We start from the raw sequence: 57,671 nt of genomic DNA, 5'->3' as shown, positions 1-57,671 counted from the left end.
CGATGTTGGGGTGCGGTACGTGGCCCGCGTGGTGGTCGTCGCGGCCCTCGTGGATCAGCGGCGCGCCCTCGGCGGTCGCGGAGGCCTCGTCGGTGACGAGCGGCAGCTCCTTGTACTCGATCTTGATCTTGGCAGCCGCGCGGCGCGCGGTCTCCGGGTGGTCGGCGGCGACGATGGCCACCGGCTCGCCGTGGTGGCGGACCTTGCCGTGCGCGAGAACCGGGGTGTCCTGGATCTCCAGGCCGTAGTTCTTCACGTCTGTGGGCAGGTCGTCGTAGGTCAGCACGGAGTAGACACCGGAGGTCGCGAGCGCCTCGGAGGTGTCGATCGAGACGATCTCGGCGTGCGCGACGGTGGAGCGGAGCGTGAAGCCCCACAGCATGTCCTCGTGCCACATGTCCGAGGAGTACGCGAACTCGCCGGTCACCTTCAGGGTGCCGTCGGGCCGCAGCGTCGACTCGCCGATGCCGGCCTTGGTCTTGCCGCCCTGCGTGAGGTTGGTGGGTGTGCGGGTCACTCCCATGGCGATCAGGCCCCCTGTCCGGTGGTCGCAGAGGCTGCACCCTCACCGCGGGCGGCTGCGAGCCGGACCGCGTCGAGGATCTTTTCGTAACCCGTGCAGCGGCACAGGTTGCCCGACAGTGCCTCACGGATGTCGGAGTCCGACGGGGAGTCGTTGCGCTCCAGCAGTTCGTCGGCGGCTACCAGCAGGCCCGGGGTGCAAAAACCGCACTGGACCGCGCCGGCGTCGATGAACGCCTGCTGGATCGGGGAGAGTTCGACCTGCTCGCCGGTCTGGCTGTCGGCGGAGGCCGGGCGCGCCTGCCACTGCTTGGCGGCGTCGACGGTGGTGCCGCCGCCGCAGGCGCCGGAGGCGCAACCGCCGTGCTCGGCACGCTGCTTGGCGAAGTCCGCCAGACCCTCGACGGTCACGACCTCGCGGCCCTCGACCTGGCCGGCGGCCACCAGACAGGAGCAGACCGGCACGCCGTCGAGACGGACCGTGCAGGAGCCGCACTCGCCCTGCTCACAGGCGTTCTTGGAACCCGGCAGGCCCATCCGCTCACGGAGGACGTACAGCAGGCTCTCGCCTTCCCAGACGTCGTCGGCCTCCTGCTTACGGCCGTTGACGGTGAAGTTCACGCGCACTGTGCGCCTCCCTTGGTGCCATGGTCGTTACCGCGGTAGGACTCCCAGGTCCAGCCGAGGGTGCGGCGCGCCATGATGCCGACCGCGTGGCGGCGGTACTTGGCGCTGCCGCGCACATCGTCGATCGGGTTGCAGGCGCCGCTCGCGAGCTGTGCGAACTGCTTGGCCACGGCCGGCGGGATCGTGTTGCCCGACTCCCAGAAGCCGCCCTCGTCCAGCGCCGCGGCGAGGAAGTCCTCGGCCGCGCGGGCCCGTACGGGGGTGGGGGCGGCCGAGCCGATGCCGGTCCGCACCGTGCGGGTCTCGGGGTGCAGCGCGATACCGAAGGCGCAGACCGCGATGACCATGGCGTTGCGGGTACCGACCTTGGAGAACTGCTGGGGGCCGTCCGCCTTGGGCAGGTGCACCGCGCGGATCAGCTCGTCGGCCTCCATCGCGTTGCGCTTGACGCCCAGGTAGAAGTCGTCGATCGGGATCATGCGGACGCCGCGTACCGACTCGACCTCCACCTCGCCGCCCGAGGAGAGCAGCGCGGGGTGCGCGTCACCGGCCGGGGAGGCGGTACCGAGGTTGCCGCCGACGCCGCCGCGGTTGCGGATCTGCGGCGAGGCCACGGTGTGCGACGCGAGGGCCAGGCCCGGCAGCTCGGTCCGCAGGTTCTCCATGATCTGGGTGTAAGGAACCGAGGCACCCAGTCGTACGGTCTTCTCTCCGACCTCCCACTCGCTCAGATCACCGATGCGGTTCAGGTCGAGCAGGTACTCGGGACGGCGGTGGTCGAAGTTGATCTCGACCATCACGTCCGTGCCGCCCGCGATGGGCACAGCGGTGGGGTGCTCTGCCTTGGCGGCGAGCGCCTCCTCCCAGCTGGCGGGGCGAAGGAAGTCCATGGGTGGCCTCTTCTGCTTCTACGATTTCGAGTCGTTCGCTGCTCATGGTGAGGACTGCGGGCCCTCGTCGCCATGCAGCTGTTCATGTCTTGTTAACGCGGATGAGCCAAGTGAACGACGCCACAACCCACCCGGTGCAGTCACCGAAACCATGAAGCGGTTGGCTGGCCAAGGTGCCCGTCTTGTAGATTCGAACGAAAGACGAGGCACCGAAACCTCGCGGCATTCCACCGGCAACACCAGACAGCAAAGAACGGCGGGCGAGGTCATGCGGCTCCGCGCACTCCTGGAAACGAACACCCTGGGCCTGCGGCTGCTCGGGGGCGAGGAAGAGCTGGACCGCACCGTACGTGGCGTGATGACCACCGATCTGCGCGATCCCAGCCGGTATCTCTCCGGTGGCGAGCTGGTTCTCACCGGTCTGGCCTGGCGGCGCGAGGCGGAGGACTCCGAGCGGTTCGTCCGCATCCTGGCCACCGCGGGCGTCGCCGGTCTCGCGGCGGGCGAGGCGGAACTCGGGTCGGTCCCGGACGACCTGGTGCAGGCGTGCCAACGGCACCGGCTGCCGCTGTTCTCCGTCGTCGAGGACGTGTCGTTCGCGTCCATCACGGAGTACGTCGTCCGGCAGGTCTCCAGCGAGCGGGCAGGCGACCTGGCCGCCGTGGTGGACCGCCACCGCCGCCTGATGACGTCGGGCCCCGCGGGCGGCGGTCCTGAGGTCGTCCTGGACCTGCTCGGCTCCGACCTGGACCTGCGGGCCTGGGTGCTCTCGCCCACCGGCCGGCAGATCGCCGGCTCGACGCTGGCGGACTCCGGGCCCGAGCTGCCCGGTGAGCTGGCCGCGCGGCTCGCGGGCGAGCATCTGGCCGCCTCCCGCACCGGCCGCCGGGGCCCGCACCGCGTCACCCTGAGCGGTGCGACGTACTCGCTCTTCCCGATCCGCTACGACGGCCGGGATCTGCGCGAGACGCTGCTGTCCGACTGGCTGCTGGCCGTCGAGGCGGACGCCGGTGACTGGCCGGAGGAGCGCCTCGACCTGCTGCACGGCGTCACCCAGCTGATCGCCGTGGAGCGCGACCGGCGCGACGCGGCCCGTACGGTCCGCCGGCGGCTCGCACAGGAGGTCCTCGAACTCGTCCAGACGGGTGCCCCGCCCGCCGAGATCGCGGCCCGCCTGCGGGTGGCGGCCCCGGTGCTGCTGCCCGGCCTGGGCACCGCGCCGCACTGGCAGATCGTGGTCGCGCGGGTGGAGTGGGAGAACGGCGACGTCCCCGGCGGGGCGGTGGCGCAGACCCTCCTCGAAGAGGTCCTGGTCGACCCGGGCACCTTCGGCCCCGAGCCGTCGGACCGCATAGCGGTCGCGCACACCGGCGACGAGGCGGTGGCGCTGGTTCCGCTGCCCGCCGTACCGGACGAGTCGGGCGCCCCCGCGGTGGCCGGGCTGCACGCCGACGACCTGCTCCGCGTCGTCCAGGAACCGCTCGGTCGCGGTCTCGCGGAGGACGGGCGGCTGACCATCGGCGTCAGCGCCTCGGTGCACTCCGCGGAGGGGCTGCGCGGCGCGCTGGAGGAGGCGCGGCACGCCCGCCGGGTGGCCGCCGCCCGCCCGGGGCGGGTCTGCGCCGCCGGCCACGAGGAGCTGGCCTCGCACGTCCTGCTGCTGCCGTTCGTGCCCGACGACGTCCGCCGGGCGTTCACCGCGCGGCTGCTGGACCCGCTGCGCGACTACGACCGCAAGCACCGCGCCGAACTGATCCCGACGCTGGAGGCGTTCTTGGACAGCGACGGCTCCTGGACCCGCTGCGCCACCCGTCTGCACCTGCACGTGAACACCCTCCGCTATCGCGTCGGGCGCATCGAGCAGCTCACCGGCCGCGATCTGGCGCGCCTGGAGGACAAGCTCGACTTCTTCCTCGCCCTGCGGATGAGCTGACGACCGCCGGGCCGGGGAGCACGCCTCCTCGGCCCGCGTCCGGCTCGCGCTCGCCTCGCTGCCCCGCCGGCCGGGAAAAATCCCTCCCATGGCCCAATGCGGGCCGGTCGGCTCGCACCACGCCCGACGCCCGGTGTCCGAGACTGGGCCCGAGGCTCGCTCCGTCGACCGGAGAGTGCGCGCACTGCGGATCCCGTGGTGCGCGGAAGGTTGCGTGGCGCGGGTGCTGATCCCGTCGCCGGGGCGCGTGCGCCGTGAGCGCCGGGTGCGCTCCCTTCCGTGGACATCCGCCGGAGCCCGCCGGGCCGTTGTCCGCCATGCGGAGTAACTCGATCGGGCGGCATCCGCTCAACGCCGTTGCCCGCCGCGGCGACCGCGCCCGGCCTTGGCACGGCCGATCAGGGCCCGCGTAGCGGGCTCCACCACCCCGCCGAAGATTGTGAATTCATTCACCTACCCCCTTGGCCCGACCACGGAAATCGTGCTGAGATTCGCCCACTGCATCCAGTTCCAGCTCAATGGCGCGCTCGGGGAGGGCAATGTGGCGGATACCGCCATGTCAGGTTCCGCGGATTCCGCGGACCCCATCAGGTCCGCGGAACCGCTTTCGATGCGGGCAGCGGCATTTCCACCGGCGGTACCGGCAGCGAGAACGGTCGAGGGGGACGATCCCCTCGACCGCGCCGTTTGGCGGCTGCGATCCCGCGGCTGCTGGGGCGACGCGGCCGCGCTCCTGGAACCCCATTCCGTCCATCACGCCCCGTCCGCGCTGCGCCGCGCGGCCCTCCTGGTCGAGCGCTGCATGTTCACGGCGACCGGCTGGGCGGAGGCCGAGGACGCGCTGCGCACCGCCGAGGCGCTGGCCGGTGACGATGACGAGCGGGGCGGCGCGGCCTGTGAGCGCGGCCATCTCGCGTACGCCGCAACGGTCCTGGGCGCCCGCGACCGGGCCGACGAGGCGCGCTCGGCGCTCGGCAGGGCCGCCGCGCTGCTCGATCCGGCCGCACCCGGCCGCCCGTTGCTGGACTTCCGCCGCGGGCTGATGGCCGAGCACATCGCCGACAGCCCGGATTCGGCACGCGCCGCCTACCGCCGTGCGCACGCGGGCGCCACCGCGCACAAGGACTCGCTGCTGCTGTCCTTCACCTGGCGCCATCTCGCCGGACTCGCCCTGCGCGACGGGGAGTTGACGGAGGCGCGGCACGGTTTCGCCGAGTCGCTGCGGATCCGTGAGGAGCTCGGCTTCCTCATCGGTACGGCGCCGGCCCTCGCGGCGCTGGCCGATGCCGTCGCGGAGGACGAGGCAGCCGGACTGCGCGCCGAGGCCGCCCGGCTGTTCCGCCTCATGGGCGGCGTCCCGACCTGGCTCGCCGGGCAGCTCCCGCCGGTTCCGTGACAGACGACCGGGCCGGGGGCGCGCGGCTGACCGGCGCGCGCCCCGCCCGGCCCTGTCAACCCCCCGTCGTCGGCCATGCCGGTTCCGACACCGATTGGCCGGAATCGGACGGCCCCCACGAGGTTTCGGCCGGAACACGGCAACGCGGGCGGCCGGCGGCACGGCCCCGGCCCGCCCGGCGGCGGGGATCACGGCGGGCAGCGACCCCATCAGCCGGTATCCCGTCGCCGAGGCTGCCGCGGCACAGCGGCCGGCGCCCCCCTCGGCGAGGTCACCCGGCCGACGAACAGGGAGGTGGGGCCGCCACTGAATGACGCGGGCCGACGCCGCGGGCCCCGTCCCACGCGCCCCGAGAATGGCCGCAAGTCGCACTGTGAGGCGGCGGCGGGGCCTGGATGCTGGTCCGGGACCAGCCGGTTCCCACCCTTTGGCAGAGCCTTTCAGGAGGCCCATTCGTGGCAGCAGGAGCGATCAACAAGACCGCCGGATCCGACTGGGGCAAGGCGGATTTCGAGGCGATCTACAACTGCCCTGATCCCCGGCGGTACTTCACCACTCTGCAACCCCTGGACTACCAGATTCCGCACCACGGCCAGGCGGTGTTCCGCACCGTCGCCGAGACACTGCAACGGTGCAGGACGGACCGCGCGCCGCTCGATGTCGTCGACCTCTGCTGCTCATACGGGGTCAACGCGGCGCTGCTCAACCACCGGCTCTCGCTCAGCGATCTCTACGACCGGTACGCGGCGCAGGGCCCCGGCGTGCCGCCGACCCGTCAACTCGCGCGCGAGGACGGTACGTTCTTCGCCACCAGGCGACGGCCGGGAGCCGCCCGGGTGATCGGCATCGACGCGGCGGAGCAGGCGGTCGACTACGCGCAGAAGGTCGGTCTGCTCGACCACGGCTTCGCGGAGAACCTCGAACACGCCGAACCGAGCGCGGCGCTGCGGCGGGCGCTGGCCGGTACCGACCTGATCACCGTCACCGGCGGCGTCGGCTACATCACCGCACGCACCTTCGCCCGGCTCTTCGACTGCGTGCAGTCACCGCCATGGGTCGCGGCGTTCGTCCTGCGCACCGTGTCCTACCGGCCGGTCTCGGCACTGCTCGCCCGCGCGGGGCTGGTGACGGAGAAGTGCACCACGCGGACGTTCCGCCAGCGGCAGTTCGCCGACGACGGCGAGCGGCAGGCCGCCTTCACCGCGCTGGCCGGGCACGGACTGTCCACCGCCGGCAAGGAAGGCGACGGTTTCTACCACGCGGAGCTGTATCTCTCCCGGCCCGCGGCCGATGTCGCGGCCGCCCCGCTGACGGAACTGCTGGCCGGCTGAGCACGGGCCCGCACCGGCCGACGGGGGCCGGTCAGTGCGGGTGGCGCGCCACCGAGAGGTGAGCGCGGGCGATGCGCTCGGCGACCGCGTACTCCTGGGCGATCAGGGCGTCCAGGAGCGCCGTGTGCTCGGAGGCGTCGGCGAGCAGGTCGGCCGTCCGCAGCCGGGCGCCGCCGGCCGGCCACTGGGTGCGGCCCAGCAGATCGTCGGTGACCTGCACCAGGTGGTGGTTGCCGGTGAGCGAGACGAGGGCGTGGTGGAAGGTCCGGTCGGCCTCGGCGTAGCCGGCGCGGTCGCCGTGGGCGGCCGCCGCGACACCCGCTGCGGCGAGCGGGCGCAGCTCCTCCCAGCGCTCCGGCGGCAGCGCCCTGGCCAGCCGGAGGATCGCCGGGACCTCCAGCATGGAGCGGACCTCCGCCAGCTCGGCGAGGTCGCGGGGGCTGCGTTCGCAGACCCGGAAGCCGCGGTTGAGCACGACCTCGACGGCGCCCTCGCCCGCGAGCTGCTGCATGGCCTCGCGGACGGGGGTCGCGGAGACGCCGTAGCGCTCGCCGAGCGCGGGGGCGGAGTAGAGCTCGCCGGGGGCCAGCTCGCCGCTGAGCAGGGCTTGGCGCAGCGCGGTCAGCACCTGGCCGCGGACGGAGTGCCGCTGCGGCCGCGGGGCCTGCGCGGGCACCCGCGGTCCGCCGGCGGCGATGGGCGGCGTGCCGGGCACAACGGGGTCCAGTCCATCGCGCTCATGGGCGGCGCGCTCATGCACGACGTGGTCGCCGCACGGGGCGACGGTGTCTGCCCGCGCGGGCAGCCTCGCCGCTGTGTGCGGCCGCTGTTCCGCTGTGCCCTGCTCCATGGCGGTTCCTCCTGACGTCCCCAGCACCATAGGCGCCGGCGCCGGCGGTTCACACCTCGATGAGCACGGGTAAGCTTCGGGTAAGGTAAGGCTTACCTGCTAACGATCGCGATTCGGTGGTCTCCCGCATGACTTCTGCCCTCGCCGCCCCGCCCCTCGTGCAGCCCGTCACCCAGCCCGTCGCCGGGGCGTACGCACGGCTCACCGAGGTGTTCCCCGGCCTGCGCATCACGGAGTGGGACGCGGCCCCGCCCAGCGGCGACGGCTGGGTGTGCGCGGCCGGTCTCGCGGCCGGAGGCGAGGCCCTGGACGCGTTCCTGGCCTGGGACGACGCGCAGGTCCTGCGGGACTACGGGCAGTCGGCCCGGCCGGACGTCGTCGCGAGCTTCGCACTGCACCGCTACGCCTGGCCCGCCTGCCTGTTGATCACCATCCCCTGGTTCCTGCACCGCCGGGTCCCCCGGCTGCCCGTGCAGGACGTGTCCTTCCAGCGCGAGCTGGGCCGGATGGCAGTGCGCGTTCGCTCGTTCGCGTGCCTTCCGGACGACCCCGCGGCGACACTGCCCGGTGCACGGGTGGTCCCGGATGAGGAAGCGCTGCGCGCCGAGGTCCGGGAGGCGGTGGCCGAGCATCTGGCGCCCGTACTGGACGGCTTCCGTCCGCGGCTGCGACGCGGCCCCCGCGCCCTGTGGGGCATGGCGACCGACGAGATCGTCGAGGGCCTGTGGTACCTCGGGCATCTACTGGGCGAGGAGGCGCGCGCGGTGGCCGAGGCGCGGCTCCTGCTGCCGGGCGCGACCGCGCCGTACGTCGGCGGTGCCGCGTTCCGCGAACTGACCGGCCCGCGCGGTGAGGCGCTGCCGACCCGGGACCGCGCCAGCTGCTGCATGTTCTACACCCTGCGCCCCGAGGACACCTGCGTCACCTGCCCCCGCACCTGCGACGCGGACCGCATCAGCCGTCTCACGGCATCCGCCTGACGCACGTCGCGCGCCCGGCGAGGCGGTCGCACGACCAGGCTCCGCCGCCGACGATCGCCCCCCCAACCCCGCCCGTCGGCCGGGGACTTCGCCCTGCCCCACCCGAACACGTCCACCACACCCCCTACCGGTACGATCGGCGCACATTTTGAACCCGTTCAAAAGGGGGACCAGATCATGCCTGAGTCGACTACGACCGTGCCCGACCGGGCCGACACACCCGCCGTCGCCCTCGGCCCCACCGCACTTGCCCTCGGCACGTTCTCCGTCCTAGTCGCGTGGGTGCCCGCGTTCGGCCTCGGCGCCTTCCCTCTGGCGATCATCGCCGGAGGCCTCGCCGTCACCCTCGGCGCAACGGGCATCCACTACGCCCGCCTCGGCACCGGCCGCCTGTGGACCGCCATCGCCGGAACCACCTTCGGCGCCACCGGACTCGCCGGCGTCATCACCCTCCTCTGGACGCTCGGCTCCTAGGGGTCGAACATCGCCAAATCGCCGACCTATGCTCTGAGTTGAGCGCAGGGCAGCCAGGTTCGACTGGAAGGTTGAGGCGATGGAGTCGACGCATCGCCCCGCAGTGCGGGTGATCTGCCTGGACGCCGCTCACCGCGTGCTCCTGCTGCGCTGGCGAGATCCTCTTGCCGGGACATGGTTGTGGGAGCCGCCCGGTGGCGGCATCGAGCCCGGTGAGACGCCGCTGGAGGCGGCGCGGCGCGAACTCGTCGAGGAAACCGGGCTGCCCCCGGACGCGGTCGTCGACCGGTCGGTGCCCGTCGAACGCGACGTGCGGTGGAACGGCAAGCGGTACGTAGGACAGGAGCGGTTCTTCGTGGCGCATTTCGTCGAAGAACAGCCGGCGTTGGTGCGGACGGGCCTGCTTCCCGATGAGCAGGCGAACCTCGACACGCACGCGTGGGTGGTGTGGTCGGACCTGGATTCACTTCCGGACCCGGTCGAACCGCCCCAGCTGCCGGCCGTCCTGGGCGCTCTGGCGCCGGACGGCCCCTGGCGGGTGCGACGTTCGTGACGCCCGAGCTCCGCCCCGCAGACCACCTGCGTATCGGTGCAGCACCTCAGCCCGGGCTGAGACAGTTCGCCGAGAGTGCCTCAGTGGTCATTCGGCGTGGACGGCGATGGCCTCGCCGTCGACGTCGCGGCATTGGGTGGTGCGGTCTGCGATCAGCGCGTACAGCACCGCGCCGGCGATGGCGCCGACGAACCAGGAGAATCCAGCGACGGCACTGAAGGCGGGCACCAGGGCCAGGACGACGGCGATCGCGGCACTGGGGACGAACGCCCAGACCGCCCTGGGGTTGTAGCCGCGGCGGTAGTGGTATTCGCCCTGCGGGTCCTCGGTGTAGAGGTCGGGAACGTTGATCCGGGACTTCCGCAGCAGCCAGTAGTCGGCCATGATCACGCCGAAGAGCGGTCCGAGCAGGGCGCCGAGACCGCCGAGGAAGTAGTTCACGATCAGCGGGCTGTTGTAGAGGTTCCAGGGCAGGATCACCAGGCCGATGACGGCGCTCACCAGGCCCGCTCGGCGGAAGTTCAGCCGGCGCGGGAAGAGGTTGACGAGGGCGTAGATCGGCGCCACGAAGTTGGCCAGCAGATTGACCGCGACGGTCAGCACGATGAGGGCGAGGGAGGCCACCACGAGCAGGAACGTGTTCGGGATGGTCCGGACGATGTCGGTGGGGCTGGTGACGATGTGCCCGTTGAGCTTGAACTGCGCTCCGCTGAGCACCACCACGATGAGGGCGAAGAAGAGCATGTTCACCGGGATCCCGATGACGTTGCCGCGAACGATGGAGCTGCGGCTCTTGGCGGACCGGGTGAAGTCGCAGAAGTTCAGCACGAACGTCCCGTAGATCACCACCCAGAGAGCGGCACCCTGCAGGATCTGCAGCCCCATGTCGCCGCCGGTGAGCGGGTGGGCGTTGGACAGGGAGATGGATCCGTCGGCGCGGATGAACATCCAGACGGCCAGCGCGCACATGGTGATCAGGGTGGTGGGTGCCGCGAAGGCCATGTACTTCCGGATCACCTGCATCCCGTAACTCACGATGAGGACCTGGAGCCCCCACAGCGCGAGGAAGGTGACCCAGCCGAGCGCGGACAGGCCCAGCACAGTGTGTGTGTCCAGTGTCCGGAGCCCGGGGGCTATGGCCACGATGAGGAATTTCAGCACCGTAGAGGCGAGGTATGTCTGGATTCCGAACCAGGCGACAGCGACGGCGCCGCGGATGAGCGCCGGTATCTTCGCGCCCTTGATGCCGAAGGCGATGCGGCTCATGACGGGGAAGGGGACGCCTGTCTTGTGTCCCATGTACCCGGACAGTGTCAGCAGCAGAAACAGCAGGAGGGAGGCGAGCGCGAAGGCCAGCAGGATTCCCCACACGCTCAGTCCGAGGGCGAAGAGGCCGAGGGCGAAGGCGTAGTTGCCCAGGCTGTGCGCGTCATTCGCCCAGAGAGTGAAGACGTTGTAGGCGTTCCAGCGACGCCCTTCCCTTTTCGTGGGAGCAAGGTCGTAGGTATACAAGACGGAACTGGCGGCTCCGGTCTCTTTGGTGGCTGGCCGGTCGCACATGTCAGTCATCAGGCAACTCCCGGGCTTTCCGTTATGCGAAAGCAGATTTCCTTAGGCCGGAACACTAGGGGTGACCTGGGAGTCGGTCAAGAGATTGGGCTGACTCAAGATGCACAAATTACTCTTTCATCCCTTAAGCGGCCAGCATGTGCAATCGGGGCGCCGCTGTCCACCATGAGTGCACCCGGCCCTTCCCGCCACGCCTCCGGCACGTCCGGCACGTCCGGCACGTCTTGCAGGAGCTCACTGACCTGACGCCGCCGACGGGCATCTCCGAGCTGCTGGTGCTGCTCTCAGGCAGCATTGCCACGATGAACTGCACTTGGCGGGGGAGCGTCTGCTCACCGCAAACGTCCACCCCATGGCCCCGTATGGCGACCCGTCAGATGCGCCGACGTCGTTACCGTCGACCCGGCTGAGCCACCGGCCGCCGGCCGGAGCGGACGCGGCGCTCGGCTAGGTGGCTGGGGGATACTCTCGGGCGGCCTTGCGCAGGATTCGGGTCATCGCCTGCGCGGTCGGGGTCATCGCGCGGTTTCTGGAGCGGGCGAGCAGGATTCGGCGCACGGGGGCGGGTGTGTGCGTGTCGAACCGCACCAGGCGTACGTCGTTGCGGTGGGTGGCCAGCGCGAGGCGTGGCGCGATGGCGATCCCCAGGCCGGCCGCGACCATGGCCTGGGCTTCCTGGTAGTCGTGTGATTCGTAGGCGATGCGGGGCTCGAATCCGGCCTGGCGACAGCTGCGACGCAGCACGTCGGCGACGGGATGGTTGTCGGCCCGGATGATCCACTCGTGCTCCGCCAGCGCGTCGAGTTGCACCGTTCCCTGGCCGAAGAGCTCGGAATCGACCGGAACGACCAGGACCGTGGGGTCGTCCAGCAGATGGGTCATCTCGAAGGCGTCCTCGTGAATGCGGTTCCAGCCGTACTCCCACATCAAAGCCAGCTCGACCTCGCCGGTGTGCAGCATGTCGCGCAGTTGGTCCAGCACTCCGGCGCGTACGACAGTCTGGATGTCGGGGTACTCGTGCCGGAATCGGGTCAGCGCCAGTGGCAGCAGAGAAGCGCTGACGGTCGGGAACGACCCGAGTCGCAACGTGCCTCGGCCGAGGTTCGCGAAGGCATCCAAGTCCCCCTGTGCCGCGCGCAGTTCCCGTCGGATCGCCTGACCTCGGGTGACGAGCGCCGCGCCGGCGGAGGTGGTCCGCACCCCTCGGGGCAGCCGCTCCAACAAGGGCTGCCCCGCTTCGCGTTCCAGCAACGTCATCTGCTGTGAGGCTGCCGAAGTGGTCATCCCCATGGCCTGGGCGGCGGCGGTGAGGGACCCGCGCTCGGCGGCTTCGGTCAACAGCAGAAGGCGGCGTGTGTTCATCACGCTCATCACTTTAGCTCAGCTAAAGCCCACTGAAGAATTTAGGCATTGTGCTGAAGTTTCGTCCTTGCGAGAGTCGTCGCACTCACCGGAACGCAATGCTTGCGAAACACAGGAAGAACTCTGCCTAAATGCGCATTCCCGCAACCTTGGTCCGCGGCGGCACCAGTAAGTGCTGGCTCTTCAGCCAGGTGCATGTCCCCTCGCTCCGCTCCGAGCTGGAACGGCTTCTGGTCGGCGTGTACGGCGCGGCCGACCCGGTGCAGTTGGACGGTGTGGGCGGCGCCACGCCCACCACTTCCAAGGCCGCGGTGGTCGGTGTGTCGTCCCACGAGGGTTTGGACATCGACTACCTCTTCGCCCAGGTCGGCATCGGCACCGAAACCGTCGAGTGGGGGAGCAACTGCGGCAACTGCGCCACCGGTGTCGCGCTGTACGCGGTGGCCAAGGGCCTGGTGCCCATCACCGGAGACCTAACGCGTGTGGCGATGCGCAACGTGAACACCGGCGCGATCCTGGAGGCCGTGGTGGACACCGCGGGCGGCGTGGTCCACGAGTTCGGTGCGCAGACCGTGCCCGGAACCCGGTCAGGCGGTGTCGCCGTCGGTCTCACCTTCCTCGAACCCGCCGGCCGCTCGACGGGGGCTCTGCTTCCCACCGGGGCCGCCGCGGAGCCCATGGAGATCGCGGAGCGCTCCGGCACCCTGTGCGTCAGCATGGTCGACGCCGGCGCACCGGTCGTCCTGGTCGACGCGGTGAGCGCGGGGCGGACCGGGGCCGAACCCCTTGAGCGCGTCAACGCCGACATCCCCTGGCTCCGGGGCGTGCGACGAACGGCCGCCTCCCGCATGGGCCTGTCAAAGCCGGGCCAGGACGCCGGCGACGCCGTGCCCAAGGCCGGCCTCGTCGGACCGCCGCTCCCCTACACCAGCACGTTGGGAGAACACATCGCGGCGGAGGATTACGACATCTCGGTTCGCATGCTCTCCATGAACACCCCGCATCCGGCGATCGGACTCACCTCAGCCGTCGCCGTCGCCACAACCAACCTGATCGACGGCTCAGTCGTCTTCGCCGCGTCTGCCGCCCCAGGCCGCTCTTCCCTGCGCGTGGGCACCCCGGCAGGCGTGGTTCAGGTCACCTGCACGGACTCTGCCTCGAACGGCCCTCGCCGTGTCACGGTGCAACGCGCCGCCCGCCTGCTCTGTGACGCCACGATCCTCGTCCCCGACCCGCGCCGGGCCGCGGCCTGATCCGCGTCGCCCGACCACCCAGCCCCTGTTCTACCTCCGCCTCATGAGGACAATGATGTCTGCTGAAGTGATCTCCCTGGGCGCCCTGCTCGTCATGTTCGTCGTGGGCACCGTTTTGCCGATCAATCTCGGCATCCTCGCCTTCGTCGCCACCTTCCTTGTGGGTACCGCGTCGCTCGGCCTCACAGAAGAGGAGATCTTCGAGGGTTTCCCCGTCCAGTTGTTCGTGACCATCGTCGGTGTCACCTATCTCTTCGCCATCGCACGAAGGAACGGCACGATCGAGCTTCTGGTGTCGGCGGGCGTGCGTCTGGTGCGCGGCAAGGTGGGACTGATCCCATGGGTTCTCTTCCTCGTGGCCGCCGTACTCACAGCGTTCGGCACCTTCACACCGGCCGCAGTCGCGATCCTCGCGCCCATCGCCATGAACTTCGCCTTCCGCTACGGGTTGAACCCGCTGATGTGCGGCATGCTCGTGATCAGCGGCGCGCATGCCGGGGCGTTCTCACCGATCGCCGTCTCCGGCGCACTGGTCCTCGGCCTGGTGCACAGCACCGAACTCTCCATCGCTCCGGTGACGCTGTTCCTCGCGAGTTTCGTCGTCAACCTGGTTCTCTCTCTGATCACCGTCGCGGTGCTGCGCAAGCGCACCGAAACCGCCGGCATGACCGAAGAGGAGCAGACCTCCGCCGAGAGCCCGTCAGGGATCACCTGGCGCCAGGCCCTCACCCTCGTCGCACTCGTCGGGCTGGTGGTCGGCGCCCTCGGATTCCATCTGGAAATCGGGTTCCTCGCCCTCGCGGCAGGGGCGGTTCTCGCCCTGCTGGACATGAAGCGCCAGGAGAACGCGGTCGACGGCATCAGCTGGCACACACTGCTCCTGGTCGCCGGCATGATGACCTACGTGGCCATGCTGGAGAAGGCGGGCATCATCGAGAACGTCTCGGAGCGTATGGCGACGATAGGCACACCGCTGCTCGTCGCGCTTCTGCTCTGTTTCACCGTGGCCGTCACCTCGGCCTTCGCCTCCTCGACGGCCATCCTGACCGCGATCGTCCCGATCGCCGTCCCGCTGCTGCTGTCCAGCCACCTCAACCCGGCCGGCCTGATCGCGGCTCTGGCCATCTCGACCACGATCGTCGACGTATCGCCCTTCTCCACCAACGGCGCCCTCGTTCTCAGCAACGCCCGCGGTGTCGACCGCCAACGCTTCTACCGGCAGGTACTTGGCTACACCTGTGCCATCGTCGGCCTCGGCCCCGTCGTTGCATGGGGAACCCTCGTACTGCCCTGGTCGTGACGGATTGCCCTCCTGCGGGCTCCCCACCCGTGCACGCGGCCTCGACGAGCGACGCGCAGCCTCGCGCCCCGATCCCCCACGCCACCCGCCAGGGTGATCTCGTTCGAACTCAACCCTCCACGAGGGAACGGTAGTTCGACGCCAGGGCGGCTTCCTCGCACCCCATGGCGTCGCCTTGTTCCGAATACCTCAGTTGCGGCCGCGCCTTCCGCCAGGATGTCGCGCGAAACCGCGTACGCGAGGCAAGGGATCCCAGAATGATGATGACCGACATATCGCTGGACTGGCTGATTCCGGCAGTCCTGATGCTCGCCGGGGTCCTGGGGGCCGTGACGCTGGTCCTGCGCGGCAAGCGTGCGGCGGCCCGGTCCGGTGGCGAGGACTCCTGGGAGCGCAGCGAGGAGCGTCGCCGCCGCAAGGAAGCCGTCTTCGCCTCGGCTTCGTATCTGCTGCTGTTCTGCTGTGCGGCGGTCGCCGCCGCACTGTCCTTCCACGGCCTGGTCGGCTTCGGCGTACAGAACCTCAACCTCTCCGGGGGCTGGGAGTACCTGGTGCCCTTCGGGCTCGACGGAGCCGCGATGTTCTGCTCCGTGCTCGCGGTGCGCGAGGCCAGCCACGGCGACGCGGCGCTCGGCTCCCGCATGCTGGTGTGGACGTTCGCCGGCGCGGCGGCCTGGTTCAACTGGGTGCACGCGCCCCGGGGCCTAGAACACGCCGGCGCGCCGCAGTTCTTCGCCGGGATGTCGCTGTCGGCCGCGGTCCTCTTCGACCGCGCGCTGAAGCAGACCCGCCGAGCTGCGCTGCGCGAACAGGGCCTGGTGCCCCGTCCGTTGCCGCAGATCCGGATCGTCCGCTGGCTGCGCGCTCCCCGCGAGACCTTCGCGGCGTGGTCGCTGATGCTGCTGGAAGGCGTGCGGACACTGGACGAGGCGGTCGAAGAGGTGCGGGAGGACCGCCGCGAGAAGGAGCAGAACCGTCACCGCAGGCGCGAGCAGGGCAAGCTCGACCGGGCCCGGATCAAGGCCATCAACCGGCAGCACCGCTCCTGGGGCATCGGCAGGGGCGGCGGCAGGCTTGCGGTGACGCAGGGCGCGACTGCCGAGATGGCCGGTCAGGACCCAGCCATAGCCGGGTCCCAGCCGCTTTCCGCAGGAGAACTGCCGGTGCGCTCCCGCCCGGCCCTCAAGGCCGTGTCCGCCGCTGAGGCCGCCGCGACCGCGGCAGCCGAGACCCGGCTGACCGTGGACCTCACCGCCGAGGACGACACCCAGACCCTGCCCCGGCTGGACTCCCTGGAGGAGAAACTCGCCCGGATCGAACGGCAATTCGGCTAAGCGGTGACCACATTCCGTCCCGCCCGCGCCGTCCCTGGTGGCGGACCGTGCCGGCCGGCGCCCCCCGAGGCCCGTCAGGCCGGTCCGCCACCCAGCTCGAACCACACGCTCTTGCCGACGCCGTGGGACCGGATGCCCCACGCGTCGGCCAAGGAGCGCACCAGCATCAGACCCCTGCCGGAGGTACCGTCAGCGGTCGGCGCACGGGGTTCCGGGCGGCGGGACACGAAGTCGCGCACCTCCACCCGCAGCCGGTCGGTGACCGTGGCCGTGACGACGGCGCCGCCCTTGGCGTGCACCAACGCGTTGGTGACCAGCTCGCTGGTGAGCAGCGTCGCCACCTCCGCGAGTTCACCACCGCCCGGCGGCGCCCAGCGACTGAGCAGCTGCCGCAGCTCGTTGCGTACCTCGCCGACCGCGCGCAGGTCCGCGGGCCGTACCTTGCGTTCCAGCGTCCGCGGAGGGGGCGGCGATAACGCCCCTCGCCGGCTCCGGTCGGCCGTTTCCTGTCGTCTTTCCCGTTCCTCGCGCCGCACAGGCTGACGCATTCTCTCCCCCGCCCCGAACGAACCATCGGCGCTCTTCCTCGAACAGCCTCACGGTCATGCATGCCCATCGGGCAAGGCGCCATGCTTCGGTGTTCGGCCGGCCGGGGGCACGGCTTCCGCGCGCCGGGTGGGCCGACCCGGCCGCCAGTGGGTATGCCTGGCGGTGACACGCCTGGGACGTGTTCCGTACGAGCGTGAGGAGCCGCTGTGCACGACGACCGACTGCTGGTGGAGGGGCGCCTGGAGCGGGCGCTGGGGCAGTTCATCAGGCCCGCGCAGTACGCGGCGCGCGTGCCGCTGCGCCTCACCGCATGGCATGTGCCGGGCGAGCCGGTGCCGGTGCGGGAGGCGTTGCGAGCCCGGTACGAGCAGTTCGCGGTGGGTGACGCGTGGGGCCCGCCCTGGTCGACGAGCTGGTTCCGGCTGGCGGGCGAGGTGCCGCAGGAGTGGGCGGGGCTGCGGGTGGAGGCCGTCCTCGACCCCGGGTTCAGCGGCGACGGGCCGGGCTTCCAGGCGGAGGGGCTGGTCCACGACGCCGACGGCGTCCCTCTCAAGGGCATCCATCCGCGCAACCGGCACGTCCCCGTCGGCGCCCCGGCGCGCGGCGGTGAGGACGTGCGCCTGCTGCTGGAGGCAGCCGCGAACCCCGCGGTGCTGCGGGACTTCCGGCCCACCGCGCTCGGCGACATCACCACCGCGCCGGACCGGCCGCTGTACCGCTTCGCCTCGGCGGATCTGGCCGTGCTCGACGAGACCGTCTGGCAGCTGATCCTCGACATCGAGGTGCTCTCCGAGCTGATGCACGAGCTGCCCGCCGACCGGCCGCGCCGGCACGAGATCCTGCGGGCGCTGGAGAACATGCTCGACGCGCTGGACCTGCACGACGTCTCCGGGACGGCGGCCGCGGGGCGGGCCGAGCTCACCGAGGTGCTGGGCCGTCCGGCCTGCGCGAGCGCGCACCGGGTGTCGGCCGCCGGACACGCCCATATCGACTCGGCCTGGCTGTGGCCACTGCGGGAAACCGTGCGCAAGGCGTCCCGCACCTTCGCCAATGTGACACAACTGGCAAAGGAATACCCGGAGTTGGTGTTCGCCTGCTCGCAGGCGCAGCAGTACGCGTGGGTGCGGGACAACCAGCCGCACCTCTGGGAGCGCATCAAGGAAGCGGTGCGTGCGGGGAACTGGGCGCCGGTCGGCTCGATGTGGGTGGAGTCGGACGCCAACATGCCTGGCGGTGAGGCACTGGCGCGGCAGATCGTGCACGGCAAGCGCTTCTTCCTGGAGGAGCTGGGGGTGGAGACCGAGGAGATCTGGCTGCCGGACTCCTTCGGCTACACGGCGGCCTTCCCGCAGCTGGCGCGGCTGGCCGGGGTGAAGTGGTTCCTGACCCAGAAGCTGTCGTGGAACCAGACCGACAAGATGCCGCACCACACCTTCTGGTGGGAGGGCATCGACGGCACCCGTGTCTTCACGCACTTCCCGCCGGTCGACACCTACAACTCCCAGTTCCACGCCCGTGAACTCGCCCACGCCGAACGGAACTTCGCCGACAAGGGGCGCGCGACCCGCTCCCTGGTGCCGTTCGGCTGGGGCGACGGCGGGGGCGGACCGACCCGCGAGATGCTGGAGCGGGCCCGGCGGCTGCGCTCCCTGGAGGGCTCGCCCACGGTCACGATCGAGCCGCCGTCGCGGTTCTTCGCGGCGGCCCACGAGGAGTACGGGGCGGCAGCGCCCGTCTGGTCGGGGGAGCTGTATCTGCAGTTCCACCGCGGCACCTACACCTCACAGGCGAAGACCAAGCAGGGCAACAGGCGCTGTGAACACCTGCTGCGCGAGGCGGAGTTGTGGGCGGCGACGGCCGCCGTACGGGCGGGCGACACGGGGGCGTACGCCTACCCGTACGACGCGCTGGACCGGTTGTGGAAGACCGTCCTGCTCCATCAGTTCCATGACATCCTGCCCGGCTCGTCCATCGCCTGGGTCCACCGTGAGGCCCGCGCCACGTACGCCGCCGTCGAGGCGGAGCTGACCGCGCTGACCGACGCCGCCCTCGCGGCGCTGGGCGCGGCCGGCGAACCGGCGGACGCCGCGGCGGCGGAAGGACTAACGGTCTTCAACGCGTCGCCGTACGCGCGGGACGAGATCGTCGAGATGCCGACACCCGGCGGGCGCACGGCCGTCGCGGTTCACGTACCCGCCCTCGGTGCGGCCGTCGTCGGCGCCACACCGGAAGGCCACGCCCCGCCGCCCGTCCGCGCGGAGAGCGACGGCGGCACCTTCACCCTCGACAACGGCCTGCTGCGACTGCGCGTCGACGCCGACGGGCTGCTGACGTCCGTCCGCGACCTCACCGCAGGACGTGAGGTGCTGGCCCCGGGCACGCGGGGCAATCTGCTCCAGCTCCACCCCGACCACCCCAACCAGTACGACGCCTGGGACCTCGACCGGCACTACCGCAACCGGCACACCGATCTGACCGACGCCGAATCCGTCGAGCTGGTGGCGCCCGGCCCGCTGTCCGCCACCGTGCGGGTGACCAGGGCGTTCGGCGCCTCCCAGATCACCCAGGAGATGACACTGCGGGCGGGCTCGCGGCGCGTCGACATCACCACCGACGTCGACTGGCACGAGTCGGAGAAGGTCCTCAAGGCCGCCTTCCCGCTGGATGTGCACGCCGAACGGTCCACCGCGGAGGTGCAGTTCGGACATGTGCACCGCCCCACGCAAGCCAACACCAGCTGGGACGCGGCCCGGTTCGAGATCTGCGCGCACCGCTGGCTGCGGGTCGCCGAGCCGGGCTATGGCATCGCGCTGCTCAACGACTCGACGTACGGTCACGACGTCACCCGGTCCCCCCACGCCCAGGGCCTGGGCACGACGGTCCGGCTGACACTGCTGCGCGCCCCGCACAGCCCCGACCCGGAGACCGACCAGGGCACGCACCGGTTCACCTACGCGCTGCTGCCGGGCGCCGAGGTCGGCGACGCGGTCGCGGAGGGCCTTGCCCTCAACCTTCCCCTCCGGTCCGCCGCGGCGCCCACTCCCCCGACCGCGCCGGTCCCGGCTCCGGACCCGCTGATCCGCGTCGACCATCCGGCGCTCACCGTCGAGTCGGTCAAGCTGGCCGAGGACCGCAGCGGTGACGTGGTGGTACGGCTCTACGAGTCCCACGGGGGCCGCGCCACCGGCACCCTCTCCCCCGGTTTCGCGGTCGAGGGGGCCACCGTCACCGATCTGCTGGAGCGGCCGCTGCACGAGGAGGAGGAAGGGCCGACCTCCGATGTGACCGTCGAGCTACGACCGTTCCAGATCCTGACACTGCGGCTGCGCCCGCAGCACCGGTAGGCGCCAGGGACCTGGTGAGCGTGACGATCAGTCACATGTGCTTGATGTTACGCAGGTTGGAGCGGGCCATCTGCAGCATCCGGCCGACCCCGCCGTCCAGCACCATCTTGCCCGCCGACAGCGCGAAGCCGGACACCATCTCCGCGCTGATCTTCGGCGGGATGGACAGGGCGTTGGGGTCGGTGACGATGTCGACCAGCGCCGGGCCCTTGTGCTTGAACGCGTCGCGCAGCGCCCCGCGCACCTGCTTGGGCTTTTCCACCCGCACGCCGTGCGCCCCGGCCGCACGGGCGATCGCTGCGAAGTCCGGGTTGTGGTTGGTGGTGCCGTACGAGGGCAGCCCGGACACCAGCATCTCCAGCTCCACCATGCCCAGCGAGGAGTTGTTGAACAGCACCACCTTCACCGGCAGGTCGTACTGCACCAGGGTGAGGAAGTCGCCCATCAGCATGGAGAATCCACCGTCGCCCGACATGGAGACGACCTGCCGCCCCCGGTCGAGGAACTGCGCGCCGATCGCCTGGGGCAGGGCGTTGGCCATCGAGCCGTGGCTGAACGAACCGATCACCCGCCGCCGGCCGTTGGGGGTGAGATAGCGGGCCGCCCAGACGTTGCACATGCCGGTGTCGACCGTGAAGATCGCGTCGTCGGCGGCCTCCTCGTCCAGGAGGGAGGCGACGTACTCGGGGTGGATGGGAACATGCTTGTCGACCTTGCGGGTGTAGGCGCTCACCACCCCCTCCAGCGCGTCGGCGTGCTTCTTCAGCATCCGATCGAGGAACTTGCGGTCGGGCTTGGGCCGCACCTTCGGCATCAGAGAGCGCAGCGTCTCGCGGACATCGCCCCAGACGGCGAGGTCGAGCTTGGTGCGGCGGCCCAGGTGCTCGGGCCGGACGTCGACCTGGACGATCGTCACGTCGTCGGGCAGGAACGCGTTGTACGGGAAGTCCGTGCCGAGCAGGAGCAGCAGATCGCATTCGTGGGTGGCCTCGTAGGCCGCGCCGTATCCGAGGAGCCCGCTCATCCCGACGTCGTACGGGTTGTCGTACTGGATCCACTCCTTGCCGCGCAGCGCGTGCCCGACCGGGGACTTCACCCGCTCCGCGAACTCCATCACCTCGGCGTGTGCGCCCGCCGTGCCGCTGCCGCAGAACAACGTGACCTTGTCCGCCGCGTCGATCATGCGGGCCAGCTGCTCGATCTCGGCGTCTCCCGGGCGCACCGACGGGCGGGAGGTGACCATCGCGTGCTCGATGGGCCGTTCGGGGGCCTGCTCTCCGGCGATGTCTCCGGGCAGCGAGACGACGGCGACTCCGCTCTGCCCTACGGCGTGCTGGATCGCCGTCTGGAGCACCCGCGGCATCTGCTTGGTGCTGGAGATCAGCTCGCTGTAGTGGCTGCACTCGGTGAACAGCCGGTCGGGGTGCGTCTCCTGGAAGAAGTTGGTGCCGATCTCGCTGGAGGGGATGTGCGAGGCGAGGGCGAGGACCGGTGCCATCGAGCGGTGCGCGTCGTAGAGGCCGTTGATGAGGTGGAGGTTGCCGGGGCCGCAGGAACCGGCGCAGGCCGCCAGCTTGCCGGTGAGCTGCGCTTCCGCCCCGGCCGCGAAGGCCGCGACCTCCTCATGCCTGACCTGGATCCAGTCGATCGCACGGTTGCGGCGGATGGCGTCCACCACGGGGTTCAGGCTGTCGCCGACGACACCGTAGAGCCGCTGCACCCCCGCGCGCACCAGGATGTCCACGAACTGCTCGGCAACGGTCTGCTTCGCCATGTCGCTGTCGCTCCTCAAGTGGCGGGCGGGGTGGGAGAGGCACGGGCGCCCGCCGGGGGCGTACCGGCGGGTGGCGCACCGGCCGGGGGCACGGGCTCACCTGCCTCCCATGAACCCACGCGCGGCCGGGCTTCGCCTCCGGTGTCCCCCGTGCGGCGGACACGGCCTAGGGGATCTCCCAGACACCCACCGCGGTCCGGTCCTTCGTGTGCCCCTCGACCGGGAACTGCGTGGCGGCGAGGAAGGCGGCCAGGCCGGGTGGCCGGCCGTCCCGCCATGCCGCGGCCAGTCGGGCGGCACACGAAGGCTCCTCCGCCAGCGGCTCCGCCATGCCGGCGCTGCAGAGCAGCAGGGTGTCCCCCGGCCGGGCCGTACACGCCCGGAAGAGGAAGGGGTCCGGTCGCGGATCGGCCCCGGACGCGTAGGAGCCGCCAGGACCGTTCCCGTACTGCCCGACGCCGTGGGCCGCGTCGCTCCCGTCGGCGTCCACCCCGGCAGGCTCCAGGTCCTGCCATGCGCCGTCTCGCAGCCGGAACAGTCCGCCCTCGCCGACGCCGAAGAACACTCGGGTGCTGCACTCCGGGTCGGCCGGCAGCAGCAGGCAGCGCAGCGCGGCGGTGTACTCCTCCGGCTCCGCGCCCAGCTCGGCCGCCCGGCCTCGCAGCTTGCCGAAGCTGCGGTCGGTGAGCCGTTGGAGACCGGACCTCAGGGCACCGCGGTGGCCGGTGCGGATGTCGTCGGACAGACGGGTGTGGCTGCGGCCGACCGCGCCGCCGATCCAGGCGCAGGCGTCGCGGGCGGCGCGGTGCGAACCGTCGATGTCCGGCCTGCCGGAGGCCATGGCGACGAGGATCAGGGCATGCCGGCCCGCACCGAAGCGGGCGGTGAGCAGGGCGTCCCGCCGGGGTTCGCCTCGATAGCGGCCGTCTTCCCCGCGCTGCGAGACGGCCCGGAGCGTCAGCGAGCCGTAGCGGGCGCCGTCCAGCGCGGTGTCGGGTACCAGCTCGTCCAGCGCGGCGGGGTCAGCGGTGGGCAGGGTGAGCGGTTCGGGGTCGTACGCGGGGGCCCGGTCGCGGGTGGGGTGGGGTACGGGTGGCGGGGACGGCGGCGGCTCGGGTGAGGTGGGGGTCCGGGCGGCGGGCGACGACGGCGGCCCTGTCGACAGCTCCGGTTCAGGCGGGACCGGGTTCCGGGATACGGGTCCCGACGATGGCCCTGTCGACGGGCCCGGTTCAGGCGGGACGGGGGCCTGGGGTGCGGGTCCCGACGTCGGTGTGTCGGGTGGAGTGTCCTCCGGGGCGTCATATGAGCTGGTGGACACGGGGACCGAGGGCGTCCGTGACTGCGGCGGCGTGGACGGTGGCGCGTTCCCGCGCGAGCCCGGACCGGTGGATTGCAACGGAATCGGGGCCGAGGGGCGAGGGGGGCGCGGCGTCGAGGCCCGGCGGGGCGGCTCCCACTGCCTCGGCTCCCACGCGGTCGGCTCCCAGGGCTTACGCTCCGCGGGTCCGGGCCCCGCGGTGGCCCGGGACGCCGGATTCCGCTCCCGCTCTGTGGATTGCCGCCTCGCCGGTCTCGGGCCGGCCCGGTCGGCCGGATCGGCCGGATCGGCCGGATCGGCCTGGCCTGCGGGGGCCACGGCGTCCACGGGACCACCCGGGGCCGCCAGGTCCGCCGGATCCCCCGGGGCCCGTTGGTCCGCCTGCTCTCCCCGACCCACCGGCCCCCTGGGACCCGTCGGCGAGTAACCCACCGCCCGCAGTGCCGAGTTGACCCGGTCTTCGAGCGAGTCGGGGGCATCGGACGGCCCGGTGTCCCGCGCCGGGCCACGGACCCGGCCCCCTCTCCCCCCGCCGTCGTCGTCTTCGTCGCCGTACAACCGCCGCCACCAGTCGTCCTCGTGGCCGCGTGGTGCCCCCTGATGGTTCATGGACCGTATTGTCCATGGATGGGCGCTGCGTCAACAGGGCGCGAAAGAGGAGCACCGGCGGGCGGACCACCCCACGCGACTGCCCGGCCGAGCGCCACGCGCCAACGGCGAGGGCGCAGTGAGGGCCCAAGTCAGCTGCTGGGGAGGGGAGTTGTCGCGTATCCCCGAGCGCGCCCGCCAAGGCCATCCGCGACCGAGGAACGGATCCGCGCGGACGACATCCGCGCGGATCCGGCACCGGGACCTCAGTCGACATCCTCCGCATAGTCGGTCGTGGTGCACCCCTCAACGGCGCCGTCCTCAGCCGTACTGCCCTCCGGCGCCGTGAAGTGCGGGGTGCAGTTGAGGAACAGCAGCCCGGCGTCGAGGAGCGACTGCCGCTGATCGTCGCTGCTCGGGTCGACGGCGAAGTCGTCGCCGACCATCAGGTCGTCCTGTTCGTCCTCGTCACCCTTGACGGAGGTCTGGAACGCCGCCATGTCCTCGACGGTGAGGAAGTCGACGTCGCCGTCGCCACCCGCCGGATCCTCGCACTCGCCGCCGCCGTTGACGCCCGTGAGACCCATCGACCTCACCTGCTGCACCTCCCGGGGCGAGGCGATGTCGATGCTCTCGCAGCCGAGTGCGGACCGGAGGAGGTCCCCGGCTTCCTGGGACGAACCCGCGGAGGGCAGGCCCCCGCAGGCGGAAACCGATGCCAAGGCGATAAGGGTTCCGACGGTGGCAAGTGTTCGGTGGAAACGCATGACGTTCCTTCGCAGATGTGGCTTTCGAGCCGAGCGCGCCGACCGGATGCGGTGACGCCTCGGCTGCGAGGGTGAAGCGGGCCGACTGCTCGGCCTACCGCTCCGTCCCCCGGTTCCCCCGCCAAGTTGAATTGACCGGGACATGGTAAGCGCAGGGTCGGCGACGTCCCAGGTCAGGAAGCCGGGGCGGCTCCGGCGCAGCGCACGACGCGTGCGCCTCCTCGAAGCAGTCGGACGCCGCCGGAGCCGTGGACGCGGCAGTTCCCGAGGGGCGCGACCGCTCCCCGTCCGGCAGGCTTGGGCCATGAGGGAACGCAGCGTACGAGCCGGGAACGGGCGCACGCTGCACCGGGCGCGTTCCACGGCCCACGGCTGCGAGCGCGCGTCCGCCGAACGGAGTGAGGCCGGCGCATGAGCGTGTGGCAGTTGGTCGCGGTCGGCCTGGTCATGCTGCTCGGTCTGTTCGGGGTGCTGGTGCCGGGCATCCCCGGGCCGCTGATCGTATGGGCGGGTGTGCTGTGGTGGGCGCTGACCGAGCAGACCTCGGTCGCCTGGACGGTCCTGATCGCCGCGACCGGCGTCCTGCTCCTCAACCAGGCACTCAAGTGGCTGCTGCCCGCCCGTGACCTGCGCACCGCCGGAGCGCCCTACCGCACCCTCTTCCTGGCCGGGGTCGCCGGCATCGTGGGATTCTTCGTCCTCCCCGTCCTGGGGTGCTTGCTGGGCGGCGTGGGCGGGCTCTACGCCCTGGAGCGCATCCGGCTGGGCAGCCATGGCGACGCCTGGTCCTCCACCCGCACGGTCATGCGCACCATCGGCCTGAGCGTGCTGCTGGAACTGTTCGCCTGTCTGCTGATCTTCGGCGCCTGGATGGGTGTCGTGCTCGCGGGCTGAGCGGGCCGGCGTGCGACAACCCCCGCCTCCGGGCCACGCCGCACACCCGGCTCCCAGGCCGTCCCTGTCACCCGGCAAAGGCCCCCGCGGGCGCGCACGCCGACAGGTCCGCCCCGGGCAGTTCCCCGTCCGGCAAGAGCCCGGCCCGCCACAGGTGGTGCAGGGCGTAGGCGCCCCACGGCCGCCATCCGGCGCCCGGCATCGCCCCTTCCGGCCGCGCCGCCTCTGCGGCAGGCACGTCCGGGTCCCCCAGTGCACGCATCCGGATGATGGCCGCCGACCGGGGCCCGACTCCGGGGAGCGCTGCGAGCGCCCGCTCGGCGGCGTCGCGGTCCGCTCCCGCGTCCAGCACGACCGCCCCGTCCGCGAGCGCGGCGCACAGTGCGCGCACCGGCTCCGCGACCTGTGCGCCGGTGAGGTCGCCGGGAGCAGGGAAGACGTGGGTGAGCCCGCCGTCCGGCGCGTCCAGCGGCTTGCCGTAGGCCCGCACCAGCTCGGCAGCGCGCTCCGGCGGCCCGCCGAGGACGGTCCGCACGGCCAGTTCCTCGGGATCCGCGGCACCGGGCGAACGCAGCCCCGGGCGCCGGGCCACCAGCGGCCCGAGGAGCGGATCCGCCCCCAGCCGCTCGGCGACCGCATACGGGTCGGCGTCCAGGTCGAACAGCCTGCGCAGGCGCTGCACCGCGGTGGACAGGTCCCGCAGGTCGGTCAGCCGCAGCCGGCACTCCAGCCAGCCGCCGTCGGCGCCCCGCTCCGCCGGGCAGACCAGCCCGGCCGGCGGCCTGCGCCGCTGCGGCGCCCCCGCGTGCTCGTCGACCTCGGCGATCCCGCTGCCGTAGGCGAGCCGCAGCGTACGGCGGTAGGTGCGGCTGCCGCGTGCCCCGCTCGTTTCCTCGACACCGGGCACCGCGCGGAGCTGGAGAAAATCGAAGACTTCGGCCGCGGCGTACGGGCCCCGGTAGGCGAGCCGCAGGGCGATCCCGCCGCCCGGAGACTGCCCCGCATCGCCACCCTCGGCCCGCCGGGGCGCCCGCCGGCCGCCGCCGGCCTGTCCGGCCGCCGCACGCAGTTCACTGGGCGTGCCCGCGTAGATGTCCCGCATCGTGTCGTTGAACTGCCGGATGCTGGCGAACCCTGCGGCGAACGCCAGCTCGGTGACCGGCAGCGCCGTGGTCTGCAGCAACAGCCGCGCGGTGTGCGCTCGCCTGGCGCGCGCCAGGGCCACCGGGCCCGCGCCGAGTTCCGCGGTCAGCTGCCGCTGCACCTGGCGGGCGCTGTATCCCAGCCGCCGGGCGAGCCCGCCGACGCCCTCGCGGTCGACCACGCCGTCCCCGATGAACCGGATGGCCCGGCCCACCAGGTCGGCGCGGACATTCCACTCCGCGGAGCCCGGTACGGCGTCCGGGCGGCAGCGCCGGCAGGCGCGGAATCCGGCGCCCTGCGCGGCGGCGGCCGACGGGAAGAAGCGCACATTCACCCGCTTCGGGGTGACCGCGGGGCAGCTGGGCCGGCAGTAGATGCCGGTCGTCACCACCGCGAAGAAGAACTCCCCGTCGAACCGGGCGTCCCGGCTGGACACCGCTTCGTATCTCGCCTCGTCATCCCTCACGCCACCAGTGTGCGCGGCCCGGACGGGGAGAGCTGGCGGGAATCGGACACGGCGTTCCGGCGGGCAGCGGCGGCACGCTCCCGGGCGGGCGACCCGGGCCGGTGCGGGCGGGCGGCCCCGCACCGGAACCCGAGCACACTCCCTCAGGCCCGCGGCCCCCGCTTGCGCTCCATCATGTGGCGGCCCAGCGCCTGCTTCTGCTTCCAGTCGCGCCGGATCTCGGCCCGGAGCCGGACATCCGTCTTGGCGACGATGCGCTGGTTCTCGCGCAGCAGCTTGCGGTAGCTGTGCAGCCGGCGCTCGGGAAGCGTTCCGCTCGCGACGGCCTCCTGTACCGCGCAGCCGGGCTCGGACTCGTGTGCGCAGTCGTGGAAGCGGCACTCCTGGGCCAGCGTCTCGACATCGGAGAACGTCCGGGCCAGGCCGCCTTCCGCGTCCCACATCCCGACGCCCCGCAGACCGGGGGTGTCGATCAGGACGCCGCCCCACGGCAGCGGCAGCAAATCCCGCGTCGTCGTGGTGTGCCGCCCCTTGCCGTCCCGGTCCCGAACGGCCTGCACCTCCTGCATCTCCTTCCCGAGCAGGGCGTTGGCCAGGGTCGACTTGCCCGCGCCGGACCGGCCGAGCAGTGCCGAGGTGCACCCGGCCAGCGCGGCGGACAGCACCTCGACTCCCTCACCCGTCTCCGCACTCACCGCCAGGACCTGCACCCCGGGCGCCGCGGTCCCGGCGTCCGCCACGAGGTGCGCGAGTCCGGCCGGATCCGCGACCAGGTCCGCCTTGGTCAGCACCACCAGCGGCTGCGCCCCGCTCTCCCAGGCGAGCGACACGAACCGCTCGATCCGCCCGAGGTCGAGGTCCTCGGCCAGGGAGACGGCGATCACCGCGTGATCGACGTTGGCCGCGAGGATCTGTCCTTCGGAGCGTTTCGACGACGTGGATCGCGCGAACGCGGTACGCCGCGGCAGCAGGGCCCGCACCACGCCGTCGAGATGGTCGCCGGTACGGCCGTTGGCGAGGTCGATGACCGCCCAGTCACCCGTGCACGGCACCCGCATCGGGTCGCCGGTCGCCACCAGTGCGGTGTCCGCCAGGACGGTCCGTACGCCGTCGTCGTCCGCGGGGCCGGCCGGCACCACCGCGTCCACGCGGCCGCGGTCGACACGCACGATCCGGCCGGGCAGGAACCCCTGGCCGGCGAAGGGGGCGAAGCTGTCCACGAACCCGTCGTCCCAGCCGTAGGAGGCCAGCGTGCGCGTCGAGGACGCGTCGGAGGGGACGGCGGAAGCAGAGGAGTAATTCAAGGGAAACCCTTCACAAGGGTGGCCCCGGCGCCGCGCGGACCGCGCGGGAGGTAAGGAAGTGGGTCTGTTCAGCCGGAGACCACGGAAGCGGAACTGATGATCCGGTGAGTGCGGGCAGCGCCCGTCGCAACAACAGCCATCGGTCACACCTCCTGGTCCGTCAACAGCCGGATACGGCACCCGAACTGGCGCCGTGTGGAACGCCTTCACCATAGCCAGGGCACCGGCCGCCGCGCCAAGCAATTAATTTCCGGCGGCCCGGCTCCCGGACGCCGTGCGGCCTTTTCCCCGGCCGCTTCCGGAGGTCCCGCCCTCGTGGCGTGCGGCAGCCGAACGCCGTATACCTGAGCACAATGCTAGATATGGTGTATGACGGAAAATTTCGGGCGAGAGGGTGACGGCCCCCCGTCGGCACGCCTCTCCCCGAGGCGACGCCTTCGCTCCCTGCTGAGCGAGCACAGCGTCGCAGGTCAGGTTTTCCTGCTCCAGCTCGCCCTCGCCCTGGTCCTCGTCGTCGCCGCGGTGGTGGTCCTCGTCCTGCAGGCCCGGGGCGCGGGCATGGAGGAGGCCCGTCAGCGCTCGGTCGTCGGCGCCCAGACCTTCGCGCACGCACCGGGCACGCTCGAAGCCATGCAGTCCGCCGACCCCACAGCACGGCTCCAGCCGCGGGCGGAGGAAGCCCGCAAAGAGGCCGATCTCGACTACATCGTCGCGTTCGACCCGAGGACCGGCCTGCGGTGGACGCACCCCGACCCGAGCCTGATCGGCAAGCACGTCGTCGGCTCGTACCGGCAGGGGCTCGCCGGGAAGACCACCACAAGCACCTTCGCCACGTCCGTCGGACCCGCCGTCAACACCTCCGTCCCCGTCAAGGACCGCGACGGTTCCGTCGTCGGGCTGGTGTCCGTCGGGATCACCGTGCAGAACACCCAGGAGCGGGTGGGGCACCAGCTGCCGCTGCTGCTGGGATCGGCCGCGGGCGCGCTGGCGCTGGCGACGGGCGGCGCGGCGCTGGTGAGCCGCCGGCTGCGGTGGCAGACGCACGGCCTGCATCCCGCCGAGATCACGCGGATGTTCGACCATCACGACGCGGTGCTGCATGCCGTACGCGAGGGCGTGCTGATCGTCGGCGGCGACGGCCGGCTGGTCCTGGCCAACGACGAGGCCAGACGCCTGCTGCACCTCCCCGAGGACGCCGAACGCCGCCACGTGCAGGAACTGGGGCTGCAACCGCGGTTGCTGGCCCTGCTGACCTCCGGGCGGGAGGCCACCGATGAGGTCCTGCCGTCCGGCGACCGTCTGCTGGCGGTGAACGTACGGCCCACCGCCCCGTACGGCGGACCCTCGGGGACGGCGGTGACGCTGCGGGACTCCACCGAGCTGCGGGCGCTGGCCGGCCGGGCGGAGGAGGCGCAGGAACGGCTGCGGCTGCTCTACGACGCGGGGATGCGGATCGGCACCACACTGGACGTGGTGCGCACCGCCGAGGAGCTTGCCGAGGTCACGGTGCCCCGGTTCGCCGACGTGGCCACCGTGGAGTTGAAGGAAGCGGTGCTGCGGGGGCAGGGCCCGACCGGGGCGGACCAGGAGGCCCACCGGGTGGTGGTCCGCGGCCTCGCAGACGACTCGCCGCTCTACCCACCGGGCGAGCTGCCGGGCTTTTTGCCGGGCACCCCGATGGGGTCGGACGTGGCGCGCGGACGGCCGGTGCTGGAGAGCGATCTGCGGACGTCGGACCGCTGGCAGGCCCAGGATCCCGAGCGAACCGGCAGGGCTCTGGAGCACGGTGTCCACTCACTGATCAGCGTTCCGCTCCAGGCCGGTGGGGTGGTGCTGGGGCTGGCCACGTTCTGGCGTTCCGGCGCGTCCGACGGTTTCGACGAGGAGGACCTGGTCTTCGCCGAGGAGCTGGCCACCCGGGCGGCGGTCTCGATCGACAACGCCCGCCGCTACACCCGTGAGCACACCACCGCCGTCACCCTCCAGCGCAGTCTGCTGCCCCGGGTCCTGCCGGAGCAGTCCGCCCTGGAGGTGGCCCACCGCTATCTGCCGGCGCAGGCCGGCGTCGGTGGGGACTGGTTCGACCTCATTCCGCTGCCCGGCGCCCGCGTCGCGCTCGTCGTCGGCGACGTCGTCGGGCACGGCCTGTACGCCGCGGCCACGATGGGGCGGCTGCGCACCGCGGTGCACAACTTCTCCGCCCTGGATCTGCCGCCCGACGAGCTGCTCGGCTACCTCGACGAACTCGTCAGCCGGATCGACACCGACCGGGCGGGCGAGGACGACGGGGCCGGGCAGTCGGGCGAGCGGGCGGGCATCACGGGCGCCAGCTGCCTGTACGCCATTTACGACCCGGTCGACGGGCGGGCCACGTTCGGCAGGGCGGGCCACCCGGGGCCGGCCCTCGTGCTGCCCGACGGCACGGTCACCTTCCCCGACGTGCCGGTGGCGCCGCCGCTCGGTCTTGGCGGCAGTCTTCCGGTGGAGACGGCCGAGATCCCGCTGCCGGAGGGGTCGCGGCTGGTGCTCTACACCGACGGCCTCATCGAGGGCCGTCAGCACGACTTCGACACCGGCCTCGCGCTGCTGCGGTCGGCCCTGGCAGGCGGGGCGGACCGTACGCCGGAGGACGTGTGCGCGGCCGTCCTCGCCACCATGCTCCCCACCCGGCCGAGCGATGACATCGCGTTGCTGGTCGCCCGGACCCGGTTGCTGGATCCGGCGCGGGTCGCCGAGTGGGACGTACCGTCCGACCCGGCCGCGGTCGCGCGGGTGCGCGCGGCGTGCAGCCGGCGGCTGGAGTCGTGGGGGTTGGAGGAGATCGGGTTCACCATCGAGCTGATCCTCAGCGAGCTGATCACCAACGCCATCCGCTACGGCGCCCAGCCGATCCGGGTCCGCCTGCTGTACGACCGGGCGCTGATCTGCGAGGTCGCGGACGGTGCCGCGACCGCGCCGCATCTGCGCCGGGCCGCGCTCACCGACGAGGGCGGCCGGGGCCTGTTCCTGGTGGCCCAGCTCGCCGATCGCTGGGGTACCCGCTACACCCCGAACGGCAAGATCATCTGGACTGAGCAGAACCTCGACACCGGACACCGGGAGCCCGGTCCCGGGCTCGCCGAGGACATTCTCGATCAGTGGGACGAACCGGCCCTGTGACCACCGCCGCCCGGCGCGGGTGACGCCGGGCCGCGGCGGTGGACGTCAGCCGCGCTCCGCGCCGGGCGCCGCCGCGGTCAGGCGGACCGGCGCCGGATAGAACTCGCGGGGCCGGCCGGTGCCGTCCTTGAGGCGGCCGAGGAGGCTCGCCGGGTACTCGACGAGCCAGTAGCTCGCCACCGCCGTGGGCACGGCCACCAGAAGGACGATCGCGACGGCCAAGGGGAAGCCCTCCTGACCGGTGGGCAGCAGGCCGGTCTTGTGCAGTTGCAGCATGACCGGCTCGTGCCAGATGAAGAGGCTGTAGCTGATGAGCCCGGTGGCGGTGAGCCAACGTGTCGTCAACAACCGGTTCCAACGGGTGCGTTGGTGTGTGTGCAGAGTGCTGAAGAGCAGCAGCACCCACAGGGCGGAGGCGAGCGGGTGGTAGAAGGTGAACGCGAAATTCTCCGGCGCGGAGAAGAGGGAGAGGGCATAGAGACCCCCGGCGGCGAGCGCGGCGAGGGGTATCGCCGCACGCACCCGCAGGCGCCCCCGGTCACCGAGGGCGGTCATGACGACGGCCAGCCCCATGCCGGCCGCGAAGCCGCCGAACCGGGCCTGCGGGCCGAAGTAGACCGCCCAGTCGGTGTGCGGCACCCCGAAGACGCCCTGCGCGACGGCGATCCAGGCACACGGCGCCGCGTACAGCAGCAGGCACCCGGCCGCGCACACGGCCACCCGCGTCCGGCGTGAGCGCAGCGGTCGGCAGGCCCGTACCGCCACCGGGCCGAGCGCGACGAGGACGAGGTAGAACATCACCTCCAGCGACAGGGACCAGGTGGGGCCCAGGGTGTAGAAGATCCGCTGCTGGTCGAAGACATGGGTGAACGTGAGGTGTTCGACCAGGTCCCGCCAGTTGCCCGGCAGGGTCGGGTTGCGGGACGCCCAGACGACCAGCACGGCGAGGAAGTACAGCGGCAGGATGCGGATCGCGCGGCGGAAGAGGAAGACCCGGGCCGGCCGTGTGGACCGCCCGTCGATGGCGGCGCGCGCGTACGACAGCGTCAGCAGGTAGGCCGACATGACGAAGAACAGGTCGATGACCTCGAAGGAGAGGACAGCGCCGATGAGGGGGTTATCCACGGGTGGGTGGCTGCCCTCGGAGTCGTAGCGGAAGTACTGCTGCCAGACGTGGAAGACGACCGTGCTCAGCGCCGCGAGGCCGCGGAAGCCGTCGATGTCACCGGCTCGGCTGCGGGCAGGTGCCCCTTCCGGCGGACGGTGGGTGTCGGGCTTCGGGCGGCGGGGAGCCACCGCGGTGACGCTCATCGACGGGCCACCGCCTTCACGGCCGCGCGCGGGGTGACCCGCCACTGCCGGTCGCCCAACGCCTCTTTCAGGTGCGCCTGTCGGGCCACCATGTTCTTGAAGTGGCTGTAGAAGAAGGTCGATACGAGCAGGTAGGACCAGAACCACGGGCTGCGGCCGCGAAGTTCGGGCACGGCCAGCCGCCAGGCGAAGAGCGCCTGGACGGGGCCCGCCGCCATCGTGAAGAGCACGGCGAGCACACAGACCGGCACCGCCCAGTCGAGCCGGTCCACGCCGCCCGCGCGCCAGACCGAGTACGCGAGGATGGGCAGGATCTGCAGCGTCAGCCACGGCTGCACCTCCCGCCAGCCGAGGAGCACGAACAGGCCCAGCTTCTGACGGGCGGTGAAGACCGGTGACCGCAGCCCCTTCCACAGGTGCTTGAGCGAGACCTGGAGCCAGCCCTGCGCCCACCGCGAGCGCTGATTCCACAGCGCCTTCAGTGTGGTGGGCGCCAACTCACGGGACAGCAGCGTCCGGTCGACGGCGAACCGGGCGCCTTCGCCGAGTGCGCGCAGCGTCGAGTCGATGTCCTCGGTCAGCATCGAGCCGTGCATCCGGGTCCTGGCGAGCAGGTCGGTACGCCAGAAGCCGTTGGAGCCGCCGAACACGCCGAAGCCGTACAGCCGGGTCCGGCCGGGGTGGCTGACCGCGTAGATCGCCTCGAACTCCACCGCCACCAGCTCCGCGACGCGGGAGCTGTCGCCGTTGCGGACCACGCAGTGGCCCTGGACGACGTCGTGGCCGTTCGACAGCCAGTGCCAGGCGTCCCGGAAGGCGGTCGGGGCCGGATGGTGGTCGGCGTCGAAGATGCCGACGAACTCGCCGCGGACCCGGGTGACCGCGGCGTTGACGTTCTGTGCCTTGGAGGTGCTGCCGGCGACCGGCAGCAGCACCAGACGGGGGTCGCGCCGGGCGATCTGCCGCAGGGTGTCCTCGACGGGCAGCGGGTGCGGCGTGTTGTACGCCAGCACGATCTCCAGCTCGTTGGGGTAGTCGAGGCGGAGGAACGACTCGACGGTGTCGACGATGGTCGCGGCCTCGTTGGGCAGGTACGCGGCGATGACGGCACTGGCCGGCGGATAGGGCGCCCCGGGTTTCTCCGGCCGGGACGCCGCGTCCAGGGAGAACAGGCACTCCAGGACGATCAGCAGCGCCGACAGCACCAGGCCGGCCACGACCACCCAGTACATGGCCGACCCCAGGTCCCAGCCCAGGGTGTACGTCTGCTGGTACAGCACGAACGGCACGGCGACGCCCAGCAGCAGCGCGAGGGCCGGGGAGAGCGCCGACAGCGCGGGGCGGATCAGGGAGCTGAGGGGGCGGCGCGGGTGCCGGTGGGGCGTGCCGCGCATCCACGGCGCGTACCTGACCGGCCGCAGATCCCGGTGGTGGACGGCCTCCGCCACCGCGTCCCGCGCCTGGTCGACGGCGTGCGCGCCGTCGGCGCATTCGGCGAGCGGCAGCCATCCGATCGCCGGGGTCAGCCGGACATTCTCGTCGGCGACGATGAACCGGGTGCCGGCCACGGTGTTGGCGAACTCCCGCAGCCCGCGCAGGGCCGTCTCCTCGTCAACGCCCGGCAGCAGCATGAGCAGACGGCCGTCGTCGTCCCACCCGAGCCGGTCGCAGAAGCTGCCCAGCCGTTCCGCCACACCGGCCAGCCGTTCGGCGACCTCCCGGCGTACGCGCTGCCCGAGCCGGGCCTCCAGGGCACTCATCTCGGCGACGCCGACGACGGCGAGGACGCCGGCGCGCCGGCCGGGGCCGGGGCGCTGCAGTTCCCGGTCCAGTTCGTCGAGGAAGTGCGGAAGGGAGTACAGGCCGGTCCGCGGATCGAGGAGCAGGTTTTCCACGGGCACGGGGACCCGGCGCAGCTTCGCCTCTATCCGGGCCGACAGTTCGACCGGGTCGGAGGCTTCGGATATGCAGTCGTCCGCGCCGAGGCGCAGCATGTCGACCACCCCGGCGGGCTCGGGGGTGGCGGTGACCATGAGCAGCGGCAGGGCCCGTCCGGCGGGGACGGTGCGCACCTCACGGATCACCTCCAGGGCGGTGCGCGGGTCGGGCTCGTCGTGGCCGCCGCGTACGGGCGCGGCGTCGTGGGCGTACGGGTCGCGCCGGTCGTGCTGTTCCGGCGGTGTGTGGCGCTCGTCCAGGGCGACGATCGCGTCCGGCGGCGCCTGGCGCACCTGCCGGTTGACCTGGCCGGGCAGGGCATGGGTGACCGCGTGCCCGGTCGAGCGCAGGGTCCGGGTCAGCCGGTCGCGGCGCGGGCCCGGGGTGCCGACGACCAGCACATGGCCGCCGGTGGCGGGGATGTCCGCGGCGTCGGCGGCCGGGGCGGGCCGGGTTACGGCGTCCCGGACGGTGGGCGCCGGCGCGGCGCCCGGGGAGCTTTCGGGGTGCGAAGTGAGCACCAGGGAGTGTCCTTTCTTGCAACGAGGCACGCCGGAGCCGGCCCGGCCGCGAGGGCGCGCGGCAGCACGGACCGGCCGGCAGGCGGCAGCAGGGGTCACAGCGGTCCCGGGCCGCGCGGCAGGCGGGTGCCGAACGGCGGCCCGGGGCTAGGTCCGTGCGCGCGCAGGGCGGCTCGGCCGCCGTCTGCCGGAGGCGAGAAGATCGATGACGACGGCCCGGTCGTGGACGTGGCCGGCTTGTCCGGGGAGCGGGGAGCTCACCCGTGCGGTCGCGGAAGCGCGCGCGGGAGCCTGGTCGTCATGCGGGGACAGCGCCGCTCGGCCTCTCTTGCATCTGCCACAGACATGACAAGAGTGCGGGTCGCGGTCGCCGGAAAAGACCGTCTCAGGGGGGATCGGCCTGTCGCGTCAGGACGAAGGGCTGCTAAGGCACGAAGCGCGCGAGGGCGCTCCAGCGGGTTTCGCATATGAAGGGTCCCATCCTGATCGGATTGTGGGGGGAGGACCGGATGTCTGGGGTGGTGCGGCCGAGGGGTCCCGCACGCGGGGCCCGTCGACAACGCCAGCCTTCGCGATCACTGTGACACTCCCCCTTCGTCTGCGTAACGCTCTGATTACGTCATCCCGTCGAGTCGGCTTCCCGCACCCTTACCGACCGGTACGCACCGGTCGATCTGCTATACCCGGTAAGCGAGTTGATGAGGTGTATCGGCAGAAAAGGCACATCTCCTCCCCCGGGACCGCGCGTTGGCGCCGCCACCTTCGAGTCGAAGGGGAACTGTCGGTTCGTACATCTCAACCATCTGTTAATCTGCCCGCTCCTGGATGTTCCTCCATGTCCCCCCTCCCCCCAGCGCCCCCCGCTCCCGGGTGCAGCGAGGTGTCCCGCACGTGTACAGCACTCCGTTTTCCCCCGCAGAGTCCAGATCCGCGCGCGCCCGAGTGGGCCTGACCACCGCTCAGGTCGCCCAGACCATGACGGCGTGCGGCGCCCCGGTCCGCCCCGAGCTGGTCGAGGCCTGGGAGTACGGCTCCCAGCTGCCCACCGAGCAGCAGCTCTTCGTCCTGGCCGACGTCCTGTGGTGCCCGCCGACCGTCCTGATGGGCGTCGAGCCGCGCACCCTGGCCGAACACCGGCTGGCCCGGCAGCTGAGCACGGACCGGCTGGCGCAGCTGATCGGCATGGACCCGGACAGGTACCGGGCCGCGGAGGCCGCGCAGCAGTGGACCGGCGACTACCGGCAGACCAAGGCCCTGGTGGAGGCGCTGGGGTTGTCGCTGCGCAAGCTGATCGACGTCATGGGCCAGGTCGAGGACCTGGGCCGGCATCTGCGGTCGGCCATCGACGGGCGCTGGAAGGCGCACGTCGGGCCGGTCACGGAGATCACCACCCTGAACAAGACCAGGGTGGGTGACGCCTTGCGCACCATGAACGGGGAGTTCCAGGAGTTCTCCGAGCGCTACATGGGACATGTGGTGGCCCGGAACGACGATTCCCGCCTCAAGGAGGTCGCGGCCGAGCGCTCGGCGTATCTGCGCCGCCTGGTCGACCGGTTCTGGGAGCTGATCGGCGAGGCGGGCGAGGCGCCGCCGTTCAACACGGTCGGCCACTGAGCACCGCGGCGGCCCGCTGAGCCCCACGGCACACCGCGGCGGGCAGGGAACGCACCGGCGGTCCGCCGTGCCCCCCGCCCGCGGCCGTGGCGGGGCTCAGCGGTTGGCCGCGCCGAAGTACGGGTCGGCCGGCTCCGCCGACTCGTCTTCCTCGATTTCGTCCCAGTCGATCTCCATCGACTTGCGGCGCGTGAAGACGTTGAAGAAGAGATTGAGCACGATGGCGGTGAGGCCGCCCAGCGTGATGCCGCTGTCGAGGACCGCCCGGACGTCGTCCGGCATCCGGTCGAAGAACGGCCCGACCACCGTGGGCAGCATCGAAGCGCCCAGGCTGACCGCCAGGATCAGGGCGTTGCGCTCCTCGCGCAGGTCAACCTTGCCCAGGATCTGGATGCCGACCGCGGCGACCATGCCGAACATCGAGATCGCCGCACCGCCGAGCACCGGGTGCGGGATCACGGCGACCAGGCTGCCCGCCTTCGGCAGCAGTCCCAGGATGATCATGAAGACGCCGGCCGCGACCACCACGAACCGGCTCATCACCTTGGACATCCGCACCAGACCGATGTTCTCGGCGAAGGCGACGTACGGGAAGGAGTTGAACACCCCGCCGAGGACGGTGGCGGCGCCGTCGGCGCGCAGCGCCCGTGCGACGGTCTCGTTGTCGACCTTCTTGTCGGTGATCTCGCCGATCGCGTACACGTCGCCGGTGGTCTCCACCATCGTGATCAGCATGACCACCACCATGGCGACGATGGGGAAGAGCTCGAACTTCGGCAGTCCGTAGTGGAACGGGGTGGCGACACCGAACCAGTCGGCCTCGCCGACCGAACCGAAGTGCACGTCACCCAGGAGCCAGGCGACCCCCGTGCCGACGACCAGGCCCAGCAGGACGGCCAGGCTGCTCAGATAGGGCTTGCCGAGCCGCACCACCACGAGGATGAAGAGCAGCGTGCCGAGGGCGTAGGCGAGGTTCTTGGGGTCGCCGTATTCGGGCTTCCCGATCAACTGCGCACCGCCGGCCGCGTCCTGCAGGCCCTGGGGTATCAGCGTGAGCCCGATGATGGTGAGGATCGTGCCGATGACGAGCGGCGGGAAGTACTTCACCAGCTTGCTGAAGAAGGGCGCGAAGAGGAACGTCGCGATACCCGCCGTGATCACCGCGCCGTAGACCACGAGCAGGCCGGCGGTGCCGCCGCCCGCCCCCAGGCCGATGGCGATCATCGGCGAGACGGCGGTGAAGGTGACGCCCTGGACCAGGGGCAGCCTGGCGCCGATCTTCCAGACGCCGAGGGCCTGGATGATCGAGGCGACACCACAGGTCAGCAGGTCGGCATTGATCAGGTAGACAAGCTCGTCGTGGGAGAGCCCCAGGGCGTTGCCCAGGAGGATCGGGACGATGACCGCTGCCGCGTAGAAGGCAAGGACGTGCTGGAACCCGTAGAGGGTGAGCTTGCCGACGGGGAGGACCTCGTCGACCGGGTGCGCCCTCTGCCGGGGGAACTGCTGTGAGGATTGTCGGGAGACTCGTGCCATCTCTGCCTTGCCTTCACGAGGTAGGTGAATAAGAGGGAACCCGGCGCCGTCATGTCCCGGATGACAGGACGGGCCGGCTGGGTCATACAAAGCCGACGCTCGGCGGTGTTGCCGACACCACGTAGCCCTGTGCTGCACATTGCGTCCTGGTTCGACAGGACATCCTTCGATCAACGCAGCAAATTCCGGCATTTCCATGGAATTTGCAGGTGGGATCAATCGAAGCGCTCACCATAGTTGACCCCCGCACTTTCCCGCGAGTAACCGGGGGCCACACCCGCCCCACAGCCGGAAGAGCGCGCCACACGACAGGGAAACGGGCATGTGCCCCTTTCCGGACCATCGCCCGCATTCACGCCCCGCGTGCCCTGCGTAAGTGGCCCGCCAGGCACCACCGTTCGCCGTCGTCGCCCTGGGCGCCGCGCCGCTCGGCCGGTGGCGGCCCGTGGGCAGCGGAGCGCCCCGGGCGAACAGGCGCGGCCCGGGCCCCCGCCGTAAAATCTCAGGTATGGCAGAGCGGCCGGGGTCCCCTCCCGCACCTGAACTCGTCGTGGAGTCCAACGGCGACTCGCAGGTGATGAATCCGCACCGCATCTACCACGTGGGGCGCGATCCATCGAGCGATGTCGTCCTGAGCGACGCCCGCGTCTCCTGGCATCACGCCGTACTACGAGCCGCGTCCGGGCACTGGCTGGTGGAGGACGAGGACAGCACCAACGGGACGTACGCCGACGGGCGGCGGGTGGACCGGTCCGGGGTGGGCCCCGGCAGCGTGATCCGGTTCGGCAACCCCGCCGACGGCCCCTGCGCGGTGCTCACGGGCATCCCCCGGCCCAAGGAGACCGCCCGGCGGCCGTCCGCCGTCTCCCACCCGGCCGGCACCCATACCTTCCGGCAGCCGAGTTCGGTGCGGCCACTGCCCGCCGCCCGGACCACCCGGATCGGCCGCGCGCCGGACAACGACCTGGTCATCGACGACCTCGTGGTCTCGCGCCGGCACGCGGAACTGCGGGCCGGCCCCGAGGGCTACCGGATCGTCGACCTCGGCAGCCACAACGGCACCTATCTCAACGGCCAGCCGGTGACCGGCGCCGCCGTCATCCCCGGCGACATCGTCGGCATCGGCCACTCCGCCTTCGCCCTCGTCGGCGACGAACTCCAGGAGTTCATCGACACCGGCGAGGTGTCGCTGGACGTCCAGGACCTCGCCGTACGGGTCGACAAGGGGCGCAGGACGCTGCTCGACACGGTCTCCTTCCCCGTCGGCGAGAAATCGCTGCTCGCCGTGGTCGGACCGAGCGGCGCCGGGAAGTCGACCCTGCTCAACGCGCTGACCGGGCTGCGCCCCGCGGACGACGGCACGGTGCTCTACGACGGCCGCGACCTGTACCGCGACTACGCCGAGCTGCGTCAGCGCATCGGGCTCGTACCGCAGGACGACATCCTGCACTCCCAGCTGACCGTGCGCCGGGCCCTCGGCTACGCCGCGCAACTGCGTTTCCCCGAGGACACCGCGAAAGCGGAACGGCAGGCGCGGGTCGACGAGGTGATCCATGAGCTGGGCCTCGACCAGCGCGTCAAGCAGCCGATCCACAGCCTCTCCGGCGGCCAGCGCAAGCGCGTCAGCGTGGCGCTGGAACTGCTGACCAAGCCGTCGCTGCTCTTTCTCGACGAACCGACGTCCGGCCTCGACCCCGGCATGGACCGGTCCGTCATGCATATGCTGCGCGGTCTGGCCGACGACGGCCGGACGGTCATCGTCGTCACCCACAGCGTGCTGAGCCTGGACGTCTGCGACCGGCTGCTGGTCCTCGCACCGGGCGGCAGGATCGCGTATTACGGTCCGCCGGAGGACGCCCTGCCGTTCTTCGGGTTCGAGCAGTGGCCGGAGGCGTTCGAGGCCTTCGAGAACGACCAGGACCGGGACTGGGCAGGGCAGTTCCGGGAGTCACACCTCCACCGGCACTACATCGCCGCCGACTCCCGGCAGCCGCAGCACACCCCGGAGTCCCCGCGTGGCCCGGTGGCCGCGCCCAAGGCGCAGAGCTGGGGCGCGCAGCTGCGCACCCTGGTCCGCCGGTACGCCGCGGCACTGACCGCCGACCGGACGTTCCTGATCATCATGGTGGCGCTGCCGTTCGTGATGGGCGCGATGGCGCACGCCCTTGCCGGCAGTCGACTCACCAAGGACTCGGCGCTCAACGCGCTGCTGATCCTCTGCGTCGGCGCGGTGCTGACGGGCGCCGCCAACGCGGTACGGGAACTGGTCAAGGAACGGGTGATCTACCAGCGGGAGAGAGCCGTCGGCCTGTCCCGCTCGGCGTATCTGATGTCCAAGGTGCTGGTGCTGGGAGTGATCACGGTCGTACAGGCCGTGGTCCTGACGATGGTGGCGCTGTTCGGGGTGAAGCTCAACACCCCTGGTGGGGAAGGGGTGTTGCTGCCACCGTTGATCGAAATCACCCTCGCCGTGGCGCTGTTGGCCTTCACCGCCATGATGCTCGGCCTGTTCGTGTCCGCCCTGGTGCGGAAGGAGGAGGTCACCATGCCGCTACTGGTCCTCCTCGCGATCGTGCAGGTCGTCTTCTGCGGTGCGCTGCTCAAGCTCCAGGGCGTCCCGGGTCTGGAGCAGCTGGCGTGGCTGGTGCCCTCCCGGTGGGCGCTGGGGGCCATGGCGGGCACGATCGATCTGCACCGGATCGTGCCGACGGACATCACCTCGGACCCGTTGTTCCAGCATTCGGCGGGGACCTGGCTGATCAACATGGGCATGCTGGTCGTGCTCTGCCTCGTACTCGGGTTCCTGGTCACCAAGCTGCTGCGGCGGCGCGAGCCCGAGATCATGCGCAAGTAGCGCCGAGGAGCCGCCTGTGACCGCGCCCGCCTTCCTCCCCAGCCATGTCGTCCCGCCGGAAGGCATGGCCACCTGGTCGGCACCGGACGCCACCCGGCCGATGGTGCCGCTGGACCCGTTGCTGCCGGTCCAGGTCATCGAGCGCCGGGGCGACTGGGCGCTCGCGCTGTGCTCCAACGGCTGGTCGGCGTGGGTCGACGGGCGCTTGCTGCTGTCCGTACCGCACGGCCCGCCGGCCGCAGGCCGGCCCGCGTCCCGGACCGCGGACCCGCGGCCGCTGCTGGGCGCGGTCGAGGGCGAACTGAGCCGGTACCGGCGGCTGATCGAGGAACTGGCCGCGGGGCGGTTGGACGGCGAGTCGTTCGGACAGCGCACCCGGGGCATGCGGGTGGGGGTCGTCGTGGACGGCGAAGCGGTCTGGCTGTACGACGCGCGGCACGAACGGTGGTGCTACTGCGACGGGTTGTCGCTGGAGACCTACGCGGTGAGCGCGGGGCCTTCGACGTCCTCGGCACCGGATGATGCGGGCGGGGCTCGGCCGTCGTACGGCACTTCGCAGTCGTACGAGGCGTCGCCGTCACGCCGGGGGGCGCGGCCCTATGGGGCGTCGGGGGACAGGGGATCGTCGAACGGGGCGTCGGCGGCGCCCGGCGCAGCGCCCGCATCAGGGCGGCAGCAATCCGCCGAGCCGCCGCCGACCGCCGTCGTCACGCCCCCCGGCACGCCACTGGACGCGGCCGACACGCCTTCGCCGTCGAAGGCCGAGCCCGGCCCGGACGCACAGGAGACCGCGGTCCTGCCACCCGGTGAGGCAGGCGCCGACCGGCGCGGCCCACCGCAATCGGCCGCAGCCGCCCCCGAAGCCACCCGCGTCGTCCGGCCTGACGACCTCCCCCCGGAAGCCACCCGCGCCGTACACCCCGACAACCCACCACCAGAGCCCACCGCCGCCGTACGCCCTGATGAGCTCCTCCCCGACGCCACACGGGCCGTACGCCCGGAGGACCTTCCGCCCGGGGCCTCGCCCGTGGCGCCGCGGGAGGAGGCGGAGAGCGGTCCGGCCCGGGACCGCCCGCCGGGAGATCCGGACCCCGACGAGACCCGGCCGATGCGATCCGACGCCGACCGCCCGGGCACGCCTCACCCGCCGCCCCCCACCCATCCGCCCAGCCGCCCGGGTGACTTCGGGTGAGCGGCGAGGGAGCGGCGGCCGACCGGCCGAGGGAACGCTCGACCGCCGCTGATGCCTCCGGGCTGCGGGGGCGTCGGATAGCGGAGTATCTGCTGGAGGACGAGATCGGCCGGGGCGGCATGGCCGTCGTCTACCGCGCCGAGGATCTGCGGCTCGGCCGCACCGTCGCGGTGAAGCTGCTGGCCCCCGAACTGGCCCGCAACGACACCTTCCGCCAACGCTTCGTCCACGAGTCCCGGGTGGCCGCGGCCATCGACCATCCGCACATCGTCCCGGTCTTCGAGGCCGGGGAGACCGACGGCGTCCTCTATATCGCGATGCGGTATGTCGAGGGCCGCGACCTGCGCGCGCTGCTCGACCGCGACGGCAGGCTGCCTCTGGAGACCGCTTGCCGGATCGCTCTCCAGGTGGCATCCGCGCTGGACGCGGCCCATGCGCACGATCTCGTGCACCGGGACGTCAAGCCGGGCAACATCCTGGTCGCCGAGGGCACCGACACCGACCGCCCCGAGCATGTCTACCTGACCGACTTCGGGCTGACGAAGAAGTCCCTGTCACTGACCGGCTTCACCAGCGTCGGACAGTTCGTGGGCACGCTGGACTATGTCGCACCGGAGCAGATCTCGGGACGTCCGGTGGACGGCCGGTGCGACGTCTACAGCCTGGCCTGCGTCCTGTTCGAAATGCTGACCGGAGCGCCGCCGTTCCGCCGCGACGACGACATGGCGCTGCTCTGGGCGCACCAGTACGACCCGCCGCCGGCCCTGACCACTCTGCGGCCCGACCTCCGGCCCGCCGTCGACGCCGTCCTGGCCGCGGCGCTGGCCAAGGCTCCGGAGGGCCGCTACGAGACCTGCCGCGGGTTCGTCACGGCGCTGCGGACGGCGGGCAGGACCGCGCCGCGCGGGGCGACGGCGGCCGCGCCCGGGGAGCATGCGCCGACCCGGGTGGACGTCGGCGTGGAAGAGGGCAGCCCCCGCAACGCGGCGCCCCCTCCCCCATCGCGCTGGGCGACACCGGTTTTCCCTGGCCGCCCCGGCTAGGTGTTCCTTTCCTTTCGACCGCGGTCACCGGCCGGACGCCGGGTGCGCGCCGAGGGCGCGCCGGTTGGGGTCCGACACCCGCGTGACAACCGAACGGCCGGCACGCGGACCCCGAGGGGGCGAGGTCCGTGGGCCGGCCGTGACCGGGAGGTCGGTGGGCCTGGGCGGAGACGGCCTAGTCGCTCGTCGCGGGGTAGAAGTGCCACCCCTGCCGCGCCGAGGGCTCGCCGCCCCACATCTTCTTCAGGTCGACGTAGGCGTCGCCCTCGCCACGAGCGGTGAGGGCCAGGTCATCGTGCCGGTAGGACACGATGCCGTAGTCGGGGTTCTGCGGATCGGTGCCCGGTACGGGCTTCAGCAGCCACCACTGGTCCTTGTTCCCCCGGCTGCAGGTCCGCAGATAGGACAGGCTGCCGTTGCCGTTCTCATCGGTCGCGCAGTGGCCGGCGGGGGAACTCTTGAGGTGGAGGACGGGTTGACCGTCGGAATGCGCGACCGCATTGAACTGCCACTTGTTGTTCCACGTCGGCGCGTCGCTCGGGTAGACCTGGAGGTAGGTTCCCTCATTTCCCTTGGTGTCGTCCGGCAGCAGGTAGTTGCCGGTCACCTGACTCACCGCCAGGAACGGCTGCCCCACCGGGACGGCCTTCACCGCGGTGGGCGCGGCCTGGGCCGGAGCAGCGAGTCCGGCGGCGCTGACGGCCGCGGCGACGGCTGCCGCGGCCAGGACGCCGCGGAGGATACGGACGTGCAATGGCTCTCCTTCGGCCGATTTGCGGCTGCCCGAAGAGATGAATTCGAGGCCACGACAAACGCTAGGTCTCGTGGCGGCTCTTCAGGCAGGGGCAAGAATTCGCCGCCGGAAAGGAAAGGACGAAATGCGCCATGGCCGCATCCGTCGCCCCTCTCCCACCGCATCATCACGGCGGTAATTCCACGCCGTTGCGGAACAGCCCGGTGAAGGGCTGCCCCATCATCCACAGCGGTTTACCCGGCAAGGTGGCGCATTCTCGATGGAATCGGTGTGGAGAGTTTTACGGAGAGTGCCCGTGGCACCTTTCCTCCGATGAGCCGTCGGCTCCGCGCAGGACGGGCGGTGGCCGATTCGGGCGCCGAAAATCCCACTTTTATACAGGGAATCGGCCTCTGCCATACAGCGACTCGGCTCGTGCGGACACGTGGGTGCCGAGCGGAGGGGTGGCCTGAGGTCAGGCGCCGGGTGGGGCCCCGGGGCGGCGCGCCTGGGTGAACGGCACCTGACCACGGTGTCGGACCCGGCGCGCCAGCAGGCTGCCGAGACAGCCGGTCACCAGCCCCCAGGCCGCGCCCAGGCCGACCAGCCACAGGAGTTGCGGTTGCAGGACGATCTCGCCGCCCAGGCCGCCGCCGAGGTCCCCGACGCCCATCAGTGAGAGGCCGTAGTGGGCGAAGATCTCGGTGAGCAGTCCGACGACGAGCAGGGTGAGCGCCAGGGCGACGGCCATCTCCAGGGCGTGCCGCCAGGCCGGCACCCCGGCCGGCGAGCGAACCGCCGCGACGAACCCGGCGGCCAGCAGCACCACCGCCGCCAGGGCCACCAACAGCCAGGCGCGACCGTCGTATGCGGCGAGGGCGCCCACGTCGAGGGTGCGGTCCCCGCCACGGCTGCGCAGCGCCTGGTCGAGCACATGCGGCATGGGCAGACCGATGCCCTTGTCGACGTGTCCGGTCCAGGCGCCGCCCATGCCGACGCCCAGCGCCATCCACGCCAGGTTCGGCAGCCCGAGGCAGAGGACGGCGGCGGTCTCCGCCTGATGGCCCTTGGTGAGGAGCACCACCACGCCGACGACCAGGCCGATCACGGCATAGCCGAGCAGCACCATCAGCATCGCGAACGCGGGCGGCCGTACGGAGTTCTGGAAGTGCAGCAGCCGGGAGGAGAGCGGCGCCCGGCGCGAGACGAGAAAGGTGAGCACGAGGACCGCGAGCAGCCACAGCAGCCCCAGGCCGAGGGTGGCGGGGACATCGGCGCGGAAGCTGACGGTGGGGGTCGCGCCGAATTCCGCTCCGAGGTCGTCGGCGGTGTCGTCGCCGAGCGAGATACGGAAGCTGTGGCGTGCGGCCATGGCGAGGAACAGCAGGAAGAGCAGCCAGAAAAGGGCGGTACGGGCGACCCGGCCGAGCAGCTCCCCGGTGCCGGCCACCGCCCGGTGACGGAGCGGCAGCAGAAACACGGTGGCGGTGGCCAGGACGCCGGCCAAGGTCACCGACAGCGGAACGACCTCCAGGGCGGCGTCCGCCTGCACGATGACGCCGGCGTCGCCCCAAAGATCCACCGAGCCGCCGGCCGCGATGACGACCACGGCCGCGACCACGCGGGGAAACGCCCCGCCGGGCAGATCGCTCGCACCCGCCGCCCACAGGCCGAGCGCGGCGACCACGAACATGGCGACGATGCCCGCCGCTGCCGCTGCCAGTGCCTCCGCCCAGGCCCTCACCAACGGCGGTGCGCCGACGGGGCGTGACGGCTTGTCGGGGCCGGCCTGCGAAGGGCCTCGCATCTGGCTCACGCAAGTCTCCTGCCGGGCGCGGGACCTAGGGGTGACGATTCGCCCGGGACGACGAATGCCGCTGCCGGGGAACGCCTTGAACCACCGTAAGCACGAGCGGGCCGCCCCGCTTGCGGACACTGCCGTGCCGAAGCACACAATGGCCTTGACATAGGCAAACCTGGGCAAAATTCGCATCGCCGGATGGCCCACGCGCGTCGGAAGAGGGCCCGTGACAACTCCACCGCCGCCTGACAGCCACCCGACCGGCCCGCCGTCGGGACCGCTCTCCGGCCCCTCCTCGGGCACGCCCGCCGGCCCCTCACACGAACCGACCCAGGTCGGCTCCGGACCCCAGGAGGGACGGCCCGAGCAGCCCGCCCCGCCCGGACCTCCCACCACACCGGGCGGCCCGGGCAGCACCGGCGGTGGGGGCTCCGGCGGTGGGGGCTCCGGCGGTGGGGGCTCCGGCGGTGAGGGCTCCGGGGACGACGGCTCCGGCGGCGCGAGCGGCACGTCCGGTGGGAAGGGCGGCGGAAAGCCCTGGTGGCGGTCCGCGCCGCGCGTCGCGATCAGCTCCGCCGTCGTGGTGGCGGCCGTGATCCTCACGGTGGTGCTCACCCGCCCGGACGGCACCTCGGGCTCGGGCGAGGTGTTCCTGCAGCCGGCCGCCGCGGAGGGTCCGGACCCCTACACCAAGTCGACCGCGAAGGACTCCTCCGCGCCCGCGTCCCCGACGGCGACACCCGCTGCGCCCTCCGGTGAGGACAACGGCACGGCCGCCGTCCGCGGCTCGGCGCCCGGCCTCTACGGCGGCAGCCGCAATGCCGCGAGCTGCGACGTCGACCAGCAGATCGGCTTCCTCCAGAAGGACCGGACGAAGGCCGCGGCGTTCGCCGGCGTCGCCGGGATCGACGTCGGCTCGATCCCGTCGTACCTGCGGTCGCTGACCCCCGTACAGCTGCGTATGGACACCCGGGTCACCAACCACGGCTTCAAGGACGGGAAGGCCACCGCGTACCAGTCGGTGCTGCAGACCGGCACGGCCGTCATGGTCGACTCCCGCGGGGTGCCGCGGGTGCGCTGTGCCTGCGGGAACCCCCTGACGCCGCCGGTGGCCGTCAAGGGAACGCCGAAGACCGCCGGCAAGGCGTGGCCGGCCTACCGCTCCTCGGACGTGGTGGTCGTGCAGGAGGCCACGACGGTGGTGAACGTCTTCGTCCTCGTCGACCCGGACACCGGGCAGTGGTTCCAGCGCCCCAAGGGCGACACCGGCGGTTCGGACGTCCCGACGACGCCCCCGACGCAGACGCCCTCAGCCTCCCCCTCGTCACCGACACCGTCCTCGCAGCCCCCTTCCGGGCCGTCCGGCTCGACGCCGTCCTCACCACCCTCGGCGCCCGGCACCTCGTCCGCGCCGCCGGACAGTGGCACGCCCGGACCCGAGTCCCCGGCCCCGCCGAGCGAGGCCCCGGACTCCGCCTCCCAGGGCTCGGCTCCCGGTGGCGAGTCGTAGGGCGCGCCCGCACGGCCCCGTCGCCTGTCGGTAGGCGCGCTCGCGGGCTCTGAGGCGCTCCGCCGCGCTTGGGCGGCGGAGCGCCCGCGCGACGCGCACCAGGCAGGAGTGGGAGAGCGCCCCCGGCCCGTTATGCCGTGACGGACGATGACAGGTGCCCAGGACCGCGCGGTCCTGGGCACCTCCCGTTCGGCCACGCACCGGGCCGGCTGCCACTCGCCGTTCCCCGCAACGTCGTTGGCGCCTCCGTTCGCGTTGCCGTTCGCGGCGGAAGAAGCCGGCCCCTGCCCCGGGCGAGGCTGCCCCCCCCCCCCCCCGCACGTCGGTCCGCAGCACCGCTCCGTGTCACGCGGCGGGCCGGCCTCTTCGCGCGGGCTCGCGCGCCCCGTACGCGTGACGTCTCCCGCCCCCTCCCCCTCCCCCTCCCTCTCCCCTCGCGTCACGCGCGAAGCCGCTCCCGTCGCACCGTGTCGTAAATAACGGGCCCGACGGACAACCACTTCAGCGGACAAGCCCTCTGGCTATGCGGTGGGTGCAAGGGCGCCCCGGCGGTACTGCCGCCGGGGCCGCATCCCGCCACTGCCGCTTGTCTGCTCTGGAGGGATTCCTCGTGCATGCCCGACTCCGTCGCCACCCCGCCCGGTTGATACCTGCCCTGATAGCGGCGGCCGCGCTGATGACCGCATGCGGGGCCGGGGCCGACTCGGCGAAGGCGGACCGTTCCGCGACCAAGGTGACCGTGACGCCCGCGGCCGGCAGCAAGGCGGCCGCACTCGGGTCCCGGATAGCGGTGCGTGCCACGGGCGGACAGCTCACCTCGGTCAAGGTCAAGGACGACAAGGGCGCCGAGATCGGTGGACGGCTGGCCGGCGACGGCACGTCGTGGACATCGGACCGCAAGGTCAGGCCGCAGACGGCCTACACCGTCCGGACGGAGGCGGAGTCGACGGACGGCGAGAAGTCCGCCGCCACCTCGGCCTTCACCACCGAGCGGGCCGACAAGGTCAACAAGCTCACCAACACCCCGGCCGGGGCACAGACCGTGGGCACCGGCATGCCGATCTCGATCCTCTTCGATCACCCCATAGCCGAGGACCGGCGGGCCGAGATCGAGAAGGCGTTGAAGGTCACCAGCCGGCCGCATGTCGAGGGGGCCTGGGGCTGGGTGAAGGACTACTCGGGCAAGGACCGGATCGACTGGCGCCCCAAGGAGCACTGGCCGGCCGGCACGAAGGTCTCCGTCAAGGGCGGCCTGGCCGGTATCGACTCCGGTACGGGCGGCTGGTTCGCGCGGGACTACGACTTCTCCTTCACCGTCGGCGCCGACCACCGGGCCGTCATCGACGTGCCGTCACACACCCTGACCATGTACGAGGACGGCAAGGCCGTGGGCACCGTCACGGGCTCCGCGGGATCGCCGCAGGACCCGACCCGCGGCGGTGTGCACACCGTCCGCAGCAAGAACGCGGCCGAGACGATGGACTCCTCCACCATCGGCCACGGCGACGAGTGGATGCTGGACTCGAAGTGGGTCACGCACCTGACCGCTTCCGGGACCTTTCTGCACTCCGCCCCGTGGAACAAGTCCCTGGGCGTGGTCAACAACAGCCACGGCTGCTTCGGTATGACCACCGCGGACGCCAAGAGGGTCTACGACTTCCTGCCGGTCGGCTCCACCGTCGAGGTCAAGGGCACCAGCAGCACCACGAAGACCGACGTCGGCAACGGCCTGGAGGTATGGCAGGAGACCTGGCCGCAGTGGCAGCAGCGCAGCGCGTTGAAGTAGCAGCGCCCTGAAGGAACGGACGGCGGCCCCGGCTCGGTCAGGACCGAGCCGGGGCCGCCGTCACCGCGCCAGGACAGCGCAAGGGGCCCGCACCATGTGGTGCGGGCCCCTTGCGCTGTACGCGTCAGCGTCAGGCGGGAACGATGTTCTCCGCCTGCGGGCCCTTCTGGCCCTGGGTCACGTCGAACGAGACCTTCTGGCCCTCCAGCAGCTCACGGAAGCCCTGAGCCTGGATGTTCGAGTAGTGGGCGAAGACGTCAGCGCCGCCGCCGTCCTGCTCGATGAAGCCGAAGCCCTTTTCCGCGTTGAACCACTTCACGGTGCCAGTAGCCATTTTTTTCTCCTTCGGGGCAATGCCCGAGGCGCACACTGTGCACGCCTCGCGTCGCCGCGATGATTACCCCGTCCGGAAATACACCGGATAATACAAAAGCGCTCCCGCCGTATCCGCCGGCGAAGGCGCTTGAAGTCCTTGGGAACCACAACTGCAACTGCGAACGACACTAGCACGGCCCGACGGACCCTGTACAGCAATGCTTTTGGGGGTTTTCGCGGCCCGGTAATCGCTACCGGGACGCCCGTTATTTCTACACTGGCGACCCTAGATATTCGTCGCCGGCGCCCTGCCGGCAGGGCCCTACCGCGGCTCCGCAAGCCCCCTGGCAGCGCCGGGACCAGCACCCGTCCCACATCGACGAGCCTGCTCACGCAGCGTGAGCACGAAAACTTCCTCCCGCCGGAGCAGGAAAAAACCCGCCGTACACCGAAGGTTTATGTGACGGCCGGCGGACCGATATCGAGGCCCCGCTCGTCGGCTGGCGCCGTGCTAGTGTCGTGCCGCGCTGCCGTTATCTCCGCACGATCGATTGCCAGCACCCCTGGCCTTTCGGAGTCGGTGGGCGCGCTTTTTTATTTCTTCGGTGTTTCTCCGGGCGAGGCGATCATCGCGGCGACGCGGGGCTCACGAGCGTGGGCCTCGGCCACTACCCAAGAGGAGAAAAGCAAATGGCTACCGGCATCGTGAAGTGGTTCAGCGCAGCGAAGGGCTTCGGCTTCATCGAGGAAGCGCCCGACGGTGCGGACGTGTTCGCTCACTACTCGCACATCGCGGCCGACGACCTCGTCGCCCTCCAGGCAGGCCAGAAGGTGAACTTCGACCTCGCGCAGAGCCCCAAGGGCCCCTACGCGGAGAACATTCACCCGGTGTGACGCCACCGGCCGTGTGACGCCATCCGTGTGACGTCGGCCGCCCGTGTGACGTCCCTGCGCAGGCGCCGGAATCCCCGGTCCGCGCACCTGGCGGCCGCCTACCGGTGAGCGGCGCGATGCCCGAACAGGTGCAGCTTGTGCCGGTGGCCGTTGCCTGAACCGACGTGCTCGCGCGGCGAGTCGTCCCCCTGTGCGCTTCCGCCGCCAGGGCTGGTGGTGCCGCTCCCGGCGATCGGGGCGTCGCGGTCGGCGGAGTACGTCTCACGGCGGGAGGGCCCGACGTGGCGTGCGGCGCGTCCCCTGCGAGAGGCCCGCCGGACCCCGCCCAGCAGGAGGCTCAGTCCGAGCATGGCCACGGCGCCGACGATGACGCCGAAGAGGAAGAGCATGCCGGTGGAACCGGTCATGTGGTAGCCGAACACCTTGAAGGCTTCGGCGAGTTCGTGCGCGCTGCCCATGTTGGTGGCGATGGCGGCCACGCCGACGACTATCGCGGCGATCAGCAGGATGAGTCCGAGGATCAGGATCATGACGCGCTCCGAAGCGCTGTCGGTTTGCCTTCCTTCTCAGGTTGCACCCGTCGCGCCGATGGAGCCACCGGGACCCCGGCCCCGCCCGGAGGGCGCGTCACACGTGCCCCGACATGGCACGGCCCCCGAAGTCCGGCTTCGGGGGCCGCGTGGATCAGTCGCCGTCCTTCATCGGTCAGTGGCCGTGACCGTGCCCCCCGCCGTGCCCGTGACCTCCGCCGTGGTGGTGGCCCCAGCTCTCGATGTCGACGACGCGGCGGTGGTCGTTACGCAGCGTCGCGGTGCCGGAGCGGTTGTCCCACACGTACGTGCGGCGGTCCTGGTAGACGTCCCGGTAGGTGTCACGGCCGTAGCCGGTGTGCACCCGTACCGACTGGTGCCCGCGGAGCACCAGGTGGCCGAAGCGGTAGACCTGGTGGCGGCCCTCCGAGAGCGTCCAGCCCCGGAGGTTCACCGCGTGCCGGCCGGTGTTCCGGACTGTCACCCACTCCGCGTTGAGGCTGCGGCGGGAGCCGTCGTCACGCCCGGGGCTGTCGTACTGGATGGCGCCCAGCACGACGGAGGAGCGGTGCGGGCGCGGGTCGTGCGGGTGACCGGCGGCCGCGGCGGGAAGCGCGGCGGTGGCTGCCAAGGCTGCCGAGCCGAGCACGGCGGCGATGACGCGGGATGCGGAGCGGAACATGAAACCTCCTGCATACGGCACCCCCAAGGGGTGTGCCGGTGGTGCCCAGTGCCCAGCACCTCGCCGGGCATCCACACTGTGACGCCCGATCAGCCGGCTTCATGATGAATCCCTTTGTGTGTTACCAAACGTGGACATTTACGCATCCGTTTAGTCTCCGGCGTGCACTCCCCGGCGCACAGCGTCCTTCGCGCGACGCCATGTGCACCGATCCTTCGAGGCTCACCTGCGGCGTCTGCCCGGCGTCCGGGGGCGGCTGAGCAGCAGGAAGACGGTGGCGAGGACGGCGACGGCCTGCGCGATGGCGCTGAGTCTCTTGTCGGCGGTCCAGAGCGGTTCGTACATGTTCGGCACCGGGCCCAGCGTGCCGACGTCGACGTAGCGGTAAACCAGCAGCAGCGCGAGCCCACCCGCCGCGACGAGCCAGGCGAAGAAGTCGGGAGCGGGCCGCCGCCAGATCAGCACGAGCAGGGCCGCGAGCGCGGCGAGCCCGGCCTCGATCCGGAACAGCGTGCCCTGGCTGATGCCTTCCGTGATGGCGTCGTAGCGGTCGGCCAGGTGGGCATGGACGTACGCGTCCACGGCGAGGCCGGCCGCGGCCAGCAGCCGGGCGGCGCCCCGCAGCACGGGAAGCACCCGCCGGGGAGCCGGCTGCGGTGCGGAGAGGTCTTGTGCCACGGCTTCTCCAAGCCTCGCGGGAGCGGGTCAACGGACGGTGAGTGCGCCCTTCATGGACGGGTGGATGGTGCAGAGGTAGTCGTAGTTGCCGGACTTCGCGGGCGCGGTGAACGTGGCGGTGCGCCCCGGCCCGATGGTTCCGGTCTTGAAGGCTTTGGCACCGGTGGCCGTCACGTCATGGGCCGTGGAGTCCTCGTTGACGACGGTGACCTTCGCGCCCGGCCGTACGGTCAGGTCGGCCGGTCCGAAGGCGAAGTCCTTGATGGTGATCCGCGTCCCGCCGGCCGCCGGGGAGGAGGGGGACGCGGAGGGCGTGGTGTCGCCGGACGAGCCTCCGCCTCCATCGGAACAGCCGGTGAGAGCGGCCAGGCACAGGAACGAGGCTGCCAGGGCGGCGCGGCACCCGGAGGGACGGTGCGGACGGCGGCGCAGGAGGGGCATGGTGTCTCCGATGTGCGTGGGGGATCCTCGCGAGGCGGTCAGTAACCGCCACCGCCGCTGCTGCTGTCCTCCGCCGACTTCTCGACCTTGTTGCCGGCTTCGTCGAGGACGAACCACTCGGCGCCGAACTGGTCGAGCCCCTGCCCGTTGGTGTCGCCGGGCTGCTGGTCGCCCTCGAAGTAGTACAGGGGGTGGCCGTTGTACGTGACCTGCTTGCTGCCGCCGTCCCGGGTGGTGGTACCGAGCAGGTCACTCTTGACCCCGCCGCCGCCCTTCGGTGTGCCGGTGGTGGTCGCGGGCGGCCACGCCTTGGCGCACCCGCCGGAGCAGGTGGACTTGTCGGAGGTGTCGGCCTCGAAGAGGTAGAGGGTGCGGCCCTGGCCGTCGACAAGGATCTGTCCGAGCTTGCCGGACCGGGAGTTCACCGTCCCCGCGTCCGCGGAGGGCGAGCCGCTCTTGCTCGCGCTCGCGGTGGGGGTCGGGGACTTGGAGGTGGAGGATTCGTCGCCACTGTCCGAGCATCCGACGGCGACGGCGGCACACACGGCGACGGTGGCCGCGGCGGCGGCCGCCCTGGCGCTTTTCGTCATCAAGCGTCTCCTCCACTTCGGCCGCCGGCGCACGGCTGCGGCACACGCCGCGGCCCTTCCGTGACGGGCCGCCCACCACAGTGGACCCCGGCCACCGCTGACCGGCCATCCGAGCGGCGGCGTTCGGCGTACCCGGCCCGGTTACCGCGCCCCGCGGAGAGCCGCGGGGCGCCCCTCCGTGGGCCACGCGAGGCGGGAACGGCGTACCGGGCACGGGGGCCGTGAGACACCACACCGGCCGCCGGTGTCTCCTTCGGCTCAGGGGCGCCGCTCGTCCGCGCCGCCCCGGGCGCCGGGCACCGCCGGTTCGCCGGGCACCGCCGGTTCGCCGTCCGGCGCGGGCGGTTGCAGCCGGAGCCGCGAGTGGTGCCGACCGTAGAGGACGTACACCACGAGGGCCGCGGCGAGCCAGCCGGCGAACAGCAGGTAGGTGGCCGCCGGCAGCCCGTGGAGCAGATAGCCGCAGAACGCCACCGACAGCACGGGCACCACGGGGTATCCGGGGACACGGAAACCCCGGGGGAGGTCCGGCGCGGTGCGGCGCAGCACGATCACGCCCACCGACACGACGGCGAACGCGACCAGTGTGCCCAGGCTGGTCAGGTCCGCCAGGACGTCCAGCGGGAACACCGCGGCCGTCAGCGCCACGAATCCGCTGACGATCAGGGTGCCCGCCACCGGCGTGCCGGTCCGGCGGTCGACACGGTGGAACACGGCCGGCAGCATGCCGTCGCGGCCCATCGAGAACAGGATGCGGGTCTGGCCGTAGAGCACCACCAGGGTGACGCTGACGATGGAGAGCACCGCGCCCGCCGAGAGCAGCGCTCCCGGCCAGCCCGCCCCGGTGACCCGCGCGAGGATCGCCGACAGGCCCGCCTCCTGGCCCGCGAACGCGGTCCACGGCTGTGCCCCGACCCCCACCAGCGCCACCAGGACGTAGACCGTGGTGACCACGAGCAGCGCCAGGATGATGGCCCGCGGCAGCGTACGGCGGGGGTCGCGGACCTCCTCGCCCGCGGTGGAGACGGCGTCGAGCCCGATGAAGGAGAAGAAGACCGTGGAGGCGGCCGCGCCGATGCCGGCCACACCCATCGGGGCGAAGGGATGGAGGTGGGCGCTGTCGAAGCCGGTCAGGCCCAGCGTGACGAAGAGGGCGAGCACGGCAAGCTTGAGCAGCACCATCACGGTGTTGACCAGCGCCGACTCCCTGGCGCCGCGCACCAGCAGGAGCCCGCACAGCAGGACCAGTACGGCGCCGGGCACATTGAGGTATCCGCCCGCGCCGGGCGGCGCGGACAGGGCTTCCGGCATCTGGACGCCGAAGAGGCGCTGGGTCAGATCGTTGAGGTACTGGCCCCAGCTGACCGCGATGGCCGCGCCGGAGACCGCGTACTCCAGCAGCAGGCACCAGCCGACCGCACAGGCCGCGAACTCGCCGAGTGTCGCGTAGGCGTAGGAGTACGCGGAGCCGGAAACCGGTACCGCGGAGGCCAGTTCGGCGTAGCAGAGGGCGGTGAGGGCTGCCGCGACGGCGGCGATGACGAAGGAGACGGTGACGGCGGGACCGGCCTCGGGGACGGCCGCGTCGAGGGCGAAGAAGATGCCGGTGCCGATGGTCGCGCCGATGCCGATCATGGTGAGCTGGAAGGTGCCCACGGTGCGGCGCAGCCCCCCGCCCTCGGCCGATGCCTCGGCGTCCGCGAGGAATGCCGCCACCGGTTTGCGGCGCAGGAGTTGACGGCGCAGTGGCGGCGCCGGTGCCGTGGGCGGGGCATCGGTGGCGGCGGCCGGGCGGGCGGTGCCGCCGGGCGGGGAGCCGGGTGTGGTGCCGGGTTCGGGGCGCAAGGCGGTCTCATTCCGGGGAGCGGGCAGGCGGGCGGGGGCGGGGTGCCGTCAGGGCAGGTCGCGGCGCATCAGGTCGGCGTAGGTTTCCCGGCGGACGACGGGGCGGGAGCGGCCGTCGCGGCAGAAGACGACGGGCGGGCGGCGGGCGGCGTTGTAGTTGTTGGCGAGGGCGTAGGTGTAGGCGCCGGTGGCCGGGACGGCGATGAGGTCGCCGGGCCGCGGGTCGTCCAGGTACACCCCGGCGCTGAGCACGTCGCCGGATTCGCAGTGTCGGCCTACGAGCCGGCACAGTTCGCCGCCGTGCGGGTCGCTGCCGCCGACCACGCGGGTGGCGACGGCGGCTTCGAACCGCTGCCCGTACAGAGAGACTTCGAGGTTGTCGCCCATTCCGCCGTCCACCGCGACGAAGGTCTCGCCGTCGGCACGCTTGACCGTCACGACGCGGTAGAGCGAGACGCCCGCCTCCGCGACCAGGGACCGGCCGGGCTCGATGATCACCCGCGCGCGGTCGGGCAGCAGTCCGGCGGCCGCGGAGGTCAGCGCGTCGAGATACTCCTCGACGCTCGGCGGGTGGTCCGCGTACGTGTAGCGGGCGCCGAGCCCGCCGCCGAGGTCGTACACGGCGAACTCACCGAGTTCCGCGACCGCCGCCACGGCCCGGACGAACGGCTCGGTGTCGAGGATCTGCGAGCCGATGTGCACGTGCAGACCGTCCAGGCGCAGCCGGTCGCTGCCGCGCAACCGGGCGATGGCGGCGCGGGCCTCGGGCAGCAGCAGGCCGAACTTCGCGCCGCGCTGGCCGGTGGATATCGCCTCGTGGGTGTCGGGCCGTACGTCGGGCGTGACCCGGACGAGGACGGCCTGCTCGCGGCCGGGGGTGCCGGCGAGAATGCGCTCCAAGCGGTCGATGTCGTCGAAGTTGTCGATGACGACGAGCCCGGCGCCCGCCTCGACGGCCGCCCGGAGGTAGGCGTCGGTCTTGGCGTTGCCGTGCACGATCAGCTTGGCCGGGTCGGTGCCGCCGGCCAGGGCGAGGGCCAGCTCGCCGCCGCTCGCGACGTCGACGCCGAGCCCTTCCTCGGCCAGCAGCCGGTAGACGGCGGTGCAGGGGAAGGCCTTGGAGGCGAAGCTCACCGCCGCGTTCGGCCGGCGGGTGGCCAGCCCGTCGGCGTAGCGGCGGGCGCGCGCCCGCAGCGCCGCCTCGTCGATCAGGAGCGCGGGGGTGCCGTGGCGCTCCGCCAGCTCGGTCACCGGGCAGCCGCCGATGCGGAGCGTCCCGTCGGGGGCGGTGGTGCCGGGCGGGAACAGCCCGAGCAGCGCATCGGCGGAGGGCCGGGCGGGAGACGTGGTGGTGCGGGGGGCCATGGGGCGATCTCCTCGGGTCGGGTGGATGACGTGTGCCGGCGGCGCGTCACGCGGGCGGCGTGCCGCTGCCCGGGGCGTGGCTGCGCCTGGCGCCCCTCGCGGGCGGCCGGTGCGGGGCGGCCGCCACTGGGGGCGCTCGGGACCATGCTGGAGGCCCCGCCCCTCCTCGTCGTTGGCGCGATCGCCTAGGGTCCGGCCATGGAGATGACGGATTCGCCAAACCCGCCGGACCTCGGCGGCACGAGCGAGGAGCTGTTCGCGCTGGCCAACGCCGTGGCGGCGGTCATCGGGGGCTCGGTCGCGATCGAGGACCTCGATCACCGGGTGCTGGCGTACTCCTCGATACCGGGCCAGCGGATCGACGAACTGCGCCGGCGCGGCATTCTGGAGCGGCGGGTCCCCGACGAGCCCGAGCAGCAGCGTCAGTACCGCGAGGTCCTCGGTGCCCCCGGAGTGGTACGGCTGCCGGTCCTCTCCCCCGACGAGCTGCCGCGCGCGGCAGCGGCCGTCCGGGCGGGCGATCTGCCGCTCGGCACGATCTGGGCGATCGAGGGGGAGGGCCTCCTCGACGCGTCGGGTGACCGGGCGCTCCTGGACGCCGCGCGGCTCGCGGCGCTGCACATGTTGCGGCGGCGCAGCTCGGCCGAACTGGACCTGCGGGCCCGGGAGGACACCCTGCGCGCCGCGCTGCGCGGCGAGGGCACCCCGCAGGAGATCCGCTTCCAGCTGGGCCTCGCGGAGCGGTCGCAGCTGACGCTCCTCGGCTTCGCGCCCGCGGCGTACGGCGTGGACCGGACCGGCCCCGCGGT

At 71.8% G+C, this 57,671-nt stretch carries 45 protein-coding genes (2 of these 45 only partly in view); 20 read left to right on the top strand and 25 right to left on the bottom strand.

The annotated features are described in order from the left end of the window. The 3 genes in view from ACH4FH_RS07355 to ACH4FH_RS07345 are tightly spaced (at most 5 nt apart) and all read right to left on the bottom strand, a layout consistent with a single transcriptional unit that may run on beyond the window. Nucleotides 1-523: the 5' portion of a xanthine dehydrogenase family protein molybdopterin-binding subunit gene (locus ACH4FH_RS07355; protein ID WP_398554758.1), read on the bottom strand. The gene continues 1,862 nt to the left of window position 1, outside the view; 523 of the gene's 2,385 nt are visible here — the first part of the coding sequence; its start codon is at nucleotides 521-523; its stop codon lies off the left edge, out of view. A 5-nt stretch (nucleotides 524-528) separates the two neighbouring features. Beyond that, a complete protein-coding gene (locus tag ACH4FH_RS07350; RefSeq protein WP_398554757.1) occupies nucleotides 529-1,149 on the bottom strand; it encodes a (2Fe-2S)-binding protein in 621 nt (206 codons plus the stop codon). Next, a complete protein-coding gene (locus ACH4FH_RS07345) occupies nucleotides 1,140-2,039 on the bottom strand; it encodes an FAD binding domain-containing protein (protein WP_398554756.1) in 900 nt (299 codons plus the stop codon). Before ACH4FH_RS07345 ends, ACH4FH_RS07350 begins: the two co-directional genes overlap by 10 nt. Nucleotides 2,040-2,307: 268 nt before the next feature. Here ACH4FH_RS07345 and ACH4FH_RS07340 point away from each other — a divergent pair, with 268 nt between their 5' ends. The 3 genes from ACH4FH_RS07340 to ACH4FH_RS07330 all read left to right on the top strand — a co-directional run bounded on the left by ACH4FH_RS07340 (nucleotide 2,308) and on the right by ACH4FH_RS07330 (nucleotide 6,699). After that, nucleotides 2,308-3,972, top strand: coding sequence for a PucR family transcriptional regulator (locus tag ACH4FH_RS07340; RefSeq protein WP_398554755.1), 1,665 nt, complete (start codon nucleotides 2,308-2,310; stop codon nucleotides 3,970-3,972). Between the two features lie 556 nt (nucleotides 3,973-4,528). Beyond that, nucleotides 4,529-5,368 (top strand): hypothetical protein, encoded by an 840-nt coding sequence (locus ACH4FH_RS07335; protein WP_398554799.1) that lies wholly within the window; start codon nucleotides 4,529-4,531, stop codon nucleotides 5,366-5,368. Nucleotides 5,369-5,823: 455 nt separating this feature from the next. Then, nucleotides 5,824-6,699, top strand: a complete 876-nt coding sequence (locus ACH4FH_RS07330; protein ID WP_398554754.1) for a hypothetical protein — start codon at nucleotides 5,824-5,826, stop codon at nucleotides 6,697-6,699. A gap of 31 nt (nucleotides 6,700-6,730) precedes the next feature. On the opposite strand, the gene ACH4FH_RS07325 is transcribed toward ACH4FH_RS07330, so the two are convergent. Then, on the bottom strand, nucleotides 6,731-7,549 hold the full coding sequence (locus ACH4FH_RS07325; protein ID WP_398554753.1) for a GntR family transcriptional regulator: 819 nt from the start codon (nucleotides 7,547-7,549) through the stop codon (nucleotides 6,731-6,733). Between the two features lie 128 nt (nucleotides 7,550-7,677). On the opposite strand from ACH4FH_RS07325, the gene ACH4FH_RS07320 reads away from it, so the two are divergent. The 3 genes from ACH4FH_RS07320 to ACH4FH_RS07310 all read left to right on the top strand — a co-directional run bounded on the left by ACH4FH_RS07320 (nucleotide 7,678) and on the right by ACH4FH_RS07310 (nucleotide 9,556). Further along, nucleotides 7,678-8,529, top strand: coding sequence for a (2Fe-2S)-binding protein (locus ACH4FH_RS07320; RefSeq protein WP_398554752.1), 852 nt, complete (start codon nucleotides 7,678-7,680; stop codon nucleotides 8,527-8,529). A gap of 177 nt (nucleotides 8,530-8,706) precedes the next feature. Next, the gene (locus tag ACH4FH_RS07315) at nucleotides 8,707-9,003 is read left to right on the top strand and encodes a hypothetical protein (RefSeq protein WP_398554751.1); all 297 of its coding nucleotides are present in this window, start codon (nucleotides 8,707-8,709) and stop codon (nucleotides 9,001-9,003) included. Between the two features lie 79 nt (nucleotides 9,004-9,082). Beyond that, nucleotides 9,083-9,556 carry an NUDIX hydrolase gene (locus ACH4FH_RS07310; RefSeq protein WP_398554750.1) on the top strand — a complete coding sequence of 158 codons (474 nt, stop codon included), beginning with the start codon at nucleotides 9,083-9,085 and terminating at the stop codon, nucleotides 9,554-9,556. 87 nt (nucleotides 9,557-9,643) lie between these two features. Here the strand turns inward: ACH4FH_RS07310 and ACH4FH_RS07305 are convergent, their stop codons facing one another. Further along, a complete protein-coding gene (locus ACH4FH_RS07305; RefSeq protein ID WP_398554749.1) occupies nucleotides 9,644-11,125 on the bottom strand; it encodes an NCS1 family nucleobase:cation symporter-1 in 1,482 nt (493 codons plus the stop codon). Nucleotides 11,126-11,572: 447 nt separating this feature from the next. Continuing rightward, a complete protein-coding gene (locus ACH4FH_RS07300; RefSeq protein WP_398554748.1) occupies nucleotides 11,573-12,490 on the bottom strand; it encodes a LysR family transcriptional regulator in 918 nt (305 codons plus the stop codon). A gap of 128 nt (nucleotides 12,491-12,618) precedes the next feature. Between ACH4FH_RS07300 and ACH4FH_RS07295 the strand changes: the two genes are divergently transcribed. The 3 genes from ACH4FH_RS07295 (at nucleotide 12,619) to ACH4FH_RS07285 (ending at nucleotide 16,374) form a co-directional block, all read left to right on the top strand. After that, the gene (locus tag ACH4FH_RS07295) at nucleotides 12,619-13,740 is read left to right on the top strand and encodes a PrpF domain-containing protein (RefSeq protein ID WP_398554747.1); all 1,122 of its coding nucleotides are present in this window, start codon (nucleotides 12,619-12,621) and stop codon (nucleotides 13,738-13,740) included. Nucleotides 13,741-13,795: 55 nt separating this feature from the next. Continuing rightward, nucleotides 13,796-15,040 (top strand): SLC13 family permease, encoded by a 1,245-nt coding sequence (locus tag ACH4FH_RS07290; RefSeq protein WP_398554746.1) that lies wholly within the window; start codon nucleotides 13,796-13,798, stop codon nucleotides 15,038-15,040. Nucleotides 15,041-15,297: 257 nt separating this feature from the next. Then, nucleotides 15,298-16,374, top strand: a complete 1,077-nt coding sequence (locus ACH4FH_RS07285; RefSeq protein WP_398554745.1) for a DUF2637 domain-containing protein — start codon at nucleotides 15,298-15,300, stop codon at nucleotides 16,372-16,374. Nucleotides 16,375-16,448: 74 nt separating this feature from the next. Here the strand turns inward: ACH4FH_RS07285 and ACH4FH_RS07280 are convergent, their stop codons facing one another. Then, the gene (locus ACH4FH_RS07280) at nucleotides 16,449-16,922 is read right to left on the bottom strand and encodes an ATP-binding protein (protein ID WP_398554744.1); all 474 of its coding nucleotides are present in this window, start codon (nucleotides 16,920-16,922) and stop codon (nucleotides 16,449-16,451) included. A 207-nt stretch (nucleotides 16,923-17,129) separates the two neighbouring features. On the opposite strand from ACH4FH_RS07280, the gene ACH4FH_RS07275 reads away from it, so the two are divergent. Further along, nucleotides 17,130-20,267, top strand: a complete 3,138-nt coding sequence (locus tag ACH4FH_RS07275; RefSeq protein WP_398554743.1) for an alpha-mannosidase — start codon at nucleotides 17,130-17,132, stop codon at nucleotides 20,265-20,267. 31 nt (nucleotides 20,268-20,298) lie between these two features. Here ACH4FH_RS07275 and ACH4FH_RS07270 read toward each other — a convergent pair whose 3' ends face one another. The 3 genes from ACH4FH_RS07270 to ACH4FH_RS07260 all read right to left on the bottom strand — a co-directional run bounded on the left by ACH4FH_RS07270 (nucleotide 20,299) and on the right by ACH4FH_RS07260 (nucleotide 24,672). Continuing rightward, nucleotides 20,299-22,041: a pyruvate dehydrogenase gene (locus ACH4FH_RS07270; RefSeq protein WP_398554742.1), complete on the bottom strand. Its 1,743-nt coding sequence runs from the start codon at nucleotides 22,039-22,041 to the stop codon at nucleotides 20,299-20,301. Between the two features lie 166 nt (nucleotides 22,042-22,207). Beyond that, nucleotides 22,208-23,362, bottom strand: coding sequence for a protein phosphatase 2C domain-containing protein (locus tag ACH4FH_RS07265; RefSeq protein WP_398554741.1), 1,155 nt, complete (start codon nucleotides 23,360-23,362; stop codon nucleotides 22,208-22,210). 854 nt (nucleotides 23,363-24,216) lie between these two features. Continuing rightward, nucleotides 24,217-24,672, bottom strand: a complete 456-nt coding sequence (locus ACH4FH_RS07260) for a hypothetical protein (protein ID WP_398554740.1) — start codon at nucleotides 24,670-24,672, stop codon at nucleotides 24,217-24,219. Between the two features lie 456 nt (nucleotides 24,673-25,128). Here ACH4FH_RS07260 and ACH4FH_RS07255 point away from each other — a divergent pair, with 456 nt between their 5' ends. After that, nucleotides 25,129-25,611, top strand: coding sequence for a DUF456 domain-containing protein (locus ACH4FH_RS07255; RefSeq protein WP_398554739.1), 483 nt, complete (start codon nucleotides 25,129-25,131; stop codon nucleotides 25,609-25,611). Between the two features lie 67 nt (nucleotides 25,612-25,678). Here the strand turns inward: ACH4FH_RS07255 and ACH4FH_RS07250 are convergent, their stop codons facing one another. Both ACH4FH_RS07250 and rsgA read right to left on the bottom strand, forming a co-directional pair. Then, nucleotides 25,679-27,220, bottom strand: coding sequence for a DNA-3-methyladenine glycosylase 2 family protein (locus ACH4FH_RS07250; protein WP_398554738.1), 1,542 nt, complete (start codon nucleotides 27,218-27,220; stop codon nucleotides 25,679-25,681). Nucleotides 27,221-27,363: 143 nt separating this feature from the next. Then, a complete protein-coding gene (gene rsgA / locus ACH4FH_RS07245) occupies nucleotides 27,364-28,524 on the bottom strand; it encodes a ribosome small subunit-dependent GTPase A (RefSeq protein ID WP_398554737.1) in 1,161 nt (386 codons plus the stop codon). A 369-nt stretch (nucleotides 28,525-28,893) separates the two neighbouring features. Here rsgA and ACH4FH_RS07240 point away from each other — a divergent pair, with 369 nt between their 5' ends. Continuing rightward, the gene (locus ACH4FH_RS07240; RefSeq protein WP_398554736.1) at nucleotides 28,894-31,683 is read left to right on the top strand and encodes a SpoIIE family protein phosphatase; all 2,790 of its coding nucleotides are present in this window, start codon (nucleotides 28,894-28,896) and stop codon (nucleotides 31,681-31,683) included. 45 nt (nucleotides 31,684-31,728) lie between these two features. Here the strand turns inward: ACH4FH_RS07240 and ACH4FH_RS07235 are convergent, their stop codons facing one another. Together ACH4FH_RS07235 and ACH4FH_RS07230 are read right to left on the bottom strand one after the other, a co-directional pair. Further along, complete coding sequence (locus ACH4FH_RS07235; protein WP_398554735.1) at nucleotides 31,729-32,994, bottom strand: acyltransferase family protein; 1,266 nt, start codon at nucleotides 32,992-32,994, stop codon at nucleotides 31,729-31,731. Beyond that, nucleotides 32,991-35,453, bottom strand: coding sequence for a glycosyltransferase (locus ACH4FH_RS07230; RefSeq protein ID WP_398554734.1), 2,463 nt, complete (start codon nucleotides 35,451-35,453; stop codon nucleotides 32,991-32,993). Before ACH4FH_RS07230 ends, ACH4FH_RS07235 begins: the two co-directional genes overlap by 4 nt. 891 nt (nucleotides 35,454-36,344) lie before the next feature. Here ACH4FH_RS07230 and ACH4FH_RS07225 point away from each other — a divergent pair. After that, on the top strand, nucleotides 36,345-37,067 hold the full coding sequence (locus ACH4FH_RS07225) for a transcriptional regulator (RefSeq protein WP_398554733.1): 723 nt from the start codon (nucleotides 36,345-36,347) through the stop codon (nucleotides 37,065-37,067). A 96-nt stretch (nucleotides 37,068-37,163) separates the two neighbouring features. On the opposite strand, the gene ACH4FH_RS07220 is transcribed toward ACH4FH_RS07225, so the two are convergent. Further along, nucleotides 37,164-38,603 (bottom strand): nucleobase:cation symporter-2 family protein, encoded by a 1,440-nt coding sequence (locus ACH4FH_RS07220; protein ID WP_398554732.1) that lies wholly within the window; start codon nucleotides 38,601-38,603, stop codon nucleotides 37,164-37,166. 508 nt (nucleotides 38,604-39,111) lie between these two features. Between ACH4FH_RS07220 and ACH4FH_RS07215 the strand changes: the two genes are divergently transcribed. From ACH4FH_RS07215 to ACH4FH_RS07205, 3 genes are read left to right on the top strand one after another with little or no spacing between them, the layout of a single operon-like run. Further along, nucleotides 39,112-41,457 (top strand): FHA domain-containing protein, encoded by a 2,346-nt coding sequence (locus tag ACH4FH_RS07215; protein ID WP_398554731.1) that lies wholly within the window; start codon nucleotides 39,112-39,114, stop codon nucleotides 41,455-41,457. Nucleotides 41,458-41,473: 16 nt separating this feature from the next. Beyond that, on the top strand, nucleotides 41,474-42,649 hold the full coding sequence (locus ACH4FH_RS07210) for a hypothetical protein (RefSeq protein WP_398554730.1): 1,176 nt from the start codon (nucleotides 41,474-41,476) through the stop codon (nucleotides 42,647-42,649). Beyond that, nucleotides 42,646-43,692: a serine/threonine-protein kinase gene (locus ACH4FH_RS07205; RefSeq protein ID WP_398554729.1), complete on the top strand. Its 1,047-nt coding sequence runs from the start codon at nucleotides 42,646-42,648 to the stop codon at nucleotides 43,690-43,692. The genes ACH4FH_RS07210 and ACH4FH_RS07205 overlap by 4 nt, the downstream gene beginning before the upstream one ends. A gap of 175 nt (nucleotides 43,693-43,867) precedes the next feature. On the opposite strand, the gene ACH4FH_RS07200 is transcribed toward ACH4FH_RS07205, so the two are convergent. Together ACH4FH_RS07200 and ACH4FH_RS07195 are read right to left on the bottom strand one after the other, a co-directional pair. After that, complete coding sequence (locus ACH4FH_RS07200; RefSeq protein ID WP_398554728.1) at nucleotides 43,868-44,446, bottom strand: hypothetical protein; 579 nt, start codon at nucleotides 44,444-44,446, stop codon at nucleotides 43,868-43,870. A gap of 454 nt (nucleotides 44,447-44,900) precedes the next feature. Continuing rightward, nucleotides 44,901-46,241, bottom strand: coding sequence for a streptophobe family protein (locus ACH4FH_RS07195; protein WP_398554727.1), 1,341 nt, complete (start codon nucleotides 46,239-46,241; stop codon nucleotides 44,901-44,903). Nucleotides 46,242-46,452: 211 nt separating this feature from the next. On the opposite strand from ACH4FH_RS07195, the gene ACH4FH_RS07190 reads away from it, so the two are divergent. Further along, nucleotides 46,453-47,736 (top strand): DUF6777 domain-containing protein, encoded by a 1,284-nt coding sequence (locus ACH4FH_RS07190; protein ID WP_398554726.1) that lies wholly within the window; start codon nucleotides 46,453-46,455, stop codon nucleotides 47,734-47,736. Nucleotides 47,737-48,346: 610 nt separating this feature from the next. Next, nucleotides 48,347-49,522 (top strand): Ig-like domain-containing protein, encoded by a 1,176-nt coding sequence (locus tag ACH4FH_RS07185; RefSeq protein ID WP_398554725.1) that lies wholly within the window; start codon nucleotides 48,347-48,349, stop codon nucleotides 49,520-49,522. Nucleotides 49,523-49,652: 130 nt separating this feature from the next. On the opposite strand, the gene ACH4FH_RS07180 is transcribed toward ACH4FH_RS07185, so the two are convergent. Then, nucleotides 49,653-49,856, bottom strand: coding sequence for a cold-shock protein (locus ACH4FH_RS07180; RefSeq protein ID WP_393893624.1), 204 nt, complete (start codon nucleotides 49,854-49,856; stop codon nucleotides 49,653-49,655). 671 nt (nucleotides 49,857-50,527) lie between these two features. On the opposite strand from ACH4FH_RS07180, the gene ACH4FH_RS07175 reads away from it, so the two are divergent. Beyond that, nucleotides 50,528-50,731, top strand: coding sequence for a cold-shock protein (locus ACH4FH_RS07175; protein WP_398554724.1), 204 nt, complete (start codon nucleotides 50,528-50,530; stop codon nucleotides 50,729-50,731). A gap of 98 nt (nucleotides 50,732-50,829) precedes the next feature. Here ACH4FH_RS07175 and ACH4FH_RS07170 read toward each other — a convergent pair whose 3' ends face one another. From ACH4FH_RS07170 to lysA, 7 genes are all read right to left on the bottom strand, one after another. Next, nucleotides 50,830-51,261 carry a hypothetical protein gene (locus ACH4FH_RS07170; protein WP_398554723.1) on the bottom strand — a complete coding sequence of 144 codons (432 nt, stop codon included), beginning with the start codon at nucleotides 51,259-51,261 and terminating at the stop codon, nucleotides 50,830-50,832. 175 nt (nucleotides 51,262-51,436) lie between these two features. Beyond that, nucleotides 51,437-51,943 carry a lamin tail domain-containing protein gene (locus ACH4FH_RS07165; protein WP_398554722.1) on the bottom strand — a complete coding sequence of 169 codons (507 nt, stop codon included), beginning with the start codon at nucleotides 51,941-51,943 and terminating at the stop codon, nucleotides 51,437-51,439. Nucleotides 51,944-52,165: 222 nt separating this feature from the next. After that, entirely contained in the window at nucleotides 52,166-52,621 is a 456-nt protein-coding gene (locus ACH4FH_RS07160; RefSeq protein WP_398554721.1) for a hypothetical protein, read from the bottom strand. A gap of 27 nt (nucleotides 52,622-52,648) precedes the next feature. Beyond that, nucleotides 52,649-53,062: a cupredoxin domain-containing protein gene (locus ACH4FH_RS07155; protein WP_398554720.1), complete on the bottom strand. Its 414-nt coding sequence runs from the start codon at nucleotides 53,060-53,062 to the stop codon at nucleotides 52,649-52,651. Between the two features lie 38 nt (nucleotides 53,063-53,100). After that, nucleotides 53,101-53,652 (bottom strand): hypothetical protein, encoded by a 552-nt coding sequence (locus ACH4FH_RS07150; RefSeq protein WP_398554719.1) that lies wholly within the window; start codon nucleotides 53,650-53,652, stop codon nucleotides 53,101-53,103. 258 nt (nucleotides 53,653-53,910) lie between these two features. Beyond that, the gene (locus ACH4FH_RS07145) at nucleotides 53,911-55,497 is read right to left on the bottom strand and encodes an APC family permease (RefSeq protein ID WP_398554718.1); all 1,587 of its coding nucleotides are present in this window, start codon (nucleotides 55,495-55,497) and stop codon (nucleotides 53,911-53,913) included. A 48-nt stretch (nucleotides 55,498-55,545) separates the two neighbouring features. Continuing rightward, on the bottom strand, nucleotides 55,546-56,862 hold the full coding sequence (lysA, locus tag ACH4FH_RS07140; RefSeq protein WP_398554717.1) for a diaminopimelate decarboxylase: 1,317 nt from the start codon (nucleotides 56,860-56,862) through the stop codon (nucleotides 55,546-55,548). A gap of 198 nt (nucleotides 56,863-57,060) precedes the next feature. On the opposite strand from lysA, the gene ACH4FH_RS07135 reads away from it, so the two are divergent. After that, nucleotides 57,061-57,671: the 5' portion of a PucR family transcriptional regulator gene (locus ACH4FH_RS07135; RefSeq protein ID WP_398554716.1), read on the top strand. The gene runs 607 nt beyond the window's last position; only the first 611 of its 1,218 coding nucleotides appear in the window; it begins with the start codon at nucleotides 57,061-57,063; its stop codon lies off the right edge, out of view.

Origin of the sequence: Streptomyces sp. NPDC017993 (assembly GCF_044328065.1) — a bacterium.
Taxonomy (GTDB): domain Bacteria; phylum Actinomycetota; class Actinomycetes; order Streptomycetales; family Streptomycetaceae; genus Streptomyces.
This window is presented reverse-complemented; position numbering and strand designations above follow the sequence as displayed.

Coding starts and splice junctions, on each gene's coding strand:
- ACH4FH_RS07255 (WP_398554739.1), top strand. CDS start 25,129: ATGAGCGTGTGGCAGTTGGTCGCGGTCGGCCTGGTCATGCTGCTCGGT.
- ACH4FH_RS07285 (WP_398554745.1), top strand. CDS start 15,298: ATGATGATGACCGACATATCGCTGGACTGGCTGATTCCGGCAGTCCTG.
- ACH4FH_RS07170 (WP_398554723.1), bottom strand. CDS start 51,261: ATGATCCTGATCCTCGGACTCATCCTGCTGATCGCCGCGATAGTCGTC.
- ACH4FH_RS07320 (WP_398554752.1), top strand. CDS start 7,678: ATGACTTCTGCCCTCGCCGCCCCGCCCCTCGTGCAGCCCGTCACCCAG.
- ACH4FH_RS07280 (WP_398554744.1), bottom strand. CDS start 16,922: ATGCGTCAGCCTGTGCGGCGCGAGGAACGGGAAAGACGACAGGAAACG.
- ACH4FH_RS07150 (WP_398554719.1), bottom strand. CDS start 53,652: ATGACGAAAAGCGCCAGGGCGGCCGCCGCCGCGGCCACCGTCGCCGTG.
- ACH4FH_RS07155 (WP_398554720.1), bottom strand. CDS start 53,062: ATGCCCCTCCTGCGCCGCCGTCCGCACCGTCCCTCCGGGTGCCGCGCC.
- ACH4FH_RS07180 (WP_393893624.1), bottom strand. CDS start 49,856: ATGGCTACTGGCACCGTGAAGTGGTTCAACGCGGAAAAGGGCTTCGGC.
- ACH4FH_RS07305 (WP_398554749.1), bottom strand. CDS start 11,125: ATGACTGACATGTGCGACCGGCCAGCCACCAAAGAGACCGGAGCCGCC.
- ACH4FH_RS07340 (WP_398554755.1), top strand. CDS start 2,308: ATGCGGCTCCGCGCACTCCTGGAAACGAACACCCTGGGCCTGCGGCTG.
- ACH4FH_RS07165 (WP_398554722.1), bottom strand. CDS start 51,943: ATGTTCCGCTCCGCATCCCGCGTCATCGCCGCCGTGCTCGGCTCGGCA.
- ACH4FH_RS07220 (WP_398554732.1), bottom strand. CDS start 38,603: ATGGCACGAGTCTCCCGACAATCCTCACAGCAGTTCCCCCGGCAGAGG.
- ACH4FH_RS07270 (WP_398554742.1), bottom strand. CDS start 22,041: ATGGCGAAGCAGACCGTTGCCGAGCAGTTCGTGGACATCCTGGTGCGC.
- ACH4FH_RS07295 (WP_398554747.1), top strand. CDS start 12,619: ATGCGCATTCCCGCAACCTTGGTCCGCGGCGGCACCAGTAAGTGCTGG.
- ACH4FH_RS07315 (WP_398554751.1), top strand. CDS start 8,707: ATGCCTGAGTCGACTACGACCGTGCCCGACCGGGCCGACACACCCGCC.
- ACH4FH_RS07310 (WP_398554750.1), top strand. CDS start 9,083: ATGGAGTCGACGCATCGCCCCGCAGTGCGGGTGATCTGCCTGGACGCC.
- ACH4FH_RS07335 (WP_398554799.1), top strand. CDS start 4,529: ATGTCAGGTTCCGCGGATTCCGCGGACCCCATCAGGTCCGCGGAACCG.
- ACH4FH_RS07215 (WP_398554731.1), top strand. CDS start 39,112: ATGGCAGAGCGGCCGGGGTCCCCTCCCGCACCTGAACTCGTCGTGGAG.
- ACH4FH_RS07175 (WP_398554724.1), top strand. CDS start 50,528: ATGGCTACCGGCATCGTGAAGTGGTTCAGCGCAGCGAAGGGCTTCGGC.
- lysA (WP_398554717.1), bottom strand. CDS start 56,862: ATGGCCCCCCGCACCACCACGTCTCCCGCCCGGCCCTCCGCCGATGCG.
- ACH4FH_RS07345 (WP_398554756.1), bottom strand. CDS start 2,039: ATGGACTTCCTTCGCCCCGCCAGCTGGGAGGAGGCGCTCGCCGCCAAG.
- ACH4FH_RS07290 (WP_398554746.1), top strand. CDS start 13,796: ATGTCTGCTGAAGTGATCTCCCTGGGCGCCCTGCTCGTCATGTTCGTC.
- ACH4FH_RS07325 (WP_398554753.1), bottom strand. CDS start 7,549: ATGGAGCAGGGCACAGCGGAACAGCGGCCGCACACAGCGGCGAGGCTG.
- ACH4FH_RS07235 (WP_398554735.1), bottom strand. CDS start 32,994: ATGAGCGTCACCGCGGTGGCTCCCCGCCGCCCGAAGCCCGACACCCAC.
- ACH4FH_RS07240 (WP_398554736.1), top strand. CDS start 28,894: ATGACGGAAAATTTCGGGCGAGAGGGTGACGGCCCCCCGTCGGCACGC.